The 55621-nt window shown below is 67.8% G+C and carries 50 protein-coding genes, 1 tRNA gene and 1 pseudogene; 32 read left to right on the plus strand and 20 right to left on the minus strand.

Annotated features, from left to right (window positions below; translation table 11 throughout):
* On the minus strand, positions 1 to 280 hold a 280-nt coding region (locus tag BM144_RS20940), incomplete at its 3' end, for a transposase (protein WP_139225801.1).
* A gap of 61 nt (positions 281 to 341) precedes the next feature.
* Here BM144_RS20940 and BM144_RS20945 point away from each other — a divergent pair.
* Positions 342 to 1058 (plus strand): annotated as a pseudogene (locus BM144_RS20945) (ATP-binding domain-containing protein); the annotation flags it as partial.
* 175 nt (positions 1059 to 1233) lie between these two features.
* Here the strand turns inward: BM144_RS20945 and BM144_RS20950 are convergent.
* The 3 genes from BM144_RS20950 to BM144_RS20960 form a co-directional block, all read right to left on the minus strand.
* The gene (locus BM144_RS20950) at positions 1234 to 2808 is read right to left on the minus strand and encodes a site-specific integrase (protein WP_092957172.1); all 1575 of its coding nucleotides are present in this window, start codon (positions 2806 to 2808) and stop codon (positions 1234 to 1236) included.
* Positions 2809 to 3096: 288 nt separating this feature from the next.
* Positions 3097 to 3173, minus strand: a tRNA-Pro gene (locus tag BM144_RS20955).
* Positions 3174 to 3197: 24 nt separating this feature from the next.
* Positions 3198 to 4178 (minus strand): polyprenyl synthetase family protein, encoded by a 981-nt coding sequence (locus BM144_RS20960; RefSeq protein WP_092957175.1) that lies wholly within the window; start codon positions 4176 to 4178, stop codon positions 3198 to 3200.
* Positions 4179 to 4359: 181 nt separating this feature from the next.
* On the opposite strand from BM144_RS20960, the gene rplU reads away from it, so the two are divergent.
* From rplU to proB, 4 genes are all read left to right on the plus strand, one after another.
* Complete coding sequence (rplU, locus tag BM144_RS20965) at positions 4360 to 4671, plus strand: 50S ribosomal protein L21 (RefSeq protein ID WP_092957178.1); 312 nt, start codon at positions 4360 to 4362, stop codon at positions 4669 to 4671.
* Between the two features lie 12 nt (positions 4672 to 4683).
* The gene (gene rpmA / locus BM144_RS20970) at positions 4684 to 4941 is read left to right on the plus strand and encodes a 50S ribosomal protein L27 (protein WP_092957181.1); all 258 of its coding nucleotides are present in this window, start codon (positions 4684 to 4686) and stop codon (positions 4939 to 4941) included.
* A 128-nt stretch (positions 4942 to 5069) separates the two neighbouring features.
* The gene (cgtA, locus tag BM144_RS20975) at positions 5070 to 6143 is read left to right on the plus strand and encodes an Obg family GTPase CgtA (RefSeq protein WP_092957184.1); all 1074 of its coding nucleotides are present in this window, start codon (positions 5070 to 5072) and stop codon (positions 6141 to 6143) included.
* Between the two features lie 69 nt (positions 6144 to 6212).
* A complete protein-coding gene (gene proB, locus BM144_RS20980; protein WP_092957187.1) occupies positions 6213 to 7352 on the plus strand; it encodes a glutamate 5-kinase in 1140 nt (379 codons plus the stop codon).
* 61 nt (positions 7353 to 7413) lie between these two features.
* Here proB and BM144_RS20985 read toward each other — a convergent pair whose 3' ends face one another.
* A complete protein-coding gene (locus tag BM144_RS20985) occupies positions 7414 to 8121 on the minus strand; it encodes an RNA pyrophosphohydrolase (RefSeq protein ID WP_092957190.1) in 708 nt (235 codons plus the stop codon).
* A 91-nt stretch (positions 8122 to 8212) separates the two neighbouring features.
* Between BM144_RS20985 and BM144_RS20990 the strand changes: the two genes are divergently transcribed.
* Positions 8213 to 9961 carry a proline--tRNA ligase gene (locus BM144_RS20990; protein WP_092957193.1) on the plus strand — a complete coding sequence of 583 codons (1749 nt, stop codon included), beginning with the start codon at positions 8213 to 8215 and terminating at the stop codon, positions 9959 to 9961.
* Entirely contained in the window at positions 9958 to 10635 is a 678-nt protein-coding gene (locus tag BM144_RS20995; RefSeq protein WP_092957196.1) for a lytic transglycosylase domain-containing protein, read from the plus strand. The genes BM144_RS20990 and BM144_RS20995 overlap by 4 nt, the downstream gene beginning before the upstream one ends.
* Positions 10636 to 10676: 41 nt before the next feature.
* Here BM144_RS20995 and paeA read toward each other — a convergent pair whose 3' ends face one another.
* From paeA to hemA, 6 genes are all read right to left on the minus strand, one after another.
* The gene (gene paeA, locus BM144_RS21000) at positions 10677 to 12029 is read right to left on the minus strand and encodes a polyamine export protein PaeA (RefSeq protein WP_175526097.1); all 1353 of its coding nucleotides are present in this window, start codon (positions 12027 to 12029) and stop codon (positions 10677 to 10679) included.
* A gap of 173 nt (positions 12030 to 12202) precedes the next feature.
* Complete coding sequence (locus BM144_RS21005; RefSeq protein ID WP_092957202.1) at positions 12203 to 13216, minus strand: AAA family ATPase; 1014 nt, start codon at positions 13214 to 13216, stop codon at positions 12203 to 12205.
* A 185-nt stretch (positions 13217 to 13401) separates the two neighbouring features.
* Positions 13402 to 13734, minus strand: a complete 333-nt coding sequence (gene grxD, locus BM144_RS21010) for a Grx4 family monothiol glutaredoxin (RefSeq protein WP_092957205.1) — start codon at positions 13732 to 13734, stop codon at positions 13402 to 13404.
* A 130-nt stretch (positions 13735 to 13864) separates the two neighbouring features.
* On the minus strand, positions 13865 to 14719 hold the full coding sequence (gene prmC / locus BM144_RS21015; protein ID WP_092957208.1) for a peptide chain release factor N(5)-glutamine methyltransferase: 855 nt from the start codon (positions 14717 to 14719) through the stop codon (positions 13865 to 13867).
* Positions 14720 to 14797: 78 nt separating this feature from the next.
* On the minus strand, positions 14798 to 15880 hold the full coding sequence (gene prfA, locus BM144_RS21020; protein WP_092957211.1) for a peptide chain release factor 1: 1083 nt from the start codon (positions 15878 to 15880) through the stop codon (positions 14798 to 14800).
* Between the two features lie 96 nt (positions 15881 to 15976).
* Positions 15977 to 17275, minus strand: a complete 1299-nt coding sequence (gene hemA / locus BM144_RS21025; protein WP_092957214.1) for a glutamyl-tRNA reductase — start codon at positions 17273 to 17275, stop codon at positions 15977 to 15979.
* A gap of 79 nt (positions 17276 to 17354) precedes the next feature.
* Between hemA and BM144_RS21030 the strand changes: the two genes are divergently transcribed.
* On the plus strand, positions 17355 to 17633 hold the full coding sequence (locus BM144_RS21030) for a hypothetical protein (protein WP_092957217.1): 279 nt from the start codon (positions 17355 to 17357) through the stop codon (positions 17631 to 17633).
* A 38-nt stretch (positions 17634 to 17671) separates the two neighbouring features.
* Here BM144_RS21030 and BM144_RS21035 read toward each other — a convergent pair whose 3' ends face one another.
* The 7 genes from BM144_RS21035 to ugpB form a co-directional block, all read right to left on the minus strand.
* Positions 17672 to 20233, minus strand: coding sequence for a DUF3772 domain-containing protein (locus tag BM144_RS21035; RefSeq protein ID WP_434802687.1), 2562 nt, complete (start codon positions 20231 to 20233; stop codon positions 17672 to 17674).
* 19 nt (positions 20234 to 20252) lie between these two features.
* Positions 20253 to 21014 (minus strand): glycerophosphodiester phosphodiesterase, encoded by a 762-nt coding sequence (ugpQ, locus tag BM144_RS21040; RefSeq protein ID WP_092957220.1) that lies wholly within the window; start codon positions 21012 to 21014, stop codon positions 20253 to 20255.
* Between the two features lie 64 nt (positions 21015 to 21078).
* Positions 21079 to 21462, minus strand: coding sequence for a bleomycin resistance protein (locus BM144_RS21045; RefSeq protein ID WP_092957223.1), 384 nt, complete (start codon positions 21460 to 21462; stop codon positions 21079 to 21081).
* Between the two features lie 23 nt (positions 21463 to 21485).
* Positions 21486 to 22502 (minus strand): sn-glycerol-3-phosphate import ATP-binding protein UgpC, encoded by a 1017-nt coding sequence (locus BM144_RS21050; RefSeq protein WP_092957226.1) that lies wholly within the window; start codon positions 22500 to 22502, stop codon positions 21486 to 21488.
* Positions 22503 to 22565: 63 nt separating this feature from the next.
* On the minus strand, positions 22566 to 23417 hold the full coding sequence (gene ugpE / locus BM144_RS21055; RefSeq protein ID WP_092957229.1) for a sn-glycerol-3-phosphate ABC transporter permease UgpE: 852 nt from the start codon (positions 23415 to 23417) through the stop codon (positions 22566 to 22568).
* 1 nt (position 23418) lies between these two features.
* Positions 23419 to 24300, minus strand: a complete 882-nt coding sequence (gene ugpA / locus BM144_RS21060) for a sn-glycerol-3-phosphate ABC transporter permease UgpA (protein WP_092957232.1) — start codon at positions 24298 to 24300, stop codon at positions 23419 to 23421.
* Positions 24301 to 24451: 151 nt separating this feature from the next.
* Entirely contained in the window at positions 24452 to 25762 is a 1311-nt protein-coding gene (ugpB, locus tag BM144_RS21065; protein WP_092957235.1) for a sn-glycerol-3-phosphate ABC transporter substrate-binding protein UgpB, read from the minus strand.
* Between the two features lie 346 nt (positions 25763 to 26108).
* On the opposite strand from ugpB, the gene serA reads away from it, so the two are divergent.
* From serA to nudB, 15 genes are all read left to right on the plus strand, one after another.
* Positions 26109 to 27338: a phosphoglycerate dehydrogenase gene (gene serA / locus BM144_RS21070; RefSeq protein ID WP_092957238.1), complete on the plus strand. Its 1230-nt coding sequence runs from the start codon at positions 26109 to 26111 to the stop codon at positions 27336 to 27338.
* Between the two features lie 143 nt (positions 27339 to 27481).
* Positions 27482 to 31405 (plus strand): DUF3683 domain-containing protein, encoded by a 3924-nt coding sequence (locus tag BM144_RS21075; RefSeq protein ID WP_092957241.1) that lies wholly within the window; start codon positions 27482 to 27484, stop codon positions 31403 to 31405.
* The gene (locus tag BM144_RS21080) at positions 31405 to 31839 is read left to right on the plus strand and encodes an HIT family protein (protein ID WP_092957244.1); all 435 of its coding nucleotides are present in this window, start codon (positions 31405 to 31407) and stop codon (positions 31837 to 31839) included. Before BM144_RS21075 ends, BM144_RS21080 begins: the two co-directional genes overlap by 1 nt.
* A 126-nt stretch (positions 31840 to 31965) precedes the next feature.
* Positions 31966 to 32400: a gamma-butyrobetaine hydroxylase family protein gene (locus BM144_RS21085; protein ID WP_092957247.1), complete on the plus strand. Its 435-nt coding sequence runs from the start codon at positions 31966 to 31968 to the stop codon at positions 32398 to 32400.
* 114 nt (positions 32401 to 32514) lie between these two features.
* A complete protein-coding gene (gene ubiE / locus BM144_RS21090; protein WP_092957250.1) occupies positions 32515 to 33246 on the plus strand; it encodes a bifunctional demethylmenaquinone methyltransferase/2-methoxy-6-polyprenyl-1,4-benzoquinol methylase UbiE in 732 nt (243 codons plus the stop codon).
* Between the two features lie 41 nt (positions 33247 to 33287).
* Positions 33288 to 34310 carry a Tim44 domain-containing protein gene (locus BM144_RS21095; protein ID WP_092957253.1) on the plus strand — a complete coding sequence of 341 codons (1023 nt, stop codon included), beginning with the start codon at positions 33288 to 33290 and terminating at the stop codon, positions 34308 to 34310.
* A gap of 110 nt (positions 34311 to 34420) precedes the next feature.
* Entirely contained in the window at positions 34421 to 35005 is a 585-nt protein-coding gene (locus BM144_RS21100) for a hypothetical protein (protein WP_092957256.1), read from the plus strand.
* Positions 35002 to 36567, plus strand: a complete 1566-nt coding sequence (ubiB, locus tag BM144_RS21105; RefSeq protein ID WP_092957259.1) for a ubiquinone biosynthesis regulatory protein kinase UbiB — start codon at positions 35002 to 35004, stop codon at positions 36565 to 36567. Before BM144_RS21100 ends, ubiB begins: the two co-directional genes overlap by 4 nt.
* Before the next feature lie 82 nt (positions 36568 to 36649).
* Positions 36650 to 38095 carry a high affinity choline transporter 1 gene (locus BM144_RS21110; RefSeq protein ID WP_092957262.1) on the plus strand — a complete coding sequence of 482 codons (1446 nt, stop codon included), beginning with the start codon at positions 36650 to 36652 and terminating at the stop codon, positions 38093 to 38095.
* Between the two features lie 113 nt (positions 38096 to 38208).
* A complete protein-coding gene (locus tag BM144_RS21115; RefSeq protein WP_092957265.1) occupies positions 38209 to 38550 on the plus strand; it encodes an FmdB family zinc ribbon protein in 342 nt (113 codons plus the stop codon).
* 10 nt (positions 38551 to 38560) lie between these two features.
* Positions 38561 to 39181, plus strand: a complete 621-nt coding sequence (locus BM144_RS21120) for a DUF502 domain-containing protein (RefSeq protein WP_092957268.1) — start codon at positions 38561 to 38563, stop codon at positions 39179 to 39181.
* Between the two features lie 87 nt (positions 39182 to 39268).
* Positions 39269 to 41083, plus strand: coding sequence for an aspartate--tRNA ligase (gene aspS / locus BM144_RS21125; RefSeq protein ID WP_092957271.1), 1815 nt, complete (start codon positions 39269 to 39271; stop codon positions 41081 to 41083).
* 94 nt (positions 41084 to 41177) lie between these two features.
* Positions 41178 to 41987, plus strand: a complete 810-nt coding sequence (locus BM144_RS21130) for a CsgG/HfaB family protein (RefSeq protein WP_434802688.1) — start codon at positions 41178 to 41180, stop codon at positions 41985 to 41987.
* A 127-nt stretch (positions 41988 to 42114) separates the two neighbouring features.
* Entirely contained in the window at positions 42115 to 44826 is a 2712-nt protein-coding gene (locus BM144_RS21135) for a chemotaxis protein CheW (RefSeq protein WP_245783759.1), read from the plus strand.
* A complete protein-coding gene (gene nudB, locus BM144_RS21140) occupies positions 44823 to 45350 on the plus strand; it encodes a dihydroneopterin triphosphate diphosphatase (RefSeq protein ID WP_245783760.1) in 528 nt (175 codons plus the stop codon). The genes BM144_RS21135 and nudB overlap by 4 nt, the downstream gene beginning before the upstream one ends.
* Before the next feature lie 2 nt (positions 45351 to 45352).
* Here nudB and BM144_RS21145 read toward each other — a convergent pair whose 3' ends face one another.
* Complete coding sequence (locus tag BM144_RS21145) at positions 45353 to 47113, minus strand: response regulator (RefSeq protein WP_092957273.1); 1761 nt, start codon at positions 47111 to 47113, stop codon at positions 45353 to 45355.
* A 111-nt stretch (positions 47114 to 47224) separates the two neighbouring features.
* Here BM144_RS21145 and BM144_RS21150 point away from each other — a divergent pair, with 111 nt between their 5' ends.
* From BM144_RS21150 to BM144_RS21185, 8 genes are all read left to right on the plus strand, one after another.
* A complete protein-coding gene (locus tag BM144_RS21150; protein ID WP_092957276.1) occupies positions 47225 to 47983 on the plus strand; it encodes an endonuclease/exonuclease/phosphatase family protein in 759 nt (252 codons plus the stop codon).
* A gap of 77 nt (positions 47984 to 48060) precedes the next feature.
* Positions 48061 to 49305 (plus strand): cardiolipin synthase ClsB, encoded by a 1245-nt coding sequence (gene clsB, locus BM144_RS21155; protein WP_092957279.1) that lies wholly within the window; start codon positions 48061 to 48063, stop codon positions 49303 to 49305.
* Positions 49306 to 49432: 127 nt separating this feature from the next.
* Positions 49433 to 50161, plus strand: a complete 729-nt coding sequence (gene folE / locus BM144_RS21160; protein ID WP_092957282.1) for a GTP cyclohydrolase I — start codon at positions 49433 to 49435, stop codon at positions 50159 to 50161.
* A gap of 1 nt (position 50162) precedes the next feature.
* Complete coding sequence (locus BM144_RS21165; protein ID WP_092957285.1) at positions 50163 to 50585, plus strand: BLUF domain-containing protein; 423 nt, start codon at positions 50163 to 50165, stop codon at positions 50583 to 50585.
* Between the two features lie 205 nt (positions 50586 to 50790).
* Positions 50791 to 51672 carry an EamA family transporter gene (locus tag BM144_RS21170; protein ID WP_092957288.1) on the plus strand — a complete coding sequence of 294 codons (882 nt, stop codon included), beginning with the start codon at positions 50791 to 50793 and terminating at the stop codon, positions 51670 to 51672.
* 11 nt (positions 51673 to 51683) lie between these two features.
* Positions 51684 to 52547: a DUF429 domain-containing protein gene (locus tag BM144_RS21175; protein ID WP_092957292.1), complete on the plus strand. Its 864-nt coding sequence runs from the start codon at positions 51684 to 51686 to the stop codon at positions 52545 to 52547.
* Positions 52548 to 52622: 75 nt separating this feature from the next.
* Positions 52623 to 53612: an alpha/beta hydrolase gene (locus BM144_RS21180; protein ID WP_245783761.1), complete on the plus strand. Its 990-nt coding sequence runs from the start codon at positions 52623 to 52625 to the stop codon at positions 53610 to 53612.
* Entirely contained in the window at positions 53609 to 53848 is a 240-nt protein-coding gene (locus BM144_RS21185) for a hypothetical protein (protein WP_092957295.1), read from the plus strand. Before BM144_RS21180 ends, BM144_RS21185 begins: the two co-directional genes overlap by 4 nt.
* A 12-nt stretch (positions 53849 to 53860) precedes the next feature.
* On the opposite strand, the gene BM144_RS21190 is transcribed toward BM144_RS21185, so the two are convergent.
* Positions 53861 to 54919 carry a LacI family DNA-binding transcriptional regulator gene (locus tag BM144_RS21190; protein WP_092957298.1) on the minus strand — a complete coding sequence of 353 codons (1059 nt, stop codon included), beginning with the start codon at positions 54917 to 54919 and terminating at the stop codon, positions 53861 to 53863.
* 214 nt (positions 54920 to 55133) lie between these two features.
* On the opposite strand from BM144_RS21190, the gene BM144_RS21195 reads away from it, so the two are divergent.
* Positions 55134 to 55621, plus strand: a 488-nt coding sequence (locus BM144_RS21195) for a dihydrodipicolinate synthase family protein (RefSeq protein WP_175526098.1), incomplete at its 3' end; no start/stop codon positions are given.

A 55621-nucleotide genomic window follows, 5' to 3' on the forward strand; every position in this document is an offset into this window, starting at 1 on the left:
GCAACTCATCGAGCAACAGCAGATGCAGGCGATGCCACACTCCCACGGCCTGCCAGTCACGTAGACGCCGCCAGCAAGTCATGCCGCTGCCAAAGCCCAGTTCCTGGGGCAACTCTTCCCAAGGGATGCCGGTGCGCAAAACGAACAGGATGCCGTTGAGGGCCATCTCGTCGCTCACCCGCGGGCGACCGCCCTTGGCCGAGGCGGCGACTACCGGCAACAGCGGCGCAACCTTCTTGAACAGTGCTGCGCTTATCTCTTTTTTCTTGTTTCGACTCATGCATCACCAAACGCTCTTCGCTCGATTTGCGATGACATGGTTTTGTTAGCCGCTTTTAGCGGCTCCCTACAGCTCGATAGTTGTTGATGAAACCCAGGACTTCGGGCCCCAGGCATTGAAGCTGCTGAGGGCAATGGTTCCCTCTGCGGCTAATGACCTGCTTTTCGTAGGCGACGGGCACCAGCGCATCTACAGTCGCAACAAGGCGGCCATGAGTCGGTGTGGAATTGATATTCGCGGCCGCTCCAAGAAGCTTTACATCAACTATCGGACGACAGACGAGATTCGGCGCCAAGCGGTTGCACTGCTAGAAGGCGTCGAAGTCGATGACCTAGACGATGGGCACGATGAGACCCGCCGGTACCGGTCGCTATCCCACGGACCGGTTCCGAAGGTCGTCTCCGTCGAAGGATTGGAAGGTGCCTACGCAGAGGTCGCCGGCTTCTTGGAGCAATGGCGTGCGGCGGAGGGCGCTGGCGTTGAGCTGACCTACTGCGTTGTAGCGCCGAGCGAGAAGGTGCGCGACGCCTTGGGGCAGCAGCTTCAGGCCAAGGGTGTTCAGACGGTTGCCATATCAGCCCAAACAAATCACACCGATGCACGAGGCGTGGTTCATCTTTCAACTATGCACAGAGCAAAAGGTTTGGAGTTCGATTGTGTTGCAGTTGTGGCTCCGACCACTTATGTCGCGGACGCATCCGCTGAAAGCCATCGACGCCAACTGCTGTATGTCGCTTTGACCCGTGCCAAGAGAGGTGCGCTACTCGCGGTGTATTGATGAGCGGCTTCAGTTCTTGGACGCTTTTCGCATGCCTGACGGGTCTGTGGCGTCTCACGCGCCGCCCTAAAGAGGAAATGCCATGACAGTATGAGGTCATGGCATTTCGTGCAGTTCATGCGATACGGACTGCCAGCGTATCGCCTGACCATGGCAAGGTTCTAGGGCGCCTCGGTTACGGCCTACTTGCTCTTTGGAACGCCTCAAAAACCACCACATTGCTCGGCAGCTCCGTTTCCAGGGGGTGTTCTGCATCCAGCATCGATGGCGACTCTCGAACCGTGTCCGTAGCGCCGCCGAGATTCGTCAGCGTCGACTTCTTCAGCCGAAGCCGACCGTTGTGTTCCATTTTCTCCAATCGGTTGACCTCCGCTTGCTCGGCCAACTGCGCGATGGACGTAGTGTTCAGGTGGGTGTAGCGAGAAAGGCTTCGCAGCTCCCTGTGACCGCTGTACGCCTGCAGGTCCAGGACGGTTTTGAACAAACCGGACTCGGCCATGCGGCTGATACCTTCGTGCCGAAGGTCATGAATGCGGAGGTCGTCGATGCCTGCGGCTTCGCAAATGCGGCGCCAGGCCTTGAGCAAGGTTTTCAGACGAATGTCGAACACCACGTCGCTTGTTCTCGGCAGCTGCCTGAGCAGCGCCATCACATCTGCTCGTAGAGACAGGTGGTGTGGGCGCCCGTTCTTTGACGTCGGAACGAAGGCCGTATGGCGTTCCCAGTCGATGCGGTCCCAGAACAGCCCGAATGTTTCGCTGCGGCGTGCCGAGGTCGACAACTGGAACTGAATGAAGGTCTCCATCATCGGGATGTGAGGAAAACCTTCGGCGATGGCTTGCTCACGGGCGCGCTCATAGACTGCCTTACGGTCGCGATTGACCGCATAGTGGGTTTCCCCCTGGCGGGCGGCTGCAACCTCAGCTTGCGCGATGTCGCGAACCCGGGCTTCTAGGGACATCATCTGGTCTTCGCGTCGGGCGGCTTCCAGCAGCCGAACTTCTTCGTCGCCTTTCAGTCGGCGGTCGCGCTCATTGAAAAATTTGGGTCGCTTCACCCCATCGAGAGGCATGTGCTCAAGATGGATGCGTTGCTTGGTCAGTTGCCGGTTGTAGACGGCACTCAGCAGTTGAATCTGCCGGTTCACCGTCGAGGCCTGCACGAAGTCGAGTCGGTCTTCGATGAAGGCCTCGATGTCCTCGGGCATCACTTCGGTCAATGGCAGGTTCAGCCACTCCAGCGAGGTCATAGGTGCCCTGTTCGCGCCCAGGGGGCTCATGACCTTCCCAAACTCCTTCATCTCTCGCTTACGTTGTTCGACCCGTTGGGCCAGCTCGTTCTTGCTGTCGGCCAACATGGCATTCAGGATGATGGCGTAGTTGGCCCCGCCCTTGAGGCCAGGGCAGTCTTCCTGGATGTATGCGCGAATCAGGTCGGCCGTCGTGGTGCGAGCGCCCTTGGTGTAATCGCGGAACAGGCCCTGGCGTTCCTCTGCGTCGATGGTGGCGGCAAAGGCCTCGGCTTCGCGCAGGGACTTGAAAGTCTTGGCCTGGTCCTTGTGGCCCTCGCGACGCACACGCACCAGCCAACTGCTGTCACCTTGGTCGATGGACGGCTCCAGACCTTGGTCGCGCAGGTTGTTGATGTACTTCTGTGCGTCTTCCTTGCGGCTGTAGGCAAACGACCGCCGGAGGTTCGGGCGACGCGCGACAGTGACGATGAAAGGGCTGCGGTTGGTGAAATCCGCCATGGTTCGTTCTCCGAAAAAGTTTGTGGAGAACCCTGTAGCGAATGCGCCTTCCGAACTTCGTTTTACGTCGTTATAGCTATAGCCGTTCCGGGTGCTGGAGCGGAGCCAAACAGGCCGTTGGCCGAGGCCGAACGAAGTAGGGGAGGGAGGTCATCGGAACGCATCCGGACGAAGGCAAACGAACCCTCGCGACGACCCATTTGGAACAACCTGGCTGTTTTGCCTGCTTTTTGAGCAGTGCGTCTGCATTGCGCTGACGCTAGGTTGTTGATTTGTTTGAAGAAAATCTGGTCGGGGTGAGAGGATTCGAACCTCCGGCCTCTACGTCCCGAACGTAGCGCTCTACCAGGCTAAGCTACACCCCGTTTGTCGACCGGCAGGGTCGTGGTTCACACGCGCCGGTCTAGCAGCTGAGACGCCAATTGTAGCAAACCTTCGGTGTATTTATTCGGTGGAAGCAGGGCCAGCGACTTGATCGCGATCTGTGCCTGAGCGGCTGCGGCTGCCCTCGTCGCTTCAAGTGCGCCGGTCTGCTTGACGATGGACAGAATGGCGGGAAGTTCGTCGATCGAGCCGTGCTGAATTGCCGCTTCGATCAGCTGTCGCTGACTTGCGTCTCCGCGCTGCATGGCGATGATCAAGGGAAGTGTCACCTTTCCCTCGCGGAGATCGTCGCCGAGGTTCTTCCCCATTTCGGCACTGTTTCCATCGTAGTCCAGCACGTCGTCGATCACCTGGAAGGCGGTGCCGATTGCTTGCCCATATTCTGCGCAGGCCGTCTCGATATCGCGGCTGGTTCCTGCAAGCACGGCGGCAAGGCGAGCGCTGGCTTCGAACAGCTTGGCCGTTTTGGAGCGGATGACTTCCAGGTAGCCCTGCTCGTCGAGCGTCGCATCATGGGTATTCATCAGCTGCTGGACCTCGCCTTCCGCAATGATGTTCGTGGCTTCGGAAAGGATTTGCATGACGCGCATGTCGTCTGCATCCACCATCATCTGGAAGGCCCGCGAGTGGAGAAAGTCACCCACCAGCACGCTCGCAGGATTACCGAAATTCTCATTGGCGGTCGGGCGTCCGCGTCGCATGGTCGATTCATCCACCACATCGTCGTGCAGCAGCGTGGCGGTATGAATGAATTCGACGACAGCCGCGAGATTGAAGCGTTGATTGCCCTGGTAGCCCAGCGCTCCCGACATCAGCAGCAGCAGGGCAGGGCGCAATCGCTTGCCGCCTGCGGAGATGATGTAGCGTGCAATTTCGCCAATGAGCGAGACGGAAGACTGAAGGCGATGGGCAATCACTTTGTCCACCTCATGCATGTCGTCTGCAATCAGTGCAAGGATGGCCGAAGTGTGAGGCTGTGCGGACAAGGGAGGATGCGGCTGCGAGGTGAAAGAACCATTATAGGAATGGCCATGTGGTCCGCTTTCGCATGTCAGATGCGTGCGCGTGAGCGGCGGAGTGTGCCCGGTAGCCAAAGAACGCCTGGTGTGCTAAAGTGCGCAGTTCCGCGGAAATTCTTTTGCGGAAAGTTACTTCATAGAGGTTTACATGTACGCGGTCATAAAAACCGGTGGCAAGCAGTATCGCGTTGCTTCCGGCGAAAAAATCAAAGTAGAACAGATTGCTGCGGACGTAGGCCAGGAAATCGTGATTGACCAGGTTCTTGCTGTCGGAAACGGCGCTGAGATCAAGGTCGGCACGCCCCTGGTGTCCGGCGCCACCGTTACGGTCACAGTCGTGGCCCACGGCAAGCACGACAAGGTGCGCATCTTCAAGATGCGTCGTCGTAAGCACTATCAAAAACGCCAAGGCCATCGCCAGCAGTTCACTGAACTGCAGATCGGTGCGATCGCCGTTTAAGGAGCAGACACCATGGCACAGAAAAAAGGCGGCGGCTCTACGCGAAACGGGCGCGATTCCAAGCCAAAGATGCTTGGAGTGAAGGCGTTCGGTGGCGAACTGATCAGCGCGGGTTCAATCATCGTGCGCCAGCGCGGCACCCGGTTCCACCCCGGTGCAAACGTTGGTCTGGGCAAGGATCACACGTTGTTCGCTCTGGTGGACGGCCATGTGTCTTTCGGCACCAAGGGCGCGCAGTCCAAGCACACCGTCAATGTGACGCCGGCCTGATCGCTCGCACCCTGACAATGCTGTGAAGCCCCGATGCGTCGGGGCTTCGTCATTTTCATGCCTGCATGTCCACAGGAATGCAAGGCTGTCTGATTCGGGTCGAGGCCCTGTTTTTGTAAACTCTTCCCATGAAGTTCGTCGACGAAGCCTTTATTGACGTGGCTGCCGGTGATGGCGGTAACGGTTGTGTGTCCTTCCGGCACGAGAAGTACAAGGAGTTCGGCGGACCCAACGGAGGGGATGGCGGGCGCGGTGGCCATGTCTTTGCCGTTGCCGATCCGAGTTTGAACACGCTGGTGGATTTCCGGTTCTCTCGTCGCCACGAGGCCAAGCGCGGGGAGCATGGCATGGGCTCGGATATGTTCGGCGCTGCGGGTGACGACATCGTTCTGAAGATGCCGGTGGGAACGATCATTTCAGACGTGGAAACGGGTGACGTCCTTTTCGAGCTCCTGGAGCCCGGGGAAACCATCACCATTGCGAAGGGCGGGGATGGTGGCTTCGGCAATATGCGCTTCAAGAGCGCGATCAACCGCGCTCCTCGCCAGAAGACCCCGGGCTGGCCGGGTGAGCGCCGGAGCCTGAAGCTCGAGTTGAAGGTGCTGGCAGATGTGGGTTTGCTGGGAATGCCCAATGCAGGCAAGTCCACTTTCATCGCAGCGGTCTCGAATGCGCGTCCCAAGATTGCCGACTACCCCTTCACGACCCTTCATCCAAATCTTGGTGTAGTGCGGGTAGGGCCTGAACAGAGTTTCGTTGTAGCGGATATTCCTGGCCTGATCGAAGGTGCCTCGGAGGGGGCCGGTCTGGGGCATCAGTTCCTGCGCCATTTGCAGCGTACCCGCTTGCTGCTGCATATCGTGGATATTGCTCCTTTTGACACGGGCGTGGACCCTGTCGAGCAGGCCAAGGCGATCGTGGGTGAACTGAAGAAATACGATGCTGAATTGCACGACAAGCCTCGGTGGCTGGTGCTCAACAAGCTCGACATGGTGCAGCCGGACGAGCGAGTGTCGATCGTCAAGGATTTCGTGAAACGCTTCAAATGGAAGGGGCCTGTTTTTGAGATCTCGGCGTTGACCCGTGAGGGATGCGAGCCCTTGATCCAGGCGATCTACCAGCACATCAGGAGCCAGCAGCAGGCTGAGCAGGCTCCGCAGGTCGTGGATCCGCGTTTCGCAGGCGATGTGACTCCAGAGTAGGCCTGCTGAAATTCAGGAACATGTGCTCAGTCCGCACCTGTGCAGAAAATCGCAACAAAGACAAAATCCATGGCTAACAGCATATTGCGAGATGCGCGTCGCATTGTGATCAAGGTGGGGTCGAGTCTGGTGACCAATGAAGGGCGCGGGCTCGATGAGACCGCCATCAGCGAATGGAGCCGGCAAATGGCTGCGCTGGTAGGTGGCCTAGCTGGCCCGCGGCGCGAGGTCATCATGGTTTCCAGCGGGGCCATTGCTGAAGGCATGAAGCGATTGGGGTGGTCTACCCGCCCCCACGAGATCCATGAGCTGCAGGCGGCGGCTGCCGTGGGCCAGATGGGTCTTGCGCAGATGTATGAAACGAAGCTGCGGGAGCAAGGGCTTGGCAGTGCGCAGGTGCTTCTGACCCATGCCGACCTGGCGGACCGTGAGCGCTACCTCAATGCGCGGTCCACGCTGCTGACGCTGCTGCGCCTTGGGGTGCTCCCTGTCATCAACGAGAACGACACGGTCGTGACCGATGAAATCAAATTCGGTGACAACGACACGTTGGGCGCGTTGGTGGCCAATCTGGTGGAGGCCGACGCATTGGTCATCCTGACCGACCAGAAGGGGCTTTACACCGCCGATCCCCGACGCGATCCTCTGGCGCAATTCGTCCATGAGGCTGCGGCAGGGGATCCATCGCTGGAAGCGATGGCGGGGGGGGTGGGCACGAGCATTGGGCGTGGCGGCATGATCACCAAGATCATTGCAGCCAAAAGGGCGGCGGGATCCGGTGCTTCGACGGTGATCGCCTGGGGGCGCGAGCCGGATGTGCTCCTGCGACTGACCCAGGGCGAAGCCATAGGCACCTTGTTGGTTGCCCAAACGGCCAAGAAACAGGCGCGCAAGCAGTGGATGGCGGATCATCTGCAGTTGCGAGGGGCCGTGACCGTGGATCTTGGAGCTGCCGCAAAACTGCGGGAAGAAGGCAAAAGCCTTTTGCCGATCGGGATGGTGGCGGTGGAGGGTGAGTTCTCCCGCGGTGACGTGATTGCTGTGCGCGATGCCGCGGGCGCAGAAATCGCCCGCGGCCTAGCCAACTATGCCAGCGCCGAAGCACGATTGCTCTGCCGGAAGCCATCGGCAGAATTCGAGCGGCTACTGGGGTATAGCGCCGAGCCCGAAATGGTTCACCGGGACAATCTGGTGTTGTCCGTCATATAAGCAGGGCTCAGGAAACAAGGGCGATCGAATGATCGCCCTTGTTTCTTTGTCACGCGCTGCGTCAAGGAGCAGGCTTGTGGGGGGATTCGACATCTGCAACACCGCCTGCCGTGAGGGGGATCGTTGCATTGCGAGGATCTGGATCGAAGCTCGCGCCTGGAGGCATTTCCATGCCCGGGTGAACGAGCAGCGATGCCGCACGGTGCTGCTGTGACGCATGGGCTCCGTTCAATCCGCCCTCTGCTGACCCTTCCCGGTGGCGCATGCCGCTGCGGAGGTAGCGGTTGCGCTGATCGTTGCGAGGCAGGAAGCGCGCCAGTTCGGTCAGCGCCATTTCATAGACGCCACGCTTGAACTCCACCACGACATCCAGCGGCACCCAATAGTCATTCCAGCGCCAGGCATCGAACTCGGGATGGTTGGTGGCCCGCAGGTTCAAATCCCAATCGTGGCCGACGAGCTGAAGCAGGAACCAGATTTGTTTCTGGCCCTTGTAATGGCCGCGTGCATCGCGGCGGATATACCGGTCAGGCACCTCATAACGCAACCAGTCCCGTGTACGGGCCACCACGCGGACATGACACGGCTGCAGGCCCACTTCTTCATGCAACTCGCGGTACATGGCCTGCTCGGGAGTCTCGCCCCGATCAATGCCACCTTGTGGGAACTGCCAGCTGTGGGTGCGAATCCGCTTGCCCCAGAACACCTGGTTTCTCTGGTTGAGCAGGATGATGCCGACGTTAGGCCGAAAGCCGTCCCGGTCAAGCATAATCTAACCCCAATTTTTTAAAACTGTATCCATTATGCACGGGCCCTGATGCGCGGCAAGCATATCGGCTGTGATGGTGAATTCCCCCTCAATGAAAGCGTCCCAATTTTTTGTTTCCACCCTCAAAGAGGCCCCGGCCGACGCCGAAGTGGTGAGCCACAAGCTCATGACGAGAGCCGGACTCATCAAGAAGCTGGGCGCGGGAATCTACAACTACATGCCCATGGGTCTGCGGGTCATCCGCAAGGTGGAGGCCATCGTCCGTGAGGAGATGAACCGCGCCGGCGCTGTAGAGGTGACCATGCCGGTGGTTCAACCGGCAGAGTTCTGGCAGGAAACGGGCCGGTTCGAAAAAATGGGCCCCGAGCTGCTGCGCATCCAGGATCGCCATGGCCGGGACTTCGTCGTCCAGCCGACGAGCGAGGAAGTGGTCACTGACATCGCTCGCCAGGAACTGCGCAGCTACAAGCAGCTTCCCAAGAATCTCTACCAGATCCAGACCAAGTTCCGGGACGAGCGCCGCCCACGCTTCGGCTTGATGCGCGGGCGCGAGTTCATCATGAAGGACGCATATTCCTTCGACCGCGATCAGGCGGCAGCCAAGGCCAGCTACCAGGTGATGGCGCAGGCCTATCGCCGGATCTTCGACCGTTTCGGCCTGACCTACCGCGCCGTGGCCGCGGACAGCGGCGCGATCGGCGGGGACCTCAGCGAAGAGTTCCAGGTGATTGCCGCGACGGGCGAAGACGCGATCGTCTATTGCCCCCAGAGCGACTACGCCGCCAACATCGAGAAGGCGGAGGCGCTGGCTCCGCAGGGCGCTCGCCCCGCTGCGTCGCAGCCGCTGGCCAAGACGCCCACGCCGGGCAAGAGCACCTGTGCGGATGTGGCGGAACTGCTCGGCGTGCCGCTGCAGACCACAGTGAAATCGCTGGTGCTAGCCACGGATCGGCCGGACCAGGATTTGGGTACAGGCCTCTTACCGCAACTCTGGCTGCTGCTGCTGCGCGGCGATCACGACATGAACGAGATCAAGGTCGGCAAGGTCGCTGGCTTGGACGCCGGCTTCCGTTTCGCCACCCTGGGCGAGATCGAGGACCATTTCGGCTGCAAGCCCGGGTATCTGGGGCCTTTGAACCTGCTCAAGCCGGTGAAGCTGGTCGTGGACCGCGAGGTGGCGGTGATGGCCGACTGGATCTGCGGCGCCAACGAGGCCGATCACCACATGACCGGCGTGAACTGGGGGCGCGACCTGCCCGAGCCGGGCTTGGTTGCCGATCTGCGCAATGTGGTGGCGGGTGACCGCTCTCCCGATGGCCAGGGCCAATTGGCCATCGAGCGCGGGATCGAGGTCGGCCACGTTTTCTATCTGGGCACCAAGTACAGCAAGGCCATGAATGCCACCTTCCTGGGTGAAGATGGCAAGCCGGCCTTCTTCGAGATGGGCTGCTACGGCATTGGCGTCACACGCCTGCCGGCAGCGGCCATCGAGCAGAACCATGACGAGCGCGGCATCATCTGGCCCGACGCGATCGCGCCTTTCACGGTGGTGCTGTGCCCGATCGGCATGGACCGCAGCGAAGAGGTGCGCGCAGCCGCCGAGAAGCTGCATGCAGACTTGCTCGCGGCGGGCGTGGACGTGATCCTGGACGACCGCGGAGAGCGTCCGGGTGCGATGTTCGCCGACTGGGAACTCATCGGCGTTCCGCACCGTGTGGTGCTGTCCGACCGTGGCCTCAAGGAAGGACAGGTCGAATACCAGCACCGCCGCGATACGGCGGCCACCAAGGTGGCGGCCGCCGAAATCTTTGGCTTCATCAAGGATCGAGTCCAGGTATGACTGCGGCGGAGGGTAAGGGCGCGGGACGCGGCCAGGGCCTGTCCCGCCGGGCTTGCGTGCTGGCGGGCGCTTCTTCCGGATTGGCCGGATGGCTCGGTGCGCCGGCGACCGCCCATGCCGGCGGGCAACTGGAGGAGCCGCTCGCGGACTCCGTGCGCACGGCGCTCAGTTCCGCGATTTCCAACCAGGCGCCACCGGAGCCCGACTTCTCGACCACGGATGCCCGCCTGCACTACCTGCGCTGGCTCGGCACCATGAGCGATCGGCTGCGCCGCCGCAAACCCGAATGGGAAGTGCGGCGCGATTTCCTGCAGACCGTCTGGTACGAGTCCAAGCGTGCCGGCCTCGATGTGTCGCTCGTGCTGGGCCTGGTGCAGGTGGAGAGCGCGTTCCGCAAATATGCCGTGTCGAGCGTGGGGGCCCGGGGCTACATGCAGGTCATGCCGTTCTGGACCCGGGTCATCGGGGATGGCGACGCGGGCAAACTGTTCCACATGCAGACCAACCTGCGGTTCGGCTGCGTGATCCTGCGCCACTACCTGGACCGCGAGCGTGGAGACCTGTTCATGACGCTGGGCCGCTACAACGGCAGCCGTGGCCGGTCGCCCTACCCGGACGCGGTGTTCTCGGCGCAGCGCAATTGGGCGTTCCAGGATCGCATCACCTCGGCCTGACGGCAGGAAGGGCGTGGCGCGGGCAAGCGCGCGCCCGGGCATCAGTCTCCGCTGCGCCCTGCGGATGTCGGGGGCGATGATGCTGGCGCCGCGGTGCCGCTGCCTTCCGGCTGTAGGCGCGACACCATGATCTGGTCGATGCGGTAGCTGTCCACGTCCAGCACCTCGAACTTGTAGCCGCCCCAGTTCACGCTGTCGGTACGGCGGGGTACGCGGCGCAGCATCACCATCAGGAAGCCAGCGAGGGTTTCGTACTCTCCGGCATGCGGCAACTCGTCGAGGTGCAGCGCGCGCAGCACGTCGCCCACGGGCGTCACGCCGTCGATGAGCCAGGAGTTCTCGTCGCGGCGCACGATCTGCTCTTCGTCGTCCGGACCGATGAGGTCGCCCATCACGGTGCTCATCACGTCGTTGAGCGTCACCACGCCGACGACGAGGCTGTATTCATTGACGATGACGGCAAAGTCCTCGTGCACCTGGCGGAACTGGTCCAGCACCTCGGCCAGGGACAGCCGGTCGGGCACGATGAGCACCTTGTGCACCAGCCCTTCGTCCTGCAGCGAGATCGGCTGGTTGTTCAGCACCCGCTGGAAGAGGTCTTTGGCATCGACGTAGCCGACCACATGGTCGATGTCGCCCTCGCACACCGGATAGGTGGAGAAGGGTTCGGCCGCGATGCGCGCACGGATGAGGTGGTCGGGATCGTCGCGCAGGAAGAACGCGATGCGGTCGCGCGGCGACATGGCGCTGCTCACGGGCCGGGAGTCGAGTTCGAAGACGTTCTCGATCACCTGCTGCTCGCGCGCCGCCAGCACGCCGGCGCGGGTGCCGGCTTCCATCATGGCCAGGATGTCGTCGGAGGTGATGCGGTCATCGCGCAGCGACGAGAGCCCCAGCACGCGAAAGAGCAGGTCGGCGGCCCGGCTGTAGAGCCAGACCACGGGCCGCAGCAGCGTCATGAGGACGGCCATGGGCCGGGCCACGCGCACGGCCAGCCGCTCCGAGTTCACCATGCCCAGGCGCTTGGGGAAGAGGTCGGCAAAGAGAATGAAGAGCGAGGTGACGGCGGTGAAAGAGGCCAGGAAGCCGAAGGTTTCCGCGCGCGCGTCGCTGAGCCAGAGCTGGAACAGGGCGGTGAAATGCGGGGTGAGCGCGCCTTCGCCCACGATGCCGCCCAGGATGGCCACGGCGTTCTGCCCGACCTGCACGACGGTGAAATAGTCGCCCGGCTGCTCCTGCATGCGCATGACGCTCTCGGCGCGGGTTTCGCCTTCGTCGGCCAACTGGCGCAGGCGCAGGCGGCGCGATGCGGCCAGGGCGATTTCGGCCACGGAGAAGAAGGCGCTGGCCACGATGAGGAGGCCGATGAGGAAGAGGCTTTGCGACAGGGTCATGGAACGGGCGGGCGCCGCCATGGAGTCGTTGTGCGAAGGGCCGTGCGCCGGCCCGTCGAGTGTACGCGGGCACCGGGCCCGCGCCGGCGGTCGTCCGGGCGCGCGCCGAATGCCGCCGGAGGGCGGCTGAAGCAGGCCCGGGCCGGATGGCGGGGCCCGGTCCGGCCGCCGTCCTACTGCACGACGAAGCCCATGCGCGTCTTGGCCGCGGTGCCGCGCGGAAGATCGGCCACCTCGACGGTGGACCGGTGCTGCAGCCGCGCGTTGCCGAAGCCCGTCATGAGCGCGCGCCGCATTTCGCGTGGGGGCATCTGCGCCAGCACGTCCAGCACATCGGGCAGCGGGTCGGGGTCGATCAGCCGCCCCCAGTCATGGCCGGCGCGTATGCCCTGGTAGAGGTTGCGCGCGATGGTGCGGGCCTGCTCCGGAGAAGGTGCCTGCACTTCGAACACGTTCATGCGGTTCAGGATGGGTTCGGGAATGCCGCGGTCGTCGTTGGCGGTGGTGATCCAGATGACCTGGCTGGCGTCGATGGCGATTTCCGCGAATTCGTCGGTGAAGCTCTGTGCGGTGTCGTGCTCCAGCAGTCCGTACAGTGCGCCGAGCGGGTCGTACTGCGCATCCGGCGAGGCCTTGTCGATCTCGTCCACCACGATGACCGGGTTGGCGTATTCGCCGTCCACGAGGGCCTCGAACACCTTGCCCGGACGGGCGCCCTTCCACTGGGACGAGGAGCCCGACAGCAGCCAGCCCGCGGTCATGGAACTCATGGGCACCAGGTTCATGCCCGTGCCCAGCAGCTCGGCGAGCTGCCGCGCGAAGTGGGTCTTGCCGATGCCGGGCGGGCCCAGCAGCAGCATGGGCGTGACCTCCAGGCCGTCGCGGCTGTCCTGGGCGAGGGCCACGTGGCGCTTCACGTCGTCGAGCACGTCGGTGAAGTTGGGGAGCTGGTCGTAGAGGCCGGCCATGTCCGGCACGCCGGAAGGCTTGACCTGGAAGCGCTCGGGGCCCCGTTCGAGCATGCGTTCGTACACGGCGCGCAGGGTTTCGTATTCACGCTGGCTGCCGGCATCCTGGAGCCGGGCCAGCCGGCGCTCCACGTCGCCGGGGCGGAACACGTTGCGCAACTGGGCCACCGGCAGGCCCATCAAAGGCGGTTGCGGGACAAGGCTGTGTGTCGTCGTCATGGCGCGCTCCTGGTTCGTTGGAATGAAAGGGCACGCAACCATTCAAGCACACAACATGCCGGCGTCCAAAGATGGAAAAACCCGGTCAACCGACGGTAGTTGTGCGGCAACGAAGCAAGAGAGCATCCGGCACGAAAAAGCCGCCTCGCGGGCGGCTGTGGGGCGGGGCAAAGGCCGGCCGTGGATCAGGCCTGCGGCTCGCCGCCCAGGACCTGCTGCAGCTCGCCGGATTCGTACATCTCCATCATGATGTCCGAGCCGCCGATGAACTCGCCCTTCACGTAGAGCTGCGGGATCGTGGGCCAGTTGCTGTATTCCTTGATGCCCTGGCGGATCTCGGGGTCGTCCAGCACGTTGACCGTGGCGAGGCCCTTGGGGTCCACGCCACAGGCCTTGAGGATCTGGATCGCGCGGCCCGAGAAACCGCACATCGGAAAGCTGGCGCTGCCTTTCATGAAGAGCAGGACTTCGCTGGATTTGACGAGGGCGTCGATGCGTTGCTGGGTGGTGTCGCTCATGGGTTGCTCCTGGAGAGGGCGCCGCGCGCGGGCGGCAATGGGGGAGATTATTTCACCGTCGCCCGGCGGGGTGGAAGAACGCACCAGTTGGAGGCGGGTCGCGCTGTTTCCAGGGGGCCGGGAAGGTGTTTCAAGGGGGCCTGCGGCCGCCCGTGCAGCGCGCGTGGCCTGCGAGGTCGGCGCGGCTCTGCACTTCCTGGAAGCCGGCGTCCCGCAGCAGGGCCTGCACGGCGTCCGGCTGGTCCCAGCCATGTTCCAGCAGCAGCCAGCCGCCGGGCACCAGCCGCGCCATGGACTGCACCACGATGGTGCGGATGTCATCCAGGCCGTCGGGCCCGCTCGCGAGGGCCTGCAGCGGTTCGTGCGTGAGCGCCGCGAGGTGGGGGTCGTCCTGGGCGATGTAGGGCGGGTTGGACACGATGGCGTCGAACGGGCCGGCGATCCCGCCGAGCCAGTGCGCGCGGACGCAGTCCACGCCCAGGCCGAGCCGCCGGGCGTTGGCCTGCGCCACCGCGATGGCCCCGGCGCTCGCGTCCACGGCCAGCAGGTGCGCATCGGGGCGGGCATGCTTGAGCGCCAGGGCGATGGCGCCGCTGCCCGTGCCCAGGTCGGCCACGCGCGGCGCGGCCGCGGGTTGCAGCACCTCCAGCGCCCAGTCCACCAGCGTCTCGGTGTCCGGGCGCGGATCCAGGACTCGCGCATCGACCTGCAGCGCCAGGCCGTAGAACTCCTTGCGCCCCGTGAGGTAGGCCACGGGTTCGCCGGCCCGGCGGCGGGCGCACAGGGCCGTGAACGCGGCCTGCGGGCCGGCAGGGAGAGGATCGGTGTCGTGCGCCAGCAGCCAGGCGCGGCCGGCGTCGGGCTGGCCGAGCACGTGCAGCAGGAGCATCTGCGCATCGATGCGCGCGAGACCGAGGCCCTGGGCGTGCGAAAGCGCCTGGGCGAGCGTCCAGGGTGCCAGCGGGTCGAAGGGGCCTGCAGCCATGTCGGTTGCTATCAATTCAGTAGCTAAAGAAGACCAGAATACAGCGGCATGGAGCGGATTTCATGCGAAGTCCGCGGCTCAGGCGCCGGATTCCAGGTCGGCCAGCAATTCGGCCTCCCGCGCGTGGCGCAGCGCCTCCAGCACTTCGGAGAGGTCGCCCTCCATGATGGCGAGCAGCTTGTAGAGCGTGAGGTTGATGCGGTGGTCGGTGAGCCGGCCCTGCGGGAAGTTGTAGGTGCGGATGCGGTCGCTGCGGTCGCCGCTGCCGATCAGGCCCTTGCGCAGCGCGGCCTCCTTGGCGGCACGCTCGCTGCGCTCCTTCTCCTGGATGCGCGCCTGCAGCACCTGCAGGGCCTTGGCCTTGTTGCTGTGCTGGCTGCGGCCGTCCTGGCATTCGGCCACGATGCCCGTGGGCAGGTGGACCACGCGCACGGCGGAGTCGGTCTTGTTGATGTGCTGGCCGCCCGCGCCGCTCGCGCGGAAGGTATCGATGCGCAGGTCGGCGGGGTTGAGGGTGACGGCCTGCTGCTCGTCGGGCTCGGGCATCACGGCCACGGTGCAGGCGCTGGTGTGGATGCGGCCCTGGGTTTCGGTGGCGGGCACGCGCTGGACGCGGTGGCCGCCCGATTCGAAGCGCAGCGCGCCGTAGGCATCGGGGCCTTCCACGCGCAGCACGACTTCCTTGTAGCCGCCGATCTCATTCTCGTTGGCGCTCAGGATCTCGACCTTCCAGCCCACGGTGGCGGCGTAGCGCGTGTACATGCGCGCGATGTCACCCGCGAACAGCGCCGATTCGTCGCCCCCCGTGCCCGCGCGGATCTCCAGGAAGGCGTTGCGCGCATCGTCGGGGTCTTTGGGCAGCAGCAGGCGCTGGAGTTCGTCCTCCAGCTGCACGAGTTCGGCTTCGGCGGAGGCGATCTCCTCCTGCGCCATGTCGGCCATGTCGGGGTCTTCGAGCATCTCGCGCGCACCGGCGAGGTCGGCCTCGCGCTGTCGGTAGCGGGCGTAGCGGCCGGCCACCTGCGTCACCTCGGCATGCTCGCGCGAGATGGTGCGGTACTGCGCCATGTCGGACATGATGTCCTCGCGGGAGAGCAGGAAGTCGAGCTCTTCGAGGCGCTGGGCGTGGCGCTCCAGCTGGCTTCTGAGGAAGGGTTTCATCGAAAGGGGAAAGGGGTTTGCCACCGTTCGGGTGGCGAGGGGCGCCCGATTATCGGGGGCCGGCAGGGCGCAGGGGCCGAGAGGGCGCGGCGGGCGCTAGAGGCCGCTCTTGCTCTGCGCGCGAAGGAACAGGCGCGAGACGGTCTGCGCCGTCTGGGCGCGCGTGTCGGCGTCGCCCGCGCGCAGCTCGGCCAGGGTGCCGTGCAGCATCTTCTGGGTGATGCCGCGCGAGAGCGCATCGAGCACGGTGTCGAGGTCTTCGCCCTTGGCCAGGAGCTTCTTGGCGCGCGCGATCTCCAGGGCGCGCCACTCGTCGGTCTGGGCGTTGATCTGCTGGATCAGCGGCACGACGCCTCCGGCCGGGCTGCGCTGGTCCATCCAGTGCATGAAGCTCTGCACGCCCGCATCGATGATGGCCTCGGCCTGCGCGACGGCGGCCTGGCGGCTGGCCTGCGCGGTCTGGACCACGCTCGCGAGGTCGTCCACCGTGTAGAGGTAGATGTCTTCGAGCGCCTTCACCTCGGGCTCGATGTCGCGCGGCACGGCGAGATCGACCATGAACATCGGACGGTGGCGGCGCTTCTTCAGCGCACGCTCCACGGCCCCCAGGCCGATGATCGGCAGGCTGCTGGCCGTGCAGCTCACCACGGCGTCGAACTCGTGCAGGCGCTCGGGCAGGTCGGCCAGGCGCATGACCTCGCCGCCGAAGCGCGAGGCGAGCTTTTCGCCGCGTTCGAGCGTGCGGTTGGCGATGGCGATGGCCTTGGGGTTCCGCGCCGCGAAGTGGGTGGCGGCAAGCTCGATCATCTCGCCCGCGCCCACGAAGAGCACGCGGATCTCGGAGAGGTCTTCGAAGAGCTGGCCCGCGAGGCGCACCGCCGCGGCGGCCATGCTGATGCTGTGCGCGCCGATCTCGGTGCTGGTGCGCACCTCCTTCGCGACGGCGAAGCTGCGCTGGAAGAGCTGGTTGAGCGTGGTGCCGAGTGCGCCGGCGGTTTCGGCGGCGCGCACGGCATCCTTCATCTGGCCGAGGATCTGGGCCTCGCCCAGCACCATCGAATCGAGCCCGCTCGCCACGCGGAAGGCATGGCGCGCGACGAGGCCGTCTTCGAGGGTGTAGGAATGCGAGCGCAGCAGCGAAGGGCTGACGCCGCCGCTGTGGGCCAGCCAGTCGAGCGTGTGGTCGAGCGCGGCCTCGTGGCCGGCGCAGTAGATCTCGGTGCGGTTGCAGGTGGATATGAGGGCGGTTTCCACGTGCGGATGGCGGGCGGCGCCGCTGAGCGACTGGCGCAGGCCCTGCAGCGTGGGGGCGATCTGATCGAGCGCGAACGCAAAACGACCGCGCAGATCGAGCGGCGCGGTCGTGTGGTTGATGCCCAGGGCCCAGACTGCCATGCGCCGGATTATAAAATTTCCGACCCGCCCGCGCGCTCCTTCCGTGCAAGGGCCTTGATCTGTGTCATGCCTTTGAGCCATGGACCCTCTTGCCGCCGCCAACCACCTGCTGAACTTCGCAGCGCCCGCGCTGGGCGTGTCCCTCCTGCTGGCGGCCGCGGGGCGAGTCTTCTATCGAAAATCGCCCCATGCCGCCGGATTCATTGGAGAGTTTGCTATTAATTTGATAGTGGGTGTGGTGGTACTCGGGGCAGGGCTGGTGCTGTTCGGGCGGGACGGAAAGATGCTCACCTATGCGGCGCTGGCGGCGGCGTGCGGCACCAGCCAGTGGCTGATGCTGCGCGGCTGGCGCCGCTGATACCGATTGGCAATCGCGGAGATAGCCGCGCCGGGCCGTCAGTCCGCCGGGCCCTGGGGCTCGGCCGCGGGCCTGGACTGTGCCCCGGGCACCGACGTGGAGGCCGGCGGCGACAGCGCCAGCCCGGCTCGCCGCAGCGTGTCCAGGATCGAGAACAGCAGGTCGCTGCGCACACCGCCCGCATTGCGCGGGTTGTTCACGTGGCCGATGGCCAGGAACGTGAGCGTGCCTTCCACGATGCCTTCGAGCTGCACGATGGGTGCCGGGCTCTCCAGCACGTCCGGGTGGGCCCGGAACGCGCCGAGGATCACCTCGCGCATGCGCTGCGCATCGGTGTCCAGCGGCGCGGGCAGCCGCAGCAGCACGCGGCCCTGGGCGCCGCCCCAGGTCATGTTGCGCACGGTCTTGGTGATGAATTCCGAGTTGGGCACGATCACGGTGGAGTGGTCGCCGAGCTGGATCTCCGTGGCGCGCACGTTGATGCGGCGGATGTCGCCCTCGGTGTCGCCCAGCTTCACCCAGTCGCCCACCTTCACGGGCCGCTCGGCCAGCAGGATCAGGCCGGAGATGAAGTTCTGCACGATGGCCTGCAGCCCGAAGCCGATGCCCACCGAGAGCGCGCTCGCGACCCAGGCGATGCGTTCCACGCTGATTCCCAGCGCCGCCAGCGCGGCGGCCACCACCATCACGCCGCCGACATAGCCGAGCAGGGTGGTGATGGAGCTGCGCATGCCCGGCTCCAGCGACGTGCTGGGGAAGTAGCGGTCGCTGAGCCAGCGCTTGACCACGCGGATGCCGACGAAGCCCACCACCACCACGGCCAGCGCCGTCAGCAGCGCCTGCGGCGCCAGGGCGAAGTTGCCCACGCTGAGGTTCTGGTCGATGCTGCTGCCCCGACGGAACAGCTCGTCCGGGCCGGTGCCGAAGGGCGCCAGCAGCGCGATGACGAGGTAGAAGAACAGCACCAGGCGCAGCACGCCCGACACCACCACCGCCGACTGGTCGAGCAACCCGGGGTCGATCCCCATGCCCGCGTGCAGGCGCCGCCCGAAGCTGCCCTTGGACGACAGCACGGCTTCGCAGACGTCGTCCGCGAGCTGGTGGAGCAGGTAGGCCGTGGCGAAGGCGACGCCGCTCCAGACCATCTGCCGCGCGAGCGCGCCGGCCAGCGCGATGTAGCCGAAGGCGACCAGCACCACGACGGCGAGGGAAGCGATGCCCGCCAGGGCGACCAGCAGGCCCACCCAGAGGGGCCGCGGCGCAGGGGCGGGTGCCGGCGCATCGCCGCTGCCTTCCGCCCCCTCCTGCGCCGCCGAGGCCGCCGCCGCCGGCGCGTTCAACTGCCGCACGGAGGCCGCGACGACGGCCGCCACGAGCAGCGCGAAGAAGGCCTGTGCCGTGACTTCGGCCGAGAGGCTGGCGGCCACGGCGGCATTGATCTCGGTGACCATGCCGCCCAGCGAAGCGACGATGGCGATCAGCCAGGGGTACGGGCTCAGCCGGCGGGCCAGATCGTCGGGCAGCGAGGGCAGGCGCCAGGAGCTGCGCTTGCGCGACAGCAGCGCGTGGCCCAGGCCGATGGCGAAGGCCGCGAACACGGCCAGGCCCACGGCGGTGTGTCCCAGCCCGTCCAGCCGCTCGCCCAGGTTGTTGTTGGCGTCCAGGCCGCTCAGCAGCAGTTGCGCCGCCGTGCCGATGAGGACCACGTTGGTCACCACGGAGGCGGCCGCCAGCAGGGAGCGCCGCAGCCGGCCGGCCGGCAGCTTGGCGGGCGCGATGCGCACCAGCAGCCGCTCTCCCGCCCAGTTGCCGACCACGGCCAGCAGCAGGGCGCCGATCAGGCTCAGCAGGAAGGTATTGCGCCGCTCGGGCTCCAGCGCCTGGCGCACGGCCTGCTTCGCTTCGCTGGCCAGGGCGGCCAGGCGCGCGGTGTCGTTGGGCAAGGCGCTGCGCAGGTTGCGCCAGAAGGCCGCGCCCAGCGGGGAATCGGCGCGCGCCGTGAGCGCGGCCTGGAACTGCTGGCGGCGCTGGCGCAGGAGGTCGGCGCTGAGCTGGTCGGCGTCCACGACGATGAGGCGCGCGAGCTTCAGGTCCGCATCGACCGTGCCGCGCTGCTTGGCGAGCGCCGCACGCTGCTGCGCGACGTCGGGCGCATCGGCCGGCGCCCCTTTCTCCGGCGTGGGGCCGAGGCCCGCCAGGCGCGTGTCCAGGTCGGCCAGCTCCACCGTGCGGCGGGCCACCAACTGTTCGGCCGCCGTGCCGATGCCATAGACGTCGTTGACCAGCTTGCGGCCGTCGTCGTCCTCGCCGAGCTTGCGGGGCACGGCGTCGAGGCGCTTGCGCAGCTCGTCCACCGAAGGCAGCGGGACATCGGGATCGACAGCGGCGGCCATGGCGGCGGCCCGTGCCGCGGCGGCGCTGCTGGATGGGGCCGGGGCGGAGGCAGGGGCACGCTCCTGCGCGATGGTCGTGGGAAAGTGGGTCGCCAGCAGCCAGAGCAGGCAGGCCGCCAGCACGGCGATCAGCCGCCTGCGCGGTGCGCTGCTGGCGCGGGGATCGGTGGGGCGCAGGGGTGGGGTGGGGAGAACGGTCGGGTCCATGGCGTGGACCGGGAGGGTATCACCGTGCCGGGCTGAAAAGGTCCACGCGGTCCGTGATGATGCCGTCGGTGCCGAGATCGATGAGCCGCTGCGCCGCCCATTCGTCGTTCACGGTGTAGCTGAGGGCGCGCAGGCCGCAGCCCTGGACTTCGGCCACGTTTTCCGCCGTCCAGAGCGCATGGTTGCAGACCACGGCAGCGCAGCCGAGCTGGCGCGCGGTGTCGAGCCAGCCCGGAGGCAGGCTGTCCAGCAGCAGCCCGCGCGGCAACTGGGGTGCGGCATCGCGCGCGCCCGTGAGCGCCGGCACCTGGAACGAGGTGAGCAGCGGCGGCACCGCGGCGCCCAGCCACAGGCGCGCGGCCAGCGCCGCCACGGCGCGGCCGGTTTCTTCTTCGGTGCCCGGCGTGGGCTTGATCTCGATGTTGAGGAAGTAGCCGTTGGCGATGCAGAAGCGCGCAATGTTTTCCAGCGTGGGCAGCGGCTCGCCCGCGCAGCCGCGGGAGTGCCAGCCACCGGCGTCGAGCTGCGACAGCTCGCTCCAGGGGCGCTCGCCCGCCGTGCCGTGGCCGCTGGTCGTGCGCTGCAGCGTGGCGTCGTGCAGCAGGAAGGGCACGCCGTCGCTGCTGAGCTTGGCATCGCACTCGAACATGCGGTAGCCGTGCTGCGCCCCCAGCCGGAAGGCCGCGAGCGTGTTCTCGGGCGCGAGCTTGCCCGCGCCGCGGTGCGCGATCCAGCGCGGGTAGGGCCAGTCGGTGGAAGCGGCAGGGGTGGAGGCGGTCATGGGGTGGCGGTTTGGGTGGACGGCGCGCGGTGCGGAGGGCCTCCGCAGCCCACGCGCCTGCCGTTCAGTCAGAAGAAGGCGCCGCAGTCGGCTCGGCCGTGGCTTCGCAGGGCTCGCCGAACTTGAGCAGGTTGCCGTGCGGATCGATCACGTACAGCTCGCGCATGCCCCAAGGGCGCTCGGCCGGGGGCTCGTGCGGGAGCCCGCGGCGTGTGAAATCGGCATGCAGCGCCCGCACGTCGCCGCGCAGGTAGCACGAGGTGTTCTCCGCGATGTGACGATCGTCGCAGAGCCAGAAATGCAGCTCGCAGCCGTCGCGGGTGGCGATGAGGTAGTCGGCCGCGCGCAGCGCGATGGCGAACCCCAGGCGGTCCACGTAGAACGCGGCGCTCTCGTCCAGGTCGAGCGATGCCAGCACGGGGATGGTGGCGTGGAGCGCGTTGGCCATGGGGTGTGCCGGGGTGCGGGGCTTCAGATGCGCTTGCCGGTGCCGGCGTCGAACCAGTGCAGGCGCTCTTCGCGCGGCGCGACGCGGATGGTTTCTTCGGGCTGCGGATGGTGCGTGCCCTCTTCGATGCGCACGATCACCTGCTCGTCCCCGCTGCCCGATTGCAGGCGGCCATAGACGAGCCGCTCGGCGCCCAGCAGCTCGACGGTCTCGACGCGCAGGTCCCAGCCGGTATCGGCGATGTCGAGGTGCTCGGGGCGGATGCCCAGGATGGTGCCCTGCCGGCCGCCGGGCGCGTTCTTGAGCAGGTTCATCGGCGGCGAGCCGATGAAGCTGGCCACGAAGGTCGATGCGGGCGCGTGGTAGACCTCTTCGGGCGTGCCTAACTGTTCCATCACGCCGCCGTTCATGACGATCATCCGCTGCGCGAGCGTCATGGCCTCGACCTGGTCGTGCGTGACGAACAGGCTGGTGATGCCCAGTTCGCGGTGCAGTTTCTGGATCTCCAGGCGGGTCTGCGCGCGCAGCTTGGCGTCGAGGTTGGAGAGCGGTTCGTCGAACAGGAACACCTGCGGCTGGCGCACGATGGCGCGGCCCATGGCCACGCGCTGGCGCTGGCCGCCTGACAGTTCGCGCGGCTTGCGCTCCAGCAGGTGGCCGAGTTCGAGGATCTTCGCGGCCTTGTCCACGCGCGCGCGGATCTCGTCCTTGGGCACCTTGGCGATCTTCAGGCCGTAGGCCATGTTCTCGAAGTTCGTCATGTGCGGGTAAAGCGCGTAGTTCTGGAACACCATGGCGATGTCGCGCTGGGCGGGTTCCAGGTCGTTGACCACGCGGTTGCCGATGGCGATCTCGCCGCCGGAGATCTCCTCCAGGCCGGCCACCATGCGCAGCAGCGTGGATTTGCCGCAGCCCGAGGGGCCGACGATGACGATGAATTCGCCATCCTGGATCTCGGCGCTCACGCCGTGGATGACCGGATTGGCCTTGGGGCCGACGCCGTAGCGCTTGATGACGTTGCGCAGGGAAAGAGATGCCATGTCTGTCTGGGAATAGGGGAGGGGTTGTCGGTGTCGCTTGCTGCGGGGCGGGGTGGCCGGGGCTTACTTCTCGGTGTCCACCAGGCCCTTCACGAACCACTTCTGCATCAGGATCACGACGATGGCGGGAGGCAGCATCGCGAGGATGGCCGTGGCCATGACGATGTTCCACTCGTTCTGGCCGTCGCCGCCGGCGATCATGCGCTTGATGCCGATCACCACGGGGTACATGTCTTCGCTGGTGGTGGCCAGCAGGGGCCACAGGTACTGGTTCCAGCCGTAGATGAACTGGATCACGAACAGTGCCGCGATGGAGGTGCGCGACAGCGGCACGAGCACGTCCTTGAAGAAGCGCATGGGGCCCGCGCCATCGATGCGCGCAGCCTCCACGAGTTCGTCGGGCACCGTCAGGAAGAACTGGCGGAAGAGGAACGTGGCTGTGGCCGAGGCGATCAGCGGCACCGTGAGGCCGGCGTAGCTGTTGAGCATCCCCAGGTCCGACACCACTTGGTAGGTGGGGCCGATGCGCACTTCGACGGGCAGCATCAGGGTGATGAAGATCAGCCAGAAGCACAGGCCCTTGAAGGGAAAGCGGAAGTAGACGATGGCGAAAGCCGACAGCAGCGAGATGGAGATCTTGCCGAAGGTGATGACCATCGCCGAGACGAAGCTCACCCACATCATCCGCGCCACCGGGGCGGTAGAGCCGGCGCCCTGGTCGCGGCCGAAGAGCGCGGCGGAGTAGGTCTCCCAGAAATGGCTGCCCGGCAGCAGCGGCATGGGCGCCTGCACGATTTCCTGTGCGGTGTGCGTGGAGGCGACGAAGGCGAGGTACAGCGGGAACGCCACGATGGCGACCCCCAGGACCATGATGAAGTGCGCGAGGATGCCGCGCGTGAGGCTGCGTTCGACCATGTCAGTACTGCACTTTCTTTTCGACGTAGCGGAACTGCACCACGGTCAGCGCCACCACGATGAGCATCAGCACCACCGACTGCGCGGCCGAGCCGCCCAGGTCCATGGCCTTGAAGCCGTCGTAATACACCTTGTAGACGAGGATCGCGGTGTCCTTGCCGGGGCCGCCCTGCGTGGCGGCGTCCACGATGGCGAAGGTGTCGAAGAAGGCATACACCACGTTGATCACGAGCAGGAAGAAGGTGGTGGGCGAGAGCAGCGGGAACTGCACGCTCCAGAAGCGCCGCCACGGGCCCGCGCCATCGATGGAGGCGGCCTCGATCAGGGACTTCGGAATCGACTGCAGCCCCGCGAGGAAGAACAGGAAGTTGTAGGAAATCTGCTTCCAGACCGAGGCCATGACGATCAGCGTCATCGCGTGGCCGGAGTTCAGCAGGTGGTTCCAGTCGATGCCGAGCTTGCCCAGTCCGTACGCGACCACGCCGAGCGAGGGCGAGAACATGAACACCCAGAGCACCGCGGCCACCGCGGGCGCGACGGCGTAGGGCAGGATCAGCAGGGTCTTGTAGAACATCGCGCCGCGCACCACGCGGTCGGCGAACACGGCGAGCAGCAGCGACAGTGCGATGCCGCTGCCGGCCACGAGCACCGAGAAGAAGGCCGTGGTCTTGATGGATTCCACGTAGCTCGGGTCGTTGAACAGGTTCTTGAAGTTCTCCAGACCCACCCACTCGGTGGAGGTGCCGAAGGCGTCCTGCATCTGCAGCGACTGCACCAGCGCCTGGCTGGCCGGCCAGAAGAAGAAGACCAGGATGATGACCATCTGCGGGGCGATGAGCAGCCACGGCAGCCAGGCGGATTTGAATCGAACGCGTTTTTCCATGATGGGGGCGATTGTCCCTTGCGTGCCATGCGCGCGGTTCCCGCGGGGGAATGCCGGCGACTGATGAAAAAACCCTCCCCGCTGGGCGGGGAGGGTCGTACGGAAGCCGGGGCCGCGCGGCGTGCCGCCCGCGGCCGGGTTCCGGCGATGCTCAGCCCTTGTTGGCCTTCTGGAAGCGGTCCAGCTGTTCGTTGCCGCGCTTCACGATCGAGTCCAGGGCTTCCTTGGCGGTCTTCTTGCCGGACCAGACCTGTTCCAGCTCTTCGTCCTCGATGGCGCGGATCTGCACGTAGTTGCCCAGGCGGATGCCGCGGCTCTTGTCGGTGACCTTGCGGACCATCTGCGTCACGGCCACGTCGGTGCCGGGGTTCTCCTTGTAGAAGCCGGACTTCTCGGTCAGCTCGTAGGCGGCCGTGGTCACCGGCAGGTAGCCCGTGCGCTTGTGGCTGGCCGACTGCACCTCGGGGGTGGAGATGAACTTGAAGAACGAGGCCACGCCCTTGTATTCGGCGGGCTTCTTGCCGGCCATCACCCAGAGGCTGGCGCCGCCGATGACGGTGTTCTGCGGTGCGCCGGGCACATCCGGGTAGTAGGGCAGGGGAGCCAGGCCGTAGGCGAACTTGGCGTTCTTGGCCACGTTGCCGTAGAAGCCGGACGACGTGTTGATCATGGCGCACTCGCCCGACACGAAGCTCGCCTCGGGCACGTTGCCGCGGCCCTTGTAGATGAACAGGCCCTGCTTGGCCATGTTGGCGAGGTTCTCGATGTGGCGCACGTGCAGCGGGGAGTCCACCTTCAGGCGGGCGTCCAGGCCCTGCAGGCCGTTCGACTTGGAGGCGAACTCCACGTTGTGCCAGGCCGAGAAGCTCTCCACCTGCGTCCAGTTCTGCCAGGCGGTGGTGAACGGGCACTTGTGGCCGGAGGCCTTCAGCTTGGCTGCCGCGTTGACCACTTCGGGCCACGTGGCGGGCGCCTTGTCGGTGGGCAGGCCGGCGGCCTTGAACGCGTCCTTGTTGAAATAGAAGATGGTGGTGGAGCTGTTGAACGGGAAGCTCAGCATCTGGCCGTTGGGTGCCGTGTAGTAGCCGGCCACCGCGGGGATGTAGACCTTGGGGTCGAACGGCATGCCCGCGTCCTGCATCACCTTGCCCACGGGCACCACGGCGCCCTTGCTGGCCATCATCGTGGCGGTGCCCACTTCGAACACCTGCAGGATGTGCGGGGCGTTGCCGGCGCGGAAGGCCGCGATCGACGCCGTCATGGATTCGTCATAGGTGCCCTTGTAGGTGGGCACGATCTTGTAGTCCTTCTGGCTCTCGTTGAACTGGCGGGCCAGGTCGTTCACCCATTCGCCGTTGACGGCCGTCATCGAATGCCACCACTGGATCTCGGTCTGGGCCTGCGCGGAGACGCAGACGGTGGCGGCAATGGCGGCGGTCAGCGCCAGGTGCTTGAAATGCATGGAAACTCCTCAAAGAATGGCGGATGCAAAAACGGCGCATGGTATGCGTCGTTCGTGTCATCGGTATGTCGTTGTCGCATACATGGGCGGTTCCGCAGATCGGGAACTTCCCGGGGCGGGCGAGGCAGGCAATGCGGAATTGTGTCAATTCTGTGACGTGGTCAGGCCTTTGCGCGTCACCTGCATGACGGACATTCCGCACCGTGGTGCGGTAGGCGCCCCTGCAGCAGGGTTTTTTCCCATTGCACAATGGCATGCGATCTGCGAAAGCAGCGTGCGCCTGAAGCCCCGCTTCGCGCCCCATCCCGGCCTTCATCCCGCTCTTCCCTTCTTCTTTTGTTGTTCCATGACCAAGACCTCCCTGGATAAAAGCAAGATCAAATTCCTTCTGCTGGAGGGCGTGCATCCGTCCGCGCTCGACGTGCTGCGCGGCGCGGGCTACACCCAGATCGAGGCCCTGACCGGCGCGCTGGACGGGGAGGAGCTCAAGCGCAAGATCGCGGACGTGCATTTCCTGGGGATCCGCTCGCGCACCCAGCTCACCGCCGACGTGTTCGAGCACGCCCACAAGCTCGTGGCCGTGGGCGCCTTCTGCATCGGCACGAACCAGATCGACCTGAACGCCGCGCGCGAGCGCGGCATCGCAGTGTTCAACGCGCCGTACTCCAACACCCGTTCCGTGGCCGAACTGGTGCTGGCCGAGGGCATCCTGCTGCTGCGCGGCGTGCCCGAGAAGAACGCGGTGGCCCACCGCGGCGGCTGGCTCAAGAGCGCGGACAACGCCTACGAGATCCGCGGCAAGACGCTGGGCATCGTGGGCTACGGCTCCATCGGCACGCAACTCTCGGTGCTGGCCGAGTCGCTGGGCATGCACGTGGTCTTCCACGACGTGGTCAGCAAGCTGCCGCTGGGCAACGCGCGGCAGGCGCCTTCGCTGCATTCCCTGCTGGAGCAGAGCGACATCGTCACGCTGCACGTGCCCGAGCTGCCGTCCACGCAATGGATGATCGGCCCCGAGGAGCTGGCCGCCATGAAGCAGGGCGCCATCCTCATCAATGCCGCGCGCGGCACGGTGGTGCGCATCGAGGCGCTGGCCGAAGCCCTGCGCGCCCGCAAGCTGCTGGGTGCGGCCATCGACGTCTTTCCCGTGGAGCCGCGCAGCAACAAGGACGAGTTCGTCTCGCCGCTGCGCGGGCTGGACAACGTCATCCTCACGCCGCACATCGGCGGCTCCACCATGGAGGCGCAGGCCAACATCGGGCTGGAGGTGGCCGAGAAGCTCGTCAAGTACAGCGACAACGGCACCTCCACCTCGTCGGTGAACTTCCCCGAGGTGGCGCTGCCCGCCCACCCGGGCAAGCACCGGCTGCTGCACATCCACCGCAACGTGCCGGGCGTGCTCTCGCAGATCAACCAGATCTTCTCGGACAACCAGATCAACATCGCCGCGCAGTACCTGCAGACCAACGACAAGGTGGGCTACGTGGTGATCGACATCGATGCCCAGTCGTCCGAACTGGCGCAGGACAAGCTCGCGCAGGTGCCCGGCACCATCCGCAGCCGCGTGCTGTTCTGACGCCCGGGCAGGGGCCGCGCACCGGCCATTCACTGTGCGCGGGGGATTGCCGGCCGCGGCCGGCGGCGCTCCGGGCGCTGGCGTAAAATCGCCGGCCCCGAGGCACGAGGGCGCGCCGCCAGCGCCCGACCCAGGTCCACCCCATGAATGTTCCGATAGCGCTGGCCGCCCTGCAGGCCCAGGCCGCAGAGCCCACTCGCCTGCGCGAGATTCCCTATAACTACACCTCGTTTTCCGACAGGGAAATCGTCATCCGCCTGCTGGGCGCCCCCTCCTGGGACGTGCTGGACCAGTTGCGCCGCGAGCGCCGCACGGGCCGGTCCGCCCGCATGCTCTACGAGGTGCTGGGCGACATCTGGGTGGTGCAGCGCAACCCCTATCTGCAGGACGACCTGCTGGACAACCCCGACCGCCGCAAGCTGCTGGTCGAAGCCCTGCAGCACCGCCTGACCGAGATCCAGAAGCGCCGCACGCCCGGCGACGACGCCGAGCGCGACCGGCTCGTGGGCCAGCTCGTCGAGTCCGCGCGCGGCGCCATCGAGCGCTTCGATGCCGCCTTCGTGGAAGCTGCCCAGTTGCGGCGCAGCGTGCAGCGCCGCCTGGGCCGGCTCACGGCCCGGGACAACATCAAGTTCGACGGGCTCTCGCGCGTCTCCCACGTGACCGACGCGACCGACTGGCGCATCGAATACCCGTTCGTGGTGCTCACGCCCGACTCCGAGGCCGAGATGGCCCAGCTCGTCAAGGCGTGCATCGAGCTGGAGCTCACCATCATCCCGCGCGGGGGCGGCACCGGCTACACGGGCGGCGCCATCCCGCTCACCTGGCGCAGCGCGGTCATCAACACCGAGAAGCTCGAAGCGATGACCGAGGTCGAGCAGGTGCGGCTGCCCGGCCTGGACGGCGAGTTCCCCACGATCTGGACCGAGGCCGGCGTGGTCACGCAGCGCGTGGCCGATGCGGCCGAACGCGCGGGCTACGTGTTCGCCGTGGACCCCACCAGCGCCGAGGCCTCGTGCATCGGCGGCAACATCGCCATGAACGCGGGCGGCAAGAAGGCGGTGCTCTGGGGCACCGCGCTGGACAACCTCGCTTCCTGGCGCATGGTCACGCCCGAGGCCGAATGGCTGGAGGTCACGCGCGTGGGCCACAACCTCGGCAAGATCCACGATGCCGAGGTGGCCAGCTTCGATCTGCAGTACTTCGCCGCGGACGGCAAGACGCCGCTGCGCACCGAGCGTCTGGACATCCCCGGCAAGACCTTCCGCAAGGAAGGCCTGGGCAAGGACGTGACGGACAAGTTCCTCTCCGGCCTGCCGGGCATCCAGAAGGAGGGCTGCGACGGCCTCATCACCAGCGCGCGCTGGATCGTGCACCGCATGTCGGAGCACACGCGCACGGTGTGCCTGGAGTTCTTCGGCAACGCCCGCGACGCGGTGCCGAGCATCGTCGAGATCAAGGATTTCATGTTCGCCGAGGCGGGCCGCTCCGGCGTGCTGCTGGCGGGCCTGGAGCATCTGGACGACCGCTACCTCAAGGCCGTGGGCTATGCCACCAAGAGCAAGAAGCATGGCGGCCTGCCCAAGATGGTGCTCTTCGGCGACATCGCGGGCGACGACGCCGACGCCGTGGCGCGGGCGACCAGCGAGGTGGTGCGCATCGCCAACTCGCGCTCGGGCGAAGGCTTCATCGCCATCAGCCCCGAGGCGCGCAAGAAGTTCTGGCTCGACCGCAAGCGCACGGCCGCCATCAGCCGCCACACCAACGCCTTCAAGATCAACGAAGACGTGGTGATCCCGCTGCCGCGCATGGCCGAGTACACCGACGGCATCGAGCGCATCAACATCGAGCTGTCCCTGCGCAACAAGATCGCGCTGTGCGACGCGCTGGAGGACTTCTTCCTGCGCGGCAACCTGCCGCTGGGCCGGCAGGACGACGCGCACGAAATCCCGTCGGCCGAGCTGCTCGAGGACCGGGTGGCGCAGGCCGTGGCGCTGGTGGGCGGGGTGCGCGACCTGTGGGCCGGCTGGCTGCAGGATGTCGCCACGCTGTTCCCGCAGTTGCAGGACCACACGCTGCGCGCGAGCTGGAAGACCCAATTGCGCGAACCGCTCGGCAAGATCTTCGCGGGCGCGGCCTTCCAGCCGCTCATGGCCGAGGCGGCGGCCATCCACCAGCGCGTGCTCAAGGGCCGCGTCTGGGTGGCGCTGCACATGCACGCGGGCGACGGCAACGTGCACACCAACCTCCCGGTGAACAGCGACGACTACCAGATGCTGCAGACTGCCCACGAGGCGGTGGCACGCATCATGGTGCTGGCGCGCAGCCTGGGCGGGGTGATCTCGGGCGAGCACGGCATCGGCATCACCAAGCTCGAATTCCTGACCGACGAAGAGCTGCAGCCATTCGCCGACTACAAGCGCCGGGTGGACCCGCAGGGCCGCTTCAATAAAGGCAAGTTGCTACGAAATCAGGAGCAAGAAACGCAGCAGAATCGGCGGCATGGAGGCGATCTGGCTTCCAATGCCGGGCGCGAGGCCCTGCGGGCGGCCGACCTGACCAATGCCTACACGCCGAGCTTCGGCCTCATGGGGCACGAGTCGCTGATCATGCAGCAGAGCGACATCGGCGCCATCGCCGATTCGGTCAAGGACTGCCTGCGCTGCGGCAAGTGCAAGCCCGTGTGCGCCACGCACGTGCCGCGCGCCAGCCTGCTCTACAGCCCGCGCAACAAGATCCTGGCGACCTCGCTGCTGGTCGAGGCCTTCCTCTACGAGGAGCAGACCCGCCGCGGTGTCTCGATCAAGCACTGGCAGGAGTTCGAGGACGTGGCCGACCACTGCACCGTCTGCCACAAGTGCTACACGCCGTGCCCGGTCAAGATCGACTTCGGCGACGTGACCATGAACATGCGCAACCTGCTGCGCAAGATGGGCAAGAAGAGCTTCCGTCCCGGCAACAAGGTGGCGATGGCGATGCTGAACGCCACCAACCCGGACACCATCAAGTTCATGCGTTCGGCGATGGTGGACGTGGGCTTCAAGGCCCAGCGCGCCGTGGTCGACCTGCTGCGCGCCGTGGGCCGGCGCCAGACCGCGCACCCGCCCGCCACCGTGGGCACCGCGCCCGTGAAGGAGCAGGTGATCCACTTCGTGAACAAGAAGCTGCCGGGCGGCCTGCCCAAGAAGACCGCGCGCGCGCTGCTGGACATCGAGGACAAGAACTACGTGCCCATCATCCGCAACCCGGCCGCCACCACGGCCGAGACGGAAGCGGTCTTCTACTTCCCCGGCTGCGGCTCCGAGCGCCTGTTCAGCCAGGTGGGCCTGGCCACGCAGGCCATGCTCTGGCATGCCGGCGTGCAGACCGTGCTGCCGCCGGGCTACCTGTGCTGCGGCTATCCGCAGCGCGGCAGCGGGCAGTTCGACCGCGCCGAGCAGATGATCACCGACAACCGGGTGCTCTTCCACCGCGTGGCCAACACGCTCAACTACCTGGACATCAAGACCGTGGTGGTGAGCTGCGGCACCTGCTACGACCAGCTGCAGGGCTACCAGTTCGACAAGATCTTCCCGGGCTGCCGGATCATCGACATCCACGAATACCTGCTGGAGAAGGGCATCACGCTGCAGGGCAAGGGCGCCTACCTCTACCACGAGCCCTGCCACAACCCGATGAAGCTGCAGGATTCGGTCAAGACCGTGAAGGCGCTCGTCGGCCCGCAGGTCACCAAGAGCGAGCGCTGCTGCGGAGAATCCGGCACGCTGGGCGTGACGCGGCCCGACATCTCCACGCAGGTGCGGTTCCGCAAGGAGCAGGAGATCCGCAAGGGCGAAGCCTCCCTGCGCGCGAGCGGCGCCGTCGCCCCGCAGGAGAACGTGAAGATCCTCACGAGCTGCCCGAGCTGCCTGCAGGGCCTCAACCGCTACCAGGACGATCTGCAGAACGGCCTGCTCGAAGCCGACTACATCGTCGTCGAGATGGCACGCGAGATCCTGGGCGAGAACTGGATGCCCGAGTACGTGCAGCGTGCCAACGCTGGCGGCATCGAACGGGTGCTGGTCTGATGGCCACCGCCTGCCCCCTGTGCGGCGGCGATGGCGGCGCGCTGGTGTGGCGCGGGGAACGCCTGCGCGTGATCCGTGCCGACGAGCCGGGCTTTCCCGCCTTCTACCGCGTGGTCTGGAACGCGCATGTGGCGGAGTTCTCGGACCTCTCCGCGCCCGATCGGCTGCTGTGCATGGATGCGGTCGTGGCCGTGGAGCATGCGCTGCGCACGCATCTGCAGCCGCAGAAGATCAACCTCGCAGCCCTGGGCAACATGGTGCCGCACCTGCACTGGCACGTGATCGCCCGCTTCGCATGGGACAGCCACTTCCCGTCGCCGGTCTGGGCGGCCGCGGTCCGCGAGCGCTCTCCCGCGCAGGAGCAGGAGGAAATCCTGTCCCGGCGCGACCGCATGGAAGGCGCTCTGCGCGAACACCTGGACCGGCTCGTCTGAGCCCTGAGCCGTGCCCGCGGCCAGGGCAGGGTGATCGGCCGCGCAGCACAATCGCGGCGTATCGCTTTCGCCGGGCTTCGCTCCGTTTTCTTTTCTTATCTCCCACCGCATTCGCCGAGGACTGCCATGGCCGGCCTGAAACCCGACACCCCGCTGCCGCAATCGCTCACCGCGCACGGCGCCTCGCGCGTGCTGGAGGTCGTCTTCTCCGATGGCGCGGCCTTCCGCATCCCGTTCGAGCTGATGCGCGTCTACTCGCCCTCGGCCGAAGTGCAGGGGCATGGACCGGGGCAGGAAGTGCTGCAGACCGGCAAGCGCGACGTCACCATCACCGCCATCGAACCCGTGGGCCACTACGCGATCCGGCCCACGTTCTCCGACGGCCACGACACCGGCATCTTCTCGTGGGACTGGCTCTACGAACTGGGCCAGCGGCAGGAGGCGCTGTGGGCGCAATATGCCGAGCGCCTGGCGCTCGCCGGTGCCGATCGCGATGCGCCCATGCCCGCGCCGCGCCGTGGTGGCGGCGGTGCTTCGCACGGGGGCTGCGGCGGGCATTGAGGGCGCGGCGCGGCCCCGTGCGGGCGCGTTCCGTCATCCAATCGCCACACATGCCCCAGGCGGTTGCGGGGTTGTCGCTGTACGCCGCGGGTGGCGGCGCTTTAGCATCGCGGCATGAGCACCACCCATTTTGGATTCCAGTCGGTCGATGAGAAGGACAAGGCTCGCCGCGTGCGCGGCGTGTTCGACTCCGTGGCCTCGAAGTACGACCTCATGAACGATCTCATGTCCGGCGGGCTGCACCGGGCATGGAAGGCCTACACCGTGATGGTCGCCAACCTGCGTGAGGGGCAGCGCGTGCTCGACATCGCCGGCGGCACGGGTGACCTCTCGAAGGCCTTCGCGAAGAAGGTCGGGCCTTCGGGCACCGTGGTCCACACCGACATCAACGAATCCATGCTGCGCGTGGGCCGCGACCGGCTCATCGACGAAGGCGCCGTGCTGCCCACGCTGGTCTGCGATGCCGAGCACCTGCCGTTCCCCGACAACCATTTCGATGTGGTGAGCGTGGCCTTCGGCCTGCGCAACATGACGCACAAGGACGTGGCCATCGCAGAGATGTGCCGGGTGCTCAAGCCGCGCGGCCGGCTGCTGGTGCTGGAGTTCTCGCAGGTCGCGAAGCCGCTGCGCAAGCCCTACGACTGGTATTCCTTCAAGGTGCTGCCCCGCCTGGGCAAGCTCGTGGCCGGCGACGACACGAGCTACCGCTACCTGGCCGAATCGATCCGCATGCATCCCGGCCAGGAGGAACTCAAAACCCTCATGCAGAAAAATGGCTTTGGGCATGTGGACTATCACAACATGACGGGCGGTATCGTGGCCCTGCATGTTGGAATCAAGTGCTGAGCTGGACGACGGACGGCTTTCGATAACTAAATGGAGATGACATGATGAAACTCTGGTCTGTGGCTTTGGTGGCGATGCTGGCGGTGGTCCATCTGGACGCCGATGCGCGCCGCATGGGCGGCGGCAAGTCGGTCGGCAAGCAGTCGAGCAACGTGACGCAGCGCGAGGCCAGCCCACCTGCCGCGCCGGCCGCGCCCGCGCAGAACGCCAACAACGCAGCCGCCGCCAAGCCGGCCGCCGCGCCGAATGCGGCCGCGGCCGCAGCGCCCAAGAAGCCCTGGGGCGCCATGCTGGGCGGCCTCGCCGCCGGCCTGGGGCTCGCCTGGCTGGCCCACTCCCTGGGCCTGGGCGAGGCCTTCGGCCAGTTCCTGCTGATCGCCCTGCTGGCGCTGGTCGCCTTCGCCGTCATCGGCATGATCATGCGTTCCCGCAAGCCTGCCGGCGCCTCCGCCGGTGGTGCGCCCTTCGCCTTCCAGGGTGCGGGCGCCGGGGCCGGATCCGTGTCGCCCGCGCAGGCTCCCATGCCCCGCCAGTACAGCCCGCAGAACGTGGGCAACGATGCGTCCGCCCGTCCGTTCGAGCGTGGCGGAATGGCCTTCGATGCCTCGCGCACGGCCGGTGCCGGCAGCGGTGTGGTGATCGGCTCGGCAGTCGCCGGAGCGCAAGGCTGGAGCGTTCCGGCCGACTTCGACACCGAGGCCTTCCTGGCCGCGGCCAAGCGGAACTTCGTGACCCTGCAGGCCGCCTGGGACCGCTCGGACATCGATACGCTGCGCTCCATGATGACCGACAGCATGGTGGGCGAGATCCGCACCCAGCTCAGCGAGCGTGAATCCCTGCGCGGCGCCAACCAGCCCAACCACACCGACGTGGTGATGCTTGAGGCGCAGCTCCTGGGCATCGAGGACCTGGGCGACGGCTACATGGCCAGCGTCGAGTTCTCCGGAATGATCCGTGAAGAGCTGTCCGCCGGCCCCAGCCCCTTCCGCGAGGTCTGGAACATGACCAAGCCCAAGAGCGGCGCCAGCGGCTGGCTCGTGGCAGGCGTGCAGGCCCTGCAATGACGGCCCGCGCAGCCTGCCTGGCGCGGGCTGCGCCTTTTTCCGCAATGGCGCGGGGTGCGTACGGATAAGCTTTCGGGCGCCCTGGCCAGTTCGGGGAATAATCGGGGACTATGGCAGCACCACAGTCCCCTTTTTCGTTTCTGGACGGGCTCTTCGAGCGCGTGACCAGCGGCCCCCAGCCCCCGCAATGGCTGGTGCATGAGGTGCAGCACCGGCTCGTGCTGTTCATCAACCACGTGCTCATGCAGGAACCCGAGGCCATGGACCGGCTGGTGCGCCAGAGCGGCAGCGTGGCGCGGGTGCAATGGCGCATCTATTCCATGGCGCTGCGCGTGACGCCCGCCGGGCTGTTCGACCTGGCCGGCGAAACCGCCGTGCCCGACCTCCGCGTCGAGATCACCGATACCTCTCCGCTGTCGCTGGCCCAGGCGGCCCTGCGCGGCGACAAGCCCTCCATCCGCATCGAAGGCGACGTGCAGCTGGCGGCCGAGATCCAGTGGCTCGTGGACCACGTGCGCTGGGATCTCGAGGAAGACCTGGCGCGGGTGCTGGGCGATGCCCCCGCCCATGCGATCGGCACGGCCGCGCGGCGCGTGGCGCAGGCGCTCAAGCAGTTCGTGGGCGCGCGCATGGCGGGCCGTGCCGCACCCGGCGCCGCGCAGGCCGCGCCCGGCCCCGACCACGGCACCCCATGAGCCGGCTCTTTCGCGGTGTCACCATCGTCTGGGTGGTGCTGCGCTATGGCCTCGACGAACTGGTCCTGACGAGCTTCCGCAAGCCGTGGCTGCGGTTGCTGGCGCGCGTGGTGTCCGTGGGCCGGCGGCTGGATGCGCCGCGCGGCCAGCGCCTGCGCGAAGCGCTGGAGCGCCTGGGGCCGATCTTCGTGAAGTTCGGGCAGGTGCTCTCCACGCGCCGCGATCTGCTGCCGCCCGACATCGCCAACGAACTGGCCCTGCTGCAGGACCGCGTGCCCCCGTTCGATCCGAATGTGGCGGTCGCTACCATCGAGCGCGCCTTCCGCCGCCCGATCGGTGAGGTCTTCGTGTCGTTCGACCGCGTGCCCATCGCCAGCGCTTCCATCGCCCAGGTGCATTTCGCCGTCGTGCGGGACCGGCACGGCGTGGAGCGCGAAGTGGCCGTGAAGGTGCTGCGCCCGGGCATGCTGCCCGTGATCGACAACGACCTGGGCCTCATGCGCATGATGGCCGGCTGGGTGGAAAGCCTCTCGGCCGACGGCAAGCGCCTCAAGCCCCGGCAGGTGGTGGCCGAGTTCGACAACTACCTGCACGACGAGCTGGACCTGATCCGCGAGGCCGCCAACGCCGCGCAACTGCGCCGCAACATGGAAGGCCTGGGGCTGGTGCGCATTCCCGAGATCGTCTGGGACTTCTGCCATCCCGAGGTGTTGGTGATGGAGCGCATGAAGGGCGTGCCCATCAGCCAGATCGAGCGGTTGCGCGAGGCCGGAGTGGACATTGCCCAGCTCGCCCGGGATGGCGTCACGATCTTCTTCACGCAGGTGTTCCGCGATGGCTTCTTCCATGCGGACATGCACCCGGGCAACATCCAGGTGAGCCTGGAGCCCGGCTCCTTCGGCCGCTACATTTCGCTGGATTTCGGCATCGTGGGCTCGCTCACGGAGTTCGACAAGGAATACCTCGCGCAGAACTTCACGGCCTTCTTCCGCCGCGACTACAAGCGTGTGGCCGAATTGCATGTTGAAAGCGGCTGGGTGCCTGCCGACACGCGCATCAATGAGCTGGAGTCGGCCATCCGCGCCGTCTGTGAGCCGTATTTCGACCGGCCGCTCAAGGAAATCTCGCTGGGCATGGTACTCATGCGGCTCTTCCAGACCTCGCGCCGCTTCCAGGTGGAGATCCAGCCGCAGCTCGTGCTGCTGCAGAAGACGCTGCTGAACATCGAGGGACTGGGCCGCCAGCTCGACCCCGAACTCGACCTCTGGAGCACGGCCAAGCCGTTCCTGGAGAAGTGGATGCTCGACCAGATGGGCCCGCAGCGCCTCTGGCGCGAGATGAAGGCGGAGGCCCCGCATTTCGCCAAGATGCTTCCCGAGCTGCCGCGGTTGTTGCACGACTACCTCCGCGAAAAGCCGCATGACCACCGGCGCGAGCTGGCCGAGCTGCTGGCGGAGCAACGCCGCACCAACCGGCTGCTGCAGAGCCTGCTGTATGGAGGCCTCGGGTTCGTCCTGGGGCTCCTGGCGCTGCAGTTCCTGATCCGCTTCAGGTTCTACTGACGCGCGCCCGCACGCCGGCCCTTCTTTTTTCCGTTCTTTTCTTTTCCGCAATCCATCACTTCGCGACATCGAGGAGCGTGCCGTGCTGCTGACCCTGGTCATCGTCTATCTGCTGATCACCATCGCCATCGGGCTGGTGGCCGCCAAGCGCGTGAAGAACGCGGCGGATTTCGCCATCGCGGGCCGGCACCTGCCGCTCTACATGATCATCACCACCACGTTCGCGACCTGGTTCGGTTCGGAGACGGTGCTGGGCATACCCGCGAAGTTCATCGAGGGCGGCCTGGGGAACGTGGTGGAAGATCCGTTCGGCGCCGGCTTCTGCCTGATCCTGGTGGGGCTGTTCTTCGCCGCCAAGCTCTACCGCATGACGCTGTTGACCATCAGCGACTACTACCGCGAGCGCTACGGCCGCGCGGTGGAGATCATCTGCTCGCTCATCATCATGCTGAGCTATCTGGGCTGGGTGGCGGCGCAGGTCACTGCGCTGGGGCTGGTGTTCAACCTGCTCTCCGGCGGCGCGGTGAGCATGCCCGTGGGCATGACGATCGGCGTGGTCTCCATCCTGGCCTACACGCTCTTCGGCGGCATGTGGTCGGTGGCCGTGACCGACTTCATCCAGATGATCATCCTCGTGGTGGGTTTGGCCGTCATCGCGGTGTTCGCGGGCCAGATGGCGGGCGGTGCCGACAAGGTGATCGACTTCGCGGCGAGCCGCGATCTGTTCCGCTTCCTGCCGGAGCCGAAGTTCCATGACGTGGTGTTCTTCATCGCCGCCGGCATCACCATGATGTTCGGCTCGATCCCGCAGCAGGACGTGTTCCAGCGCGTGATGTCCGCCAACAACATCCAGGCCGCGACGCGAGGGCCCGTCATCGGCGGCATCTGCTACATCCTGTTCGCGTTCGTCCCGATGTACCTCGTGGCCAGCGCACTGCTCATCATGCCCAACGAGACGGCTGCGCTGCTCAAGGACGATCCGCAGAAGGTGCTCCCCACGCTGGTGCTGGAGAAGATGCCCTTCGTGATGCAGGTGCTTTTCTTCGGGGCCCTGCTGTCGGCGCTGAAATCCACCGCTTCGGCCACGCTGCTGGCGCCCAGCGTCACCTTCACCGAGAACATCTGGCGCCAGTTCCGCCCGTCGGTCTCCGACCGCGAGCACCTGCGCACGATGCGCATCAGCACGCTGGTCTTCAGCCTGCTCGTGCTGGCCTATTCGATCCGCATGCAGGGCACCTCCATCTATGAACTGGTGTCGGGGGCGTACCAGGTGCCGCTCGTGGGGGCTTTCGTTCCGCTGGTGTTCGGCCTCTACTGGAAGCGGGCCACCACGCAGGGCGCGCTTTGCGCCATCGTCCTGGGGCTGGGTTTCTGGCTGGCGTTCATCGCGCTGCCGGTTGGCGCCGTGTTTCCGGCGCAACTGGCCGGTGTGCTGGCCGCCGCGGTGGGCATGGTGGCCGGCTCGCTCGCGCCGCAATGGCTGGGCAACCGCCGTGGATCGCACCACCGCGTCGTGGCCGCGGAGTGATGCCGGGGCCCGCGAAGGCGCGGGCAGGCGGGCGCCCGCGAGGCGCCGGGCACGCCTGCCTATAATTGAAGGTTTTGCAAACCCTTCTTTGCGCTTCGAAGAGCCCGGTAAAAATGCCTATCTATGCCTATAAATGCGGCGCCTGCGGCCATGCCAAGGATGTGCTGCAGAAGATGTCCGACGCCCCTCTCACGGTCTGCCCCGCCTGCGGCGCCGAGGCCTTCTCCAAGCAGGTCACGGCTGCGGGCTTCCAGCTCAAGGGCTCGGGCTGGTACGTGACCGATTTCCGCGGCGGCAACAGCGCCGCAGCCCCGGCACCGGCTGCCGACAGCGCAGGCGGCGCCGCGGCAGCGCCTGCGACCGCTCCGGCGCCTGCCGGTGCGGCGGCGCCCGCGCCGGCCGCTGCTCCCGCTTCCTCCGCCGCGGCCCCGGCCGCTCCTTCGTCCAAGAGCTGAACGCCGTTCGATGTCCGCTTTGCGCAAATGGCTGTTCACGGGTCTGCTGGTGATCGTGCCCGGCGTGATCACCGCCTGGGTCCTGCACTGGATCATCAGCACGCTCGATCAGACCCTGCAGATCCTCCCGGAGAACTGGCAGCCCGACCGGCTGCTGGGCTTCCACATCCCCGGTTTCGGCGTGCTGCTCACGTTCGCCATCCTGCTCACCGTGGGTGCGCTGGCGAGCAATTTCGCCGGCCGCAAGCTGGTGGAATGGGGCGACCGGCTCGTGAGCCGCATCCCCGTGGTGCGCTCGATCTATTCGAGCGTGAAGCAGGTGTCGGACACGCTGTTCTCCGAGAGCGGCAATGCCTTCCGCACCGCCGTGCTGGTGCAGTGGCCGCGCGAAGGCGTCTGGACCGTGGCCTTCATCACCGGAACGCCCAGCGGTGAAGTCGCCGCCTACCTGCGGGACGGTTACGTCAGCGTCTACGTGCCGACCACGCCCAACCCGACCGGCGGCTATTTCGTGATCCTGCGCAAGAGCGACTGCATCGAACTCGACATGACCGTCGATGCCGCGCTCAAGTACATCGTGTCGATGGGCGTGGTGGCTCCTCCGGACCCCGTGCTCAACGATCCCAAGTAGAAAACCCTCCCACCGCGCCGCGCCCCGGCTCCGGCGCGTGGAACCCGTCCCCCAGTCGCGCCCCTTGCGGCGCAGGAAGAATCTCCGATGGCCATGCGTTCCCACTATTGCGGTCTCGTCACCGAAGCCCTGATGGGCCAAACCGTCACCCTCGCGGGCTGGGTGAACCGCCGCCGCGACCATGGCGGCGTGATCTTCATCGATCTGCGCGACCGCGAAGGCAACGTGCAGGTGGTGTGCGACCCCGACCGTGCGGAGATGTTCAAGACGGCCGAGGACGTGCGCAACGAGTTCTGCGTGCAGATCAAGGGCCTGGTGCGTGCGCGCCCCGAAGGCACCACCAACGACAGCCTCAAGAGCGGCAAGATCGAAGTGCTGTGCCATGAGCTGAACGTGCTCAACCCCTCGGTCACGCCGCCGTTCCAGATCGACGACGAGAACCTCTCGGAAACCACGCGCCTCACGCACCGCGTGCTGGACCTGCGCCGTCCGTACATGCAGCGCAACCTGATGCTGCGCTACAAGACGGCGATCCAGGTGCGCAACTTCCTCGACAAGGAAGGTTTCATCGACATCGAGACCCCCATGCTCGGCAAGAGCACGCCCGAAGGCGCGCGCGATTACCTCGTGCCCAGCCGCGTGCACGACGGCCAGTTCTTCGCGCTGCCGCAGTCGCCCCAGCTCTACAAGCAGATGCTGATGGTGGCAGGCTACGATCGCTACTACCAGATCACCAAGTGCTTCCGTGACGAAGACCTGCGCGCCGACCGCCAGCCCGAGTTCACGCAGATCGACTGCGAGACCTCGTTCCTGGGTGAGGAAGAGATCCGCGCGATCTTCCAGCGCATGGTCACCGAGGTGTTCAAGACGCAGCTGGACGTGGACCTGGGCGAATTCCCGATCATGACCTACCAGGATGCCGCCTACCGCTTCGGCTCCGACAAGCCCGACCTGCGCGTGAAGCTGGAGTTCACCGAACTCACCGAGGTCATGAAGGATGTGGACTTCAAGGTCTTCTCCGGTGCCGCCAACATGCAGGGCGGCCGCGTGGTGGCGCTGCGCGTGCCCGGCGGCGCGCGCGAAACCGGCGGCCTCTCGCGCGGCGAGATCGATGCCTACACCGAGTTCGTGAAGATCTACGGCGCCAAGGGCCTGGCCTACATCAAGGTCAACGAGCTGGCCAAGGGCCGCGACGGCTTGCAGTCGCCCATCGTGAAGAACATCCACGATGCCGCCATCGCCGAGATCCTGAAGCGCACCGGCGCGCAGGACGGCGACCTGCTGTTCTTCGGCGCCGACAAGATCAAGGTCGTCAACGACGCCATCGGTGCTCTGCGCCTGAAGATCGGCCACAGCGAGTTCGGCAAGAAGAACGGCCTGTTCGAGAACGTCTGGGCCCCCCTCTGGGTGGTGGACTTCCCGATGTTCGAATACGACGAGGACGATGCGCGCTGGGTCGCGGTGCACCACCCCTTCACCAGCCCCAAGGACGGCCATGAAGACCTCATGGACACCGACCCGGGCCGCTGCCTCGCCAAGGCCTACGACATGGTGCTGAACGGCTGGGAGCTGGGCGGCGGCTCGGTGCGGATCCACCGTGCCGACGTGCAGAGCAAGGTCTTCACCGCCCTCAAGCTCACGCCCGAGGACGCCCGCGCCAAGTTCGGTTACCTGCTGGATGCGCTCCAGTACGGCGCGCCACCGCATGGCGGCCTGGCCTTCGGCCTCGACCGCCTCATCACGCTGATGACGGGCGCCGAGTCGATCCGCGACGTGATCGCCTTCCCGAAGACGCAGCGTGCGCAGGACCTGCTCACGCAGGCGCCCAGCCCCGTGGACGAAAAGCAGTTGCGCGAGCTGCACATCCGCCTGCGCAACCTGGACGCCGCCAAGACCGCCTGATCGCGGCGACGGCAACACGGCAACCCGCCGATGGAGTTTTCATGGCAGAGGCCTTCCCGGGCTTCTGCCATTTTTCATGGAAGGGGCCTTTCCCATGCGGATGGACCGGAAGGTGATGGTGGTCGGGATCGCAGCGCTGGCTCTGGCCGCCTGCGGTGAGAAGAAAACCGAACTGGGGCAGGGGGGCTCGGTGGTCAGTGGCTCGGCCGGGCCGCAGGGCGCGCAGAACGCCGCGCGCGAGCTGGTGCGCTGCGATGCCCCGGTCGCCACGCTGGCATTGGCCGAGAACCCGAACGGCTATGTCATGGGTTCGGGCTACCAGCTTCCGGCCTCGCCCGTGCCCCTCGTCAAGCTGCTCGCCCAGCAAAGCGGCTGTTTCCGCGTCGTGGACCGGGCCGCCGGCCTGCGCGGCACGGTGCAGGAGCAGGATCTGCGCGACGCAGGTGTCTTGCGCAAGGACACCACGGTCCACAAGGGCCGCGGCTACGAGGCACAGTACACGCTCACGCCGAGCCTCACTTTCAGCGAGCAGAACGCAGGGCGGGGCATCGGCGGCATCCTCGCGATGATCCCGGTGCTGCGCGACATGGCCGGCCTCATCGGGCTCGCGGAGCAGGTGAAGCTCAAGGAGGCCCAGACCGCGCTGCTGCTCTCCGACAACGAAACCACGGAGCAGGTGGCGGCCGCCACCGGGTCCGCGCGCACCACCGACCTGGGCGTCGGCGGCCTGGTGATCGGCCGGCTGGGGGGCGGCGCGGGCGCGGGCTGGAGCAACACCAACGAGGGCAAGGTGATCGCCGCGGCGTTCCTCGATGCGCACAACCAGCTCGTGACCCAGGTGCGTGCCCTGCAGGCCAAGGACATGCCGCCGCCCGTGGCGGTCCGCAAGCCGCCGGCCGGCTGATGCCCCGCGCGATCGATCCGATGGAAAACCGATAATTTCGGCTCGACAGCAGGCGCAAGATTTGCTTACATTTTTGCGGCTTTTGCCGATTGTCGTCGGCAGGCCTGCTTGATGGGAGCCTCGCACCGTGTCTTCATCCTTGACCCTGTCCCCGGAGGATTGGCTGCGCTACATGCCCACCGCGCAGCAGCAGCGGCAGGAACTGCGGCTTGTCGAAGGCGCCTGGGACCACCTGGCGCTGCTGTCGTCGCTGTCGCTGCTGTCCTCCAAGGCATCGTCGGGCAGCGACCTGGCGCGGGCCCGCAAGGATTTCGCCGCGCTGTCGCAGGAGTTGATGCACGGGCTGGCGGGCGAAGCGCTCCGCAACCGCCTGGATGACCTCACCACCCGGGCACAGATCTGCATCGACGTGCTGGTGCGCAACCTTTTCGAGCGCACGGCCGACATCGGCTTCTTCGCGACCGACAGCGCATTGACGCACTACCTTGCCGAAGGACGCGCCGACGCTGACGCCGGCGCCGAAGCCCGCCGGCAGATCGAAGCGCGGCTGCGCTCCTACGCCGACAAATACACCGTCTATGGCGGCATTTTCCTTTTCGATGCGCACGGTGTGCTGCGCGCGAGCCTGCGGCCCGCCGGCAGCGACGGCGCCCTGGAGGATGCGGCGCAGGAAGGGGCCCCCGCGCGCGACATGGCCTTTCTGCGCGGCGTGATCGGCAGCGACGCCGCCTATGTGGAGCACTACGGCCGCCACGGCTTCAGCGCGCAGGATGCGCAGACGCTCGTCTATGCCCGCCGCGTGGTGCACCAGGGCCAGGCCGTGGGCGTGCTGTGCCTGGAATTCCGGCTGGCCGATGAGATGCCCGCCATCTTCGCCTCGCTCCAGGGCGCGACGGAAGGCGGAGGAGGGCACGCCGTCGACGCGGTGCTGGCGCTGGCCGACGCACAGGGGATGATCCTCGCGTCGAGCGACCTGCTGCAGCTGCCCGTGGGGTGGCGCGTGCCCGAGGCCGCCGACGGCGCGCCGGCCGGTGGCCAGGTGGTGCGGCACATGGGGCGCCGCTACCTGCTCGTGGCGCGCCCCACGCAGGGGTTCCAGGGGTACGGCGGGCCCGGCTGGCGAGGGGTGGCCCTGTTGCCGCTGGATGGTGCCTTCGACGACGCCATGGAGCTGTCCGGGGAGCGGGCCGGAGCGGCGGGGCAGGCCGAACTCCTGTCCGAGGGCCTGCGCGGCATTCCCGTGCGGTCCGCCGCGATCCAGTCGGCCCTGGAGCGCTCGGTCTGGAATGGCCTGCTGGACCTGGAGCAGATCGGAGGCTCGGAGGCCACATCGCGCGAGCGGGGCTTCGCGCGCGCCCTGCTGTCGGAAATCGGGGCGACGGCGCGCCGGACCGCCCGCGTGTTCTCGGCCGCGCTCGAGGGCCTGTACGGCGTGGCGACGCGCTCGCTGCTGAGCGATGCGCAAAGCCGCGGCCTGCTGGCGATGCAGATCCTCGACCGCAACCTGTACGAACGCGCGAACGATTGCCGCTGGTGGGCCCTGGCCCCGCAGTTCGCCGACACGCTGGCCGCGGGAACCGCCGATGGCGACGCCTCGGCCGCCGTGCTGCGGGAGATCAACGCGCTCTACACCGTCTACAGCGGATTGGTGCTGTTCGACCGCGGGGGCCGGGTGGTCGCGGTCTCCCAGCCGGCGCATGCGCACCATGTGGGAACGGTGCTGGACGAGCCCTGGGTGGCGCGGTGCCTGCAACTGCCGTCCGAGCAGAGCTACACGGTGAGCGACTACGCCGCAAGCCGCTTCCATGCGGACGGCCCGACCTTCGTCTATGCGGCGGCGGTGCGTGCCCCCCGGCAGGCCGGCGAGCACGGGCGCGGCGGCGAAATCCTCGGGGGGGTGGGCGTGGTCTGGGATGCGGGGCGGCAGCTCGACTCGATCCTGGCCGATTGCGCCGTCGGCCTGGGCGGTCGCGACGCGCTGGCGTTCGTGAATGCCGCGGGAGCGGTGGTGCGGTCGGCGGGGCCCGCCGGTGCGGGCGCGGACGCCGGAGTTTTGCAGGCGGCCCTGGCGGCGCTGCACACTGCACCGGCCGAACGCATGGCGGACGTGCAGGGGCACTGGTTCGGCATGGGCGTCGCGCTCGGGCAGGGCTATCGGGAGTTCCGCACGGAGGATGGCTACGAACATGGCCTGCGCTGCGTGGTCCTGAGGCACCTGTGCTCCAGCGCCCGGCACGCGGAAGCCGTGGGTGCGGTGCCCGCGCCGCTGGCTGCCGCTGCGCATGCCGATCCGGGCTTCGCGCTGCAGGTGGCCACGTTCATGGCGGCAGGGCACTGGTTCGGCATCGATGCGGCCCAGGTCGTGGCCGCCGCACCGGACGCGGCGGTGCTGCACGCCGGCGGTGCGCGCCCGCCGTTCCTCGGGCTGGCACAGATCGGAGAACATGTCTGCCCCGTGGTGGACATGCACACGTTGGTGGCCACCACGCGGGCTGCCGCGCCGGTGTCCCGGCAGGCCGATGCCAATCGCCAGCTCATCGTGCTGCGCGTGCCGCTGGAGGGCGCACGCCAGGCCGAATTCGCGCTCCGCGTGGATGCGCTCGGGCCGATGCTCGACGTGGACCGGCGGCAACTGCAGCCCGTGCCGTGGAGCGCGGCGGCCGGCGCGCTGGAAGGCCCGTCGCTCGTCGATACGGTGCTGGCGGTGCCGGTCGAGGGCGACCGGCCCGCCAAGCGCATGCTGTGCCGCATCGGCACGCCGTGGCTGCAGCAGTGCGCTGCGGGCGCGGCCGGTGCCGCGCAGCCGCTGGACGTGGCGGCGCTGCTGGCCGCCGGATGACGCGGACCGGCATGGCGGCGGGTCCTGCGCCTGGCTTCAAGCTCCCCGAGTCGGTGCTCGTGGTGATCCACACGCCCGCGCTGGACGTGCTGCTCATCCGCCGCGCGGGCGGCGGTCCCGCGCATTGGCAATCGGTCACGGGCAGCAAGGATTTCCCCGAGGAGCCGTTCGAGGCCACGGCCATCCGCGAAGTCCGGGAAGAAACCGGTATCGATGCATGCGCGCCAGGGCACGTGCTCACCGACTGGTTCCTGGAGAACGAATACGACATCTGGCCACAGTGGCTGCACCGCTACGCGCCGGGCGTGGTGCGCAACCGGGAGCGCCTGTTCGGTCTGTGCGTGCCCGCAGGCACGGCGGTGGTGCTCAGCCCGCGCGAGCACGACGCGTGGCGCTGGCTGCCGTGGCGCGATGCGGCGCAGGCCTGCTTTTCTCCGTCGAATGCGGAAGCGTGCCTGATGCTGCCGCGCCATGCGCATGCGGTGCGCCGGCCGCCCGCCGCAGGGCCCGCGCCGCGCGGCTGAGATCAGACCGGCCGCAGCTGCAGCATGCTGGCGGGGTCGGCATCGCCGGGGCCCGTGCCGCCGCCGTCAGTGTTCGCCACCGGCGCGGCCCGGCCGGCTCCGTCCGCGGCACCGCCGGGGCGGCCGGCGCGCAGCACCAGTTCGCCGGGTTTGCGTTCGCTGCCCTGGCCCAGCACGGCGCGCGCCGGGGCGCTGCCGCAGCGCAGGCGCAGGGCATCGATGGTGTCCTGGTGGCTGGCGAGCGCATCGGGTTCCAGCTTGGCCGCGTGGCGCGTCAGTACCTGCTGCGCGAGGTCCAGCAGCTTGGTGTTCAGGGTGGTGCCGGCATGTTCGAGCAATTGGCGCACGGCGCCGGCAGGGTCGCCGCCCAGGCTGTGGGCGATGGCTTCCTCCGCCATGCGGTTGACACGCGGAAGGCACGCGCGCACGGCTTCCGCATAGGCGGCGCAGGCGCTGCCGGCATTGGCCATCAGCTCGCACAGGCCGCGGGTATTGGCGTAGCGCATGCCGACGGTGTCGATCCACCCGGGGGCTTCGGCAAGGTCGATGGAAGTGTTGGTCAGCACGGCCAGCAGGCCCACGAGGTTGCAGGCGGCCTCGAAATCGAAATCGGGGGACTGGACCTGGGCCGCCATCGCGCGCACTTCCGCCACGGCCTGGGCGAACTGCCGCTGCAGGATGAGTTGCAGCGTGCGCACCACGTTCTCGAAGCGCAGCAGGCGCTCGCTGGACGGGTGGCGCTCTCGGATGCGGCCGAAATCCGCCATGCAGCGTTCGAGCCCCTTGCGGTCGCGCGCGTCGAACTGGCTGAAGGCGAGCAGCACCAGCGACTGGTAGTCGAACAGCTTGGAATCGATGCCCAGCACGGCCGCGCGCGCGAGCATCTTGGCGGAGGTTTCGCGGTCGCCCTGGTAGTGGGCCATCATGCCGAGCTTCTGCAGCCGCACGACGGAGTCGGGCGTGAGTTGGGCGGCGGTGCGGTAGGTGGCGAGCGCTTCCTCGAACTGGCCCATCTCCACCTGCGCGCGGCCCAGCACGTCGTAGGCGTCGGCGAACGATGCGTCCTCGCCGATGAGTCCCTGCAGCGTGGTCACGGCGCGCGGCGCCTGGCCGGCCTCGATCTGCGCGCGGGCCACGCCGAGCTTGGCCCAGGGCAGCGCGCGCGCCTCGATCACGGCTTCGAACAGCGTGCGGGCCTCGTCGTGGCGGCCCAGGCGCAGCAGCAGTTCGCTGCCGATGCGCGCCGCATAGAGCCAATACGGGCGCCGGGTCTCGAAGCGCTCCACGCAGAGCCGGGCGGCGCCCTCGAAGTCCTCCTCGCCGATCGCGTCGAAGATGGGCCGCAGGTGGGTCTTGCGCAGCCGCGCGAGCGAGAGCCGCTCGAACAGCGCGCTGGGCGTGAACGGCTTGAGCAGGTAGCCGTCGAGCGCCGATTCCGCGGCCTCGGCGACCGCGGCATACGAGGCCTCGGCGGTCACCATGAAGAACACGGTCGAGAAGGGGAGCATCTGCGCGCGGCGCAGGTCGTCCAGCAGCGTCTGGCCCGACTGCCCGGATTCGGGGAAGTACTGCTCGCAGAGCACGTAGTCGTACACGGTGTGCTCGAGCCGCGCGCGGGCGTCCTGCACCCGGCTGCACTGCACCACGCGCGAGATGCCGTATTCGCGCAACTGCGCCACGAGGATGCTGCGCGAGGTGGCGTTGCCGTCGATGACCAGGGCCTGCGATTCGGCGGGAGCGGCTGCGGCTTTGGCGCTGGGCATGGCGGGGCCGCGGTGCGGCCTGGGAGGTGGGAGGGCCAGTGTAGGGCTTTCGCCCGGCGCGGCGGGCGGTGAAAGCCCGGGGTACCGGTGCGCCTGCGCCACAATCGCGCCATGGAACCATCGGACGGCTCGGGCGACGGCGGCATTCTGCGGGTCGCCACGTACAACATCCACAAGGGCGTGCAGGGCCTGGGGCCGGCGCGCCGGCTGGAGATCCACAACCTCGGCCATGCGGTCGAGCAGCTCGATGCCGACATCGTCTGCCTGCAGGAAGTGCGCAAGCTGCACCACCGCGGTGCGCAGCACTTCGCGCGCTGGCCCGAGATGCCGCAGGCGGATTTCCTCGCGCCCGAGGGCTATGCGGCGGTCTACCGCACCAACGCCGTCACGCGCCAGGGCGAGCACGGCAACGCGCTGCTGACGCGCTGGCCCGTGATCGGCCACCAGCACGAGGACATCTCCGACCACCGGTTCGAGCAGCGCGGCCTGCTGCACGTCGAGATCGACGTGCAGGACCGGCGCGTGCATGCCATCGTGGTGCACCTGGGGCTGATCGCCGGCAGCCGCGTGCGGCAGGTGGCGCAACTGCAGCGCTTCATCGCGCGCGAGGTGCCGCCCGGCGCCCCGCTCGTGGTGGCGGGCGATTTCAACGACTGGGGCCAGCAGATCAAGCGCGCGCTGGCGGCGTTCGGCCTGCGCGAATACGACGAGGCGCCGCGCGCCTTCACCTACCCGGCCCGGCTGCCCATGGTCCAGCTCGACCACGTGTACGTGCGCGGCATGGAGCCGGTGGGGCTGCACGTGCCGCGCGGGCGCATCTGGTGGCGCATGTCCGACCACCTGCCGCTGATCGCCGAGTTCCGGCTGTGAACCGGCCGGCCGCCCGATCCGAAGCCGCGCCCCCGGGCCGGCCGCCCCGGCGGTTCGCGCTGCCCGGGCGTCGCGCTGTGGCGCCCCCGCCGCTGGCCGGCGGGCACCGCCTGGCGCTGCTGCAGGGCTCGGCCGAACTGTTCGCCGCCCTGATCGCGGACATGGATGCGGCCCTGTCGGACATCCAGTTCGAGACCTACATCTTCGACTGCACCGGCTCCGGCGCCGACATCGCCGAGGCGCTGATCCGCGCGGCCCGGCGCGGCGTGCGCGTGCACCTCGTCGTGGACGGCGTGGGCACCGGCCGCCTGTGCCCGCCCTGGCCCGAACGGTTCGAGGAAGCCGGCGTGCGCATGCAGGTGTATTCGCCGCTGGGGCCGCTCGGCCTGCTGTTCCCGAAGCGCTGGCGGCGGCTGCACCGCAAGCTCTGCGTGGTGGACGGCTGCGTGCTCTATTGCGGCGGCATCAACGTGCTGGACGACCTGCACGACCCCAACCACGGCGTGCTGGAGGCGCCGCGCTTCGACTTCGCCGTGCGGGCCGAGGGCCGCCTCGTGGAGGAGGCCGGCGAGGCCATGGAGCAGATCTGGTGGCGCCTGCAGGCCGCGCGCGATGCGCGCCGCCACCGCCTCGCCGACCTGCTGCGCGATCTGCGCGCCGCGGCCCAGGCCCGGCAGGCCGAGCGCTTGGCGCGCGGCGCGGGCGATGCGGCCGGCAGCAGCCATACGGTGCCCGGCACGCGCGCGGGGCTGCTGCTGCGCGACAACCTGCGCAACCGCAGCCGCATCGAGCGCGCCTACCGCCGCGCCATCGGCAACGCGCGCCACGAGATCATCATCGCCAACGCGTATTTCCTGCCCGGCGGCAAGCTGCGGCGAGCGCTGGTCATGGCCGCGCGGCGCGGCGTGCGCGTGCGGCTGCTGCTGCAGGGGCGCTACGAATACTTCATGCAGTACCACGCGGCGCGTCCCGTCTATGGCGCGCTGCTGGCCGCGGGGGTGGAGATCCACGAATACGCGCCCAGCTTCCTGCATGCCAAGGTGGCGGTGATCGATGCGCACGGCGAGCACCCGTGGGCCACGGTGGGCTCGTCCAACCTCGATCCGCTGTCGATGCTGCTGGCGCGCGAGGCCAATGTGGTGGTGGAGGATGCCGCCTTCGCCGCCGACCTGCGGGCGCGGCTGGTCGATGCGATGGAGCACGCCGGCCGCGTGCTGGACCCCCGGGCCTACGGTGCGCGCCCCTGGGGCCAGCGGCTGCGCGACCGCGTCGCCTTCGCCCTCATGCGCATGGCGCTCTGGGTCACCGGCAACCGCTACTGATGCCGGTTTGGCTGCACTTCCGCAGGTTTGCTATTGATTTAATAGCAAACTATTCAATGGATACGGCGGCATGAATGCGAAAACCCTTGTAGAGCCGGAACCGGGCTTCGCTGGTACCATCGCGCGCATGTTCACACACCTCGCCGACGATCCGAACAGCCCCCCGCCCCCCGAAGGCGGCGCGCCCGTCTCGGTCAAGATCCGTGAGCGCCTGCTCGCGTCCCGCAAGCGGTTCCACGCCAACGACAACATCTCCGAATTCATCGAGCCCGGCGAGCTGGAGCGGCTGCTCGACGAGGTCGAGGGCAAGATGCAAGGCGTGCTCGACAGCCTCATCATCGACACGCAGGGCGACCACAACACGCAGGACACCGCCCGCCGCGTGGCCAAGATGTACATCAACGAGGTGTTCAAGGGCCGCTACGCCAGGCAGCCCGCCATCACCGAATTCCCCAACGCCGAGCACCTGAACGAGCTCATGATCGTGGGCCCGATCACCGTGCGCAGCGCCTGCAGCCACCACTTCTGCCCCGTGATCGGCAAGCTCTGGATCGGCGTGCTGCCCAACGAGCACACCAACGTGATCGGCCTCTCGAAATACGCGCGCCTGGTCGACTGGGTGATGGGCCGCCCGCAGATCCAGGAAGAGGCCGTGGTGCAGCTGGCCGACCTCATCATGGAGAAGACCCAGCCCGACGGCCTGGCCATCGTGATGGAGGCCAGCCACTTCTGCATGTCCTGGCGTGGCGTGCGCGAGATGGACAGCAAAATGCTGAACTCGGTGATGCGCGGCGTCTTCCTGAAGGACGCGGCGCTGCGCCGGGAATTCCTCTCGCTCATTCCCGGAAGGAACTGACATGCTCGTACGCCTGCTCTACGCCAGCCGCGCGGTGGACACCTCCAACGCGGCCATCGAAGCCATCCTGGCCCAGTCGCGCCAGCACAACTCCGCCTGCGGCATCACCGGCGTGCTCTGCTACGGCGGCGGCGTGTTCCTGCAGGCCATCGAGGGCGGACGCTCGGCCGTGAGCGCGCTCTACGGCCACATCCAGCGCGACCCGCGCCACAAGGATGTCGAGCTGCTGCACTTCGAGGAGATCGACGAGCGGCGCTTCAGCGGCTGGACCATGGGGCAGGTGAATCTCGGCAAGATCAACCACTCGATCCTGCTGCGCTATTCCGAGAAGCCCGAGCTGGACCCGTATTCGGTGTCGGGCCGGGTGTCGTTCGCGCTGCTCGAAGAGCTGATGGCCACGGCCTCGATCATCGGCCGGGCATAGCACGCATCCCGCTGGGCGGCCGCGCCGCTTCCCCCTTTCGCTCTTCTCCCCGCGCTCGCGCGCGGCAAGGGGGCCGGCGCCGGCGGCCGGGCAGGGCCTTCGCCGCGGCGTCTGCCGGCATGGCCCGCTCCGCGGCCTTCCGGCGGATGCGGCCCCGCCCGTTCCGTCCATCGCACGGCCCTGCGCGCCGAACCCCTCCTGACCCGTGTCCCTCAACGCCTTCGCCCTCATCATCCTCGCCGGCCTGATCCACGCGGGCTGGAACATCGTGGCCAAGAAGGCCGGGGGCGACGCACGCTTCGCCTTCTTCACCGCCGCGGTGATGATGGTCCTCTGGGCCCCGCTCGGCGCCTGGCTGGGCTGGGACGTGGTGCCGCAATGGGGCCTGCGCGAATGGGCCTTCGTGGCGGCGAGCGGCGTGCTGCACGTGGCGTACTACGTGATCCTGCTGCGCGGCTACCGCAAGGCCGACCTGACCGTGGTCTACCCGATCGCGCGCGGCTCGGGGCCGCTGCTGTCGTCCTTCGTGGCCATCGCCTTCCTGGGCGAACACATCAGCGCGCTGGGGCTGGCGGGCATCGCGGGCGTGGTGGGCGGGGTGTTCCTCATCGCGGGCGGGCCGGCGCTGCTGCGCGCCTCGCACGATCAGGTCGCGCGGGCGCGGGTGCACAAGGGCATCCTCTACGGGCTGCTCACGGGGGCGTTCATCGCCAGCTACACGGTCGTGGACGGCTATGCCGTCAAGGCGCTGCTCATGTCGCCCATCCTCATCGACTACATGGGCAACTTCGTGCGCGTGGCGCTGCTCGCGCCGGTCGTGCTGCGCGACGTGCCCACGGCGCGGCAGCTCTGGCGCGCGCAGTGGCGCTTCGCCGTGGCCGTGGCGGCGGTGAGCCCGGTGGCCTACGTGCTGGTGCTCTACGCGATGCAGCAGGCGCCGATGTCGCACGTGGCGCCCGCGCGCGAGGTGTCGATGCTGTTCGCGGCCCTCATCGGCGGGCACCTGCTCGGCGAAGGCGACCGCGCGGCCCGCGTGGCCGGGGCGGTGCTCATCGCGGCCGGCGTGGCCGCGCTGGCGCTGGGCTAGGAGCGGCGCGCATGGCCGCCGCCCCACCACCACCGACTGGCCCGCAGCTCGTCGGCTGCGATTTCTCCAGCAGCCCCAGCCGGCGCAAGCCCATCGTGCTCGCGCGCGGCCACGAACGTGGGGGCCGCGTGTCGCTGGCGGGTCTGGAGCGTTTCGAGACGCTGGATTCCTTCGGCCGCTGGCTGGCCGCGCCCGGCGCCTGGGTCGGCGGCTTCGACCTGCCGTTCGGGCTGCCGCGCGGCCTGCTGGCGGCGCTCGGCTGGCCGATGGAATGGTCGGCCAGCATGGCGCACTACCGCGGCTTGGCCCGCCCGCAGATCCGCGATGCGTTCGCCGCGTTCTGCGCGGCACGCCCCGTGGGGGCCAAGTTCGCGCACCGCGCCACCGACGGGCCGGCCGGGTCGAGCCCGTCGATGAAATGGGTGAACCCGCCGGTCGCCTACATGCTGCACGCGGGGGTTCCGCTGCTGATCGATGCCGGCGTGCACCTGCCGGGCCTGCGGGCGGGCGATCCGGCGCGCGTGGCGCTGGAGGCGTACCCCGGCCTGCTGGCGCGCGAGATCCTGGGCCGCCGCAGCTATAAGAGCGACGACGCTGCCAGGCAGACCGCCGAACGCTTCATCGCGCGCAAGGACCTCATCGCGGGCCTGGAAGCCGGCGCCACGCGCCTGGGCCTGCGGCTGGCGCTCACCCATGCCCAGCGCGATGCGCTGGCCGGCGATGCGAGCGGCGACAGCCTCGATGCCGTGCTGTGCCTCGTGCAGGCGGCCTGGGCCGCGCGCTGCCATGCGCAGGGCGACCCGCTCTACGGCCTGCCCGCCGGCCTGGATCCGCTCGAAGGCTGGATCGTCACCGCGCCCTTTCCCGCGGCCTGAGCATCCCCGCCCGGCCCGTGTGCTTCGCCGCCCGGATACCCGCGCTTTGCACCGGCTTCATAGGCGGATCGCACAATGCCCACCGAACATGCCCATGCCGCCATGGCGAAAGGAGCCTCCATGCCCATCGAAGCGATCGTCGGAGCGAAGAGGGCGCTGCGCGCCGGTGCGGTGCTGGCAGCGCTGTGCGCAGCGGTGGCCGCGAACGCGGCCGGCGGTGCGGCAGCCGACCGGGCGGAGCGGGCCGCCGAACGCGCGGACGGCTTCGGCCCTTCCGGTGCGCCCTGGACGCCGCCCGCGGGCATGCGCTTCCTGCACGACGTGCCCTATGGCGCCGATGCGCGCCAGCGCATGGACGTGTACCTGCCGCCGCATCCGCGCGGGGCGCCGGTGGTCTTCATGGTGCACGGCGGCGCCTGGCGCTATGGCGACAAGTCCGGCGCCACGGTGGTGCGCAACAAGGTGGAGCACTGGGTGCCGCGCGGCGCGGTGCTGGTGTCCATCAACTACCGCATGCTGCCGGACGCCGGGCCGCTGGCCCAGGTGCAGGACGTGGCCCGGGCGCTGGCCGAAGCGCAGCGCCTCGCGCCGCGCTGGGGTGCGGACCCGGGCCGCTTCGTCACCATGGGCCACTCGGCCGGTGCGCACCTGGTCGCGCTGCTGGCCGCCTCGCCCGCGCTGCAGCACGCAGCGGGCGCGCAGCCCGTGCGGGCCACGGTGGCGCTCGACAGCGCCGCCATGGACGTGCCGCGCCTCATGCAGGCGCGCCATCCGCCGCTCTACGACCGCGCGTTCGGCCGGGACCCCGCGCACTGGGCCGATGCCTCGCCCGCCCAGCGCCTGCAGCAGGCGGCGCCGCCGCTGCTGGCGGTGTGCTCCAGCCGCCGGGCCATCGCCTGCGACCAGGCCTACCGGCTCGCGGCCCAGGCCCAGTCGCTGGGCATGCGCGCCGAGGTGCTGCCGCAGGACCTGGACCACCGCGGCACGAACGAACAGCTCGGCCTGCCGGGTGGCTACACCGCCGCGGTGGATGCCTTCCTGCAGTCGGTGGGGGCCGCGCCATGACGCGCGCGGCTGCCCGTGGCCGCCTGCGCGCCGTTCTGCTGGCCGGCGTGGCCGCCCTGCTGGCCCTGGAAACCTGGGCCGCGCCGGCGCCCTGGTACTACTGGCGCAGCAAGGTGGATGGGCGCCGCGTGTGCGCCCAGGCTTCGCCGGGAGAGGGCTGGGAGCGCGACGGCCCGCCCTACGAGGGCGCCGGCTGCACCGCGCCGCGCAAGGTGTTCGTGATCCCGATGCGCTGAAGCGCCTCCCGTTCAGGCGCTCTCGCGCTCCACGATCGAGAAGCCGATGTCCACGCTCGGCTCGGCCACCGCACGGCCTTCGGCGCGGTCGGCGATGAAGCGCGCGGCGGTCTCGCCGATGCGCGTGCCGTCGATGCGCACCGTGGTCAGGCTGGGCGACTGGGTGGCCGCGAATTCGATGTCGCCGAAGCCCACCACGGCCAGGTCGCCCGGCACGGAGATGCCGCGTGCGCGGGCTTCCGTGAGCACGCCCAGGGCCAGCATGTCCGAGCTGCAGAACACCGCGTCGATGCGCGGCGTGCGCTCCAGCAGCGCGGCCAGGCCGGTACGCCCTTCGGCATGCGAGGTGGGGGCCGGGCCCCAGTGCACCGCGGGGGGCGGCAGGCCGCGCTGTCGGGCCGCTTCGGAGAACCCCTGCTGGCGGCGCATGGCGCGGTTGTCGTCACCGCTCAGCACGGCGAGCTGCCGGTGCCCGCGACCGTGCAGGTAGGCGCACACCGCCTCGCCCAGGCGCTCGTGCGACAGCCCCACCAGCATGTCGATGGGGGTGGGCGTGGTGTCCCAGGTCTCCACCACGGGAATGCCCGAGGCCAGCAGCAGGCGGCGCCCTTCGGGCGAGTGCATGACGCCCGTGAGCACGATGCCGTCGGGCCGCCGGCCCACGATGGCGCGCAGCAGCTCGTCTTCGCGCGAGGCCGCGTAGCCGACCTCGCCGAACATCACCTGGAAGCCGCGCGCGTGCAGCGCGTCGGTGAGCGACTGGATCATTTCCCCGAACAGTTGGCCGCGCGTGGTGGGCACCAGCGCCATCACGAGGTGGCTGCGCGACGAGCGCAAGCCGCCGGCCATGAGGTTGGGCACGTAGCCCAGCGTGGCCACGGCCTCCTGCACGCGTTCGCGCGTGGCTTCGCTCACCTGCGCGGGCGTCTTCAGCACGCGCGACACCGTAATCATCGAGACCCCGGCCCGCTCGGCCACCTCCCGCAGGGTGACGGCTCCGCGGGCGCTGGAGGATGGAACGGGGGCGGGGGGCGTCGGGGGACGCGGGGAAGCGCTGGCGCGGGAGGGCATGGGGCCCGAGTCTAGGCGAAGCGCCCCCGGCTCTTCTTTGGATCCCGCATTCAAGGGTTTACCCTCTATTCCATGGCGATGTTAACGTTAACATTCGCCCCATTCCTGGAAATTGGAGTGCTAAAGCCGCGCGGTCCCCGAAGACCTGCGGCGGCGGATCGGCCGGTTTCCTCCCCCGTTCGTCCTTTCCTTTGCCGGCTTCGTGCCCTCTGCCATGCAACCTCAAGAACTCAAGACCATCATGGGCTCCGGCCTGCTGTCGTTCCCGCTGACCGACTTCGACAGCGAAGGCAACTTCAACGCCCGCGGCTACGCCGAGCGCCTGGAATGGCTCGCGCCCTATGGCGCCAGCGCCCTCTTCGCGGCCGGCGGCACGGGCGAGTTCTTCTCGCTCACGGCCGAGGAATACCCCGCCATCATCGAAACCGCCGTGCAGACCTGCCGCGGCAAGGTGCCGATCATCGCCGGCGCGGGCGGCCCGACCCGCTTCGCCATCCAGTGCGCCCAGGCGGCCGAGAAGGCCGGCGCCCACGGCATCCTGCTGCTGCCGCACTACCTCACCGAAGCGGGCCAGGAAGGCCTGGCCGCCCACGTGGAGGCCGTGTGCAAGAGCGTGAAGTTCGGCGTCATCGTCTACAACCGCGGCCAGAGCCGCTTCGCGCCCGAGACGCTCGCGCGCCTGGCCGAGCGCAATGCCAACCT

This window comes from Paracidovorax konjaci (assembly GCF_900112675.1).
Classification (GTDB): domain Bacteria; phylum Pseudomonadota; class Gammaproteobacteria; order Burkholderiales; family Burkholderiaceae_C; genus Paracidovorax; species Paracidovorax konjaci.

Coding starts and splice junctions, on each gene's coding strand:
- BM144_RS20950 (WP_092957172.1), bottom strand. CDS start 2,808: ATGGCGGATTTCACCAACCGCAGCCCTTTCATCGTCACTGTCGCGCGT.
- rplU (WP_092957178.1), top strand. CDS start 4,360: ATGTACGCGGTCATAAAAACCGGTGGCAAGCAGTATCGCGTTGCTTCC.
- rpmA (WP_092957181.1), top strand. CDS start 4,684: ATGGCACAGAAAAAAGGCGGCGGCTCTACGCGAAACGGGCGCGATTCC.
- cgtA (WP_092957184.1), top strand. CDS start 5,070: ATGAAGTTCGTCGACGAAGCCTTTATTGACGTGGCTGCCGGTGATGGC.
- proB (WP_092957187.1), top strand. CDS start 6,213: ATGGCTAACAGCATATTGCGAGATGCGCGTCGCATTGTGATCAAGGTG.
- BM144_RS20985 (WP_092957190.1), bottom strand. CDS start 8,121: ATGCTTGACCGGGACGGCTTTCGGCCTAACGTCGGCATCATCCTGCTC.
- BM144_RS20990 (WP_092957193.1), top strand. CDS start 8,213: ATGAAAGCGTCCCAATTTTTTGTTTCCACCCTCAAAGAGGCCCCGGCC.
- BM144_RS20995 (WP_092957196.1), top strand. CDS start 9,958: ATGACTGCGGCGGAGGGTAAGGGCGCGGGACGCGGCCAGGGCCTGTCC.
- paeA (WP_175526097.1), bottom strand. CDS start 12,029: ATGACCCTGTCGCAAAGCCTCTTCCTCATCGGCCTCCTCATCGTGGCC.
- BM144_RS21005 (WP_092957202.1), bottom strand. CDS start 13,216: ATGACGACGACACACAGCCTTGTCCCGCAACCGCCTTTGATGGGCCTG.
- grxD (WP_092957205.1), bottom strand. CDS start 13,734: ATGAGCGACACCACCCAGCAACGCATCGACGCCCTCGTCAAATCCAGC.
- prmC (WP_092957208.1), bottom strand. CDS start 14,719: ATGGCTGCAGGCCCCTTCGACCCGCTGGCACCCTGGACGCTCGCCCAG.
- prfA (WP_092957211.1), bottom strand. CDS start 15,880: ATGAAACCCTTCCTCAGAAGCCAGCTGGAGCGCCACGCCCAGCGCCTC.
- hemA (WP_092957214.1), bottom strand. CDS start 17,275: ATGGCAGTCTGGGCCCTGGGCATCAACCACACGACCGCGCCGCTCGAT.
- BM144_RS21030 (WP_092957217.1), top strand. CDS start 17,355: ATGGACCCTCTTGCCGCCGCCAACCACCTGCTGAACTTCGCAGCGCCC.
- BM144_RS21035 (WP_434802687.1), bottom strand. CDS start 20,233: ATGGACCCGACCGTTCTCCCCACCCCACCCCTGCGCCCCACCGATCCC.
- ugpQ (WP_092957220.1), bottom strand. CDS start 21,014: ATGACCGCCTCCACCCCTGCCGCTTCCACCGACTGGCCCTACCCGCGC.
- BM144_RS21045 (WP_092957223.1), bottom strand. CDS start 21,462: ATGGCCAACGCGCTCCACGCCACCATCCCCGTGCTGGCATCGCTCGAC.
- BM144_RS21050 (WP_092957226.1), bottom strand. CDS start 22,502: ATGGCATCTCTTTCCCTGCGCAACGTCATCAAGCGCTACGGCGTCGGC.
- ugpE (WP_092957229.1), bottom strand. CDS start 23,417: ATGGTCGAACGCAGCCTCACGCGCGGCATCCTCGCGCACTTCATCATG.
- ugpA (WP_092957232.1), bottom strand. CDS start 24,300: ATGGAAAAACGCGTTCGATTCAAATCCGCCTGGCTGCCGTGGCTGCTC.
- ugpB (WP_092957235.1), bottom strand. CDS start 25,762: ATGCATTTCAAGCACCTGGCGCTGACCGCCGCCATTGCCGCCACCGTC.
- serA (WP_092957238.1), top strand. CDS start 26,109: ATGACCAAGACCTCCCTGGATAAAAGCAAGATCAAATTCCTTCTGCTG.
- BM144_RS21075 (WP_092957241.1), top strand. CDS start 27,482: ATGAATGTTCCGATAGCGCTGGCCGCCCTGCAGGCCCAGGCCGCAGAG.
- BM144_RS21080 (WP_092957244.1), top strand. CDS start 31,405: ATGGCCACCGCCTGCCCCCTGTGCGGCGGCGATGGCGGCGCGCTGGTG.
- BM144_RS21085 (WP_092957247.1), top strand. CDS start 31,966: ATGGCCGGCCTGAAACCCGACACCCCGCTGCCGCAATCGCTCACCGCG.
- ubiE (WP_092957250.1), top strand. CDS start 32,515: ATGAGCACCACCCATTTTGGATTCCAGTCGGTCGATGAGAAGGACAAG.
- BM144_RS21095 (WP_092957253.1), top strand. CDS start 33,288: ATGATGAAACTCTGGTCTGTGGCTTTGGTGGCGATGCTGGCGGTGGTC.
- BM144_RS21100 (WP_092957256.1), top strand. CDS start 34,421: ATGGCAGCACCACAGTCCCCTTTTTCGTTTCTGGACGGGCTCTTCGAG.
- ubiB (WP_092957259.1), top strand. CDS start 35,002: ATGAGCCGGCTCTTTCGCGGTGTCACCATCGTCTGGGTGGTGCTGCGC.
- BM144_RS21115 (WP_092957265.1), top strand. CDS start 38,209: ATGCCTATCTATGCCTATAAATGCGGCGCCTGCGGCCATGCCAAGGAT.
- BM144_RS21120 (WP_092957268.1), top strand. CDS start 38,561: ATGTCCGCTTTGCGCAAATGGCTGTTCACGGGTCTGCTGGTGATCGTG.
- aspS (WP_092957271.1), top strand. CDS start 39,269: ATGGCCATGCGTTCCCACTATTGCGGTCTCGTCACCGAAGCCCTGATG.
- BM144_RS21130 (WP_434802688.1), top strand. CDS start 41,178: ATGCGGATGGACCGGAAGGTGATGGTGGTCGGGATCGCAGCGCTGGCT.
- nudB (WP_245783760.1), top strand. CDS start 44,823: ATGACGCGGACCGGCATGGCGGCGGGTCCTGCGCCTGGCTTCAAGCTC.
- BM144_RS21145 (WP_092957273.1), bottom strand. CDS start 47,113: ATGCCCAGCGCCAAAGCCGCAGCCGCTCCCGCCGAATCGCAGGCCCTG.
- BM144_RS21150 (WP_092957276.1), top strand. CDS start 47,225: ATGGAACCATCGGACGGCTCGGGCGACGGCGGCATTCTGCGGGTCGCC.
- folE (WP_092957282.1), top strand. CDS start 49,433: ATGTTCACACACCTCGCCGACGATCCGAACAGCCCCCCGCCCCCCGAA.
- BM144_RS21165 (WP_092957285.1), top strand. CDS start 50,163: ATGCTCGTACGCCTGCTCTACGCCAGCCGCGCGGTGGACACCTCCAAC.
- BM144_RS21175 (WP_092957292.1), top strand. CDS start 51,684: ATGGCCGCCGCCCCACCACCACCGACTGGCCCGCAGCTCGTCGGCTGC.
- BM144_RS21180 (WP_245783761.1), top strand. CDS start 52,623: ATGCCCACCGAACATGCCCATGCCGCCATGGCGAAAGGAGCCTCCATG.
- BM144_RS21185 (WP_092957295.1), top strand. CDS start 53,609: ATGACGCGCGCGGCTGCCCGTGGCCGCCTGCGCGCCGTTCTGCTGGCC.
- BM144_RS21190 (WP_092957298.1), bottom strand. CDS start 54,919: ATGCCCTCCCGCGCCAGCGCTTCCCCGCGTCCCCCGACGCCCCCCGCC.